Genomic DNA, 56746 nt, shown 5'->3' on the forward strand with positions numbered 1-56746 from the left:
AAAGCGCTTTGCCGTCAAGCGTCGGCACGAACTGGATGCAGGCGTTGACCGCTTTGAAGTCGACGCCGCCCGCCTCGTTGCGCTCGCCGATCACGACCGTGCACGCGCCGCAATCGCCTTCGGCGCAGCCTTCCTTGGTGCCCGTGCAATGCGCGTCTTCGCGCAGATATTGCAGGACGGTGCGGGTGACGGGCGCGTCCTTGATCTCGCGGATCGCGTTGCGGTGGTAGAAGCGAATCGGCTCAGTCATGTCTCGTTACTCTCGAATGTTCTGTGTCCGTGGGGACGTGCAGCAGTGATGGTTCGAAAACTATCACCGTCAATAAATACAACCCATAGCTCGGGTCGCATGCGGGACATATCCGCGAAAAGATATCGAGATGGGTTTGGGGAAGGGTTGGCTTATGGTGGTTGGGGTATTTGACCGTATTTTTGTCTTTTTTGTTGATTATTTGCCAGTTTGGGGAGAACAGTTTTGACGCACCCACCCGAAAAAGTGACCTCTGACGAGGCTAAAACGGACCACTATATGGTTCCGGCACCGGGTTTTTGTTAGACGAATTATTAAGCAAGTCCTGCAAGAGAATCGGTTCCATGGGAAAATCACGCCTTCCCGCCGATTTCAAGTCTCGTTTTCCCCATGTCCACCGACTCAGCGACACCTCGCAGCGAATTTGCGACGACCATGCAGATCATTCCGGTCGTCTTTTTCACGTTTCTTTGCTATCTGACGATCGGAATTCCGCTGGCGGTACTGCCGGGCTACGTCCACGACGACCTGGGTTACAGCGCCGTGCTGGCGGGTGCGGCGATCAGCGTGCAATACCTGGCGACGTTGGCGTCGCGGCCGCTGGCCGGCCGTTCTGCGGATACGTTGGGGCCGAAGCGGACCGTGTCGATCGGTTTGCTGGGTTGTGGCGCAAGCGGGGTTCTGTTGTTGCTGGCTGTGCTGTGCGGACGCTGGCCGGTGCTGAGCCTCGGCCTCCTGGTATGCAGCCGTCTCGTGCTGGGGTTCGGTGAGAGCCTGTGCGGCACGGGGGCGATTCTGTGGGGTATCGGCCGGGTGGGCACGAGCAACAATGCGCGAGTGATTTCTTGGAATGGCATCGCCACTTACGGCGCGCTGGCAGTCGGCGCGCCGCTGGGCGTGGCGATCGAGCATACGGTCGGGTTTGCCGCGTTGGGAATTCTGGTCATTCTGCTGGCGGCGCTTGGTTTTTATCTGGCTCGTCCGATGGCGCCGGTGCCGATCGTGCATGGCGAGCGCATGTCGTATCGCAGCGTGTTCACGCGGGTGCTGCCGCATGGGATCGGGTTGGCGCTTGGCTCGGCCGGGTTTGGGTCGATTGCTACTTTCATCACGCTGTTTTATGCGGCTAAGCATTGGCCCAATGCGGCGTTGTCGTTGACGGTGTTCGGGACGCTGTTCATCGGGGCCCGGTTGTTGTTTGCCAATACGATCAAGACCTACGGTGGATTTCGCGTCGCGATTGCCTCGTTTTCGTTTGAATGCGCCGGGTTGTTGATGTTGTGGTTGGCGCCTGAACCGCACATTGCGCTGGCTGGGGCAGCGCTAACCGGGTTTGGGTTTGCTTTGGTGTTTCCGGCTCTTGGGGTCGAGGCTGTTGGGCTCGTGCCGCCGGCCAGTCGGGGGGCGGCTTTGTCGGCTTATTCCGTGTTTCTGGATCTTTCTCTCGGGATTACCGGGCCGTTGGCTGGGTATATTGCCGGCGAGTTTGGGTATGGGTCGGTGTTTCTTTTTGCGGCTGTTGCCGCTGCCGCAGGTGTGGGGCTTTCTACTTTGCTTTATTTGCGCAATGCCAAGGTGAATAATTTGCCTGCGGCGCTTTGAGTCTGGATGCGTTGTGGTACTGGAGTTTTGGCCTTTCCTTGAGTTCACGGTGGTCTATTAGCATTGCCCCTGTGCCGGGCAATGCTCTCAACTTAAGCCCCATCCCATCAAGCGAGTTTGTGCGCAAGATGGAAATGGGGCTTCGCTTTTTTCTGGGTGGCGGATCACTGCAAGCACCCGATTGAGGTTGTCCAGATAGCGCCGGATACGCAGAAGGCACGCGCCGAGGATGGGCTTGAGCGCGCCGAGCAGGCAAAGAAGAACCTACCTCCCCCCCGACAACCCCCTCTCCAAAGCCGCGACCCCCGCCGGCAAATCAACCTTAACCCCCAGATCCACCATAGTCCTCCCAAGCGCATGCACAGTGCGAAAGAGGTTATGTTCCCGACACTGCTCTCCCATCTGCCCCACGCGAACGATAGGCAATCCAAAAGACCCCGAAATCTCCACCTGATGCATCCGCGAAATATGCGAGCACACATCTGCCGGACTGAACCCTTCGGGCACCTCGATGCCAACAACAGAATTCAACCGGCACGCGTCAGGCGTATACAACCGCAGCCCCATCGCCGCGACCCCATCCTGCAGCGCCAGCGAACACTTCAAATGCCGCGCAAACCGTTTCTCCAGCGTCTCGGCACAAACAAGCCGCAAAGCTTCGTGTAACGCCAAAACACCAGAAACAGGCGCCGTATAGTGATACCCCGCGTTGTGCCAAAAATTCTCCGCAAGCGTCGCATCCAGGCACCAATGCGCATTCGGCGCCGTGCGCCCTTTCACGCGCTCCCACGCCGCATCCGAAAACGCGATCAACGACACACCGGGAATCGACGACAACCCTTTCTGCCCACCCGTAATAACGGCATCGATCCCCCAGGCATCCATCTCCAAAGGCATCGTACTCAAGGTGCAAACCGCATCGACGATCACCAACGCGCCCGCGGCTTTCGCCAACGCGGCAATCTCCTTCAGGTGATAATTCCACACCGTATTCGACGTCTCGCCCTGCACCACCGTCACGATCTCGGGACGCTCGCGTCGAATTGCCTCGGCAATCTCTTCGAGACTCGCCACCGAGCGGTCGGCAACATCGAGCGTGCTCACCCGCGCGCCGACGCGCCGGCCCATCTCCGCCATCCGTTCGCTGAAGAAACCGTTCCTGATGGACAGCACACGCGTGCCTTCCCACGCGAGGTTCGAGATCGCCATCTCCATCGCGGCCGATCCAGGCCCGGCCACGCCCAGCACCCATTTCGAATTCGTCTGGAACACATAGCGCGCCATCGACTTCACCTGCCCAATCACCTTCACCATCGTGCCACCCAGATGATTGATCACGATCGCGTTGGCCTTGGCCACCGCCGCGGGAATCGGCACGGGGCCGGCGCCCATCATCAGGAGCGGCTCTTCGGGAAGAATGGCGTCGAGCGACTCGACAACCGGACAGGGCACTGCGGAAGATGCGGATGTGAATGATGAAGTCGGCATGATGATCGGTACGTGAATGTCAGGACGCAAAGGAGCAAACGGCCCCGCCAGCATTGACGCTGGCGAGGCCGCCTGTTCGATCATTCACCGATCCGCGCGATTGCGCAAGTTTTTTGACTATGCTTGACCGCACAACACGGCGGACAATCCCGTCACTTCACCTTGGTCTTATCGAGCTTCTTGCCCGTGGACGCATTGAAACGCTCGACATAATCTTCGATCAGCTTGCGCAGGGCGCGGCCGATCTGCCGGTAGTCGGACTCGTTCAGATTGGCCAGCGAGACGCGCCCCGACGGATGCTGAGTGCCGAAGCCGCGGCCCGGCAGCAGCACCACCCGCGCTTCGCGCGCGAGACGGAACAACAACTCGGAAGGCTGCGTGTTCTTCAGTAGCCACTCGACGAACTCGCGCCCGAACATCCGCTCGCCGAGGAATTCGATGTCGAGAATGGTGTAGTAGTCGACCTGATTCGGATCGTCGTCCTCGAACGAAATGCCGACCTCTTCATAGAGCGCCTGCTTGCGCTTGCGGATCAACCGCTTCAACGCGTTCTTGTACGCGTCCGGCGTGTCCATCAGCGAGAACAGCGAAAACAGCACCATCTGCACCTGCTGCGGCGTCGACAGGCCCGCCGTGTGATTCAGCGCGACGGTGCGGCTGTCGGCCACCAGGCGGTCGATGAACTTGAGCTTGTCCGGCTCCGTCGTGATCGACTCGTAACGCTCGTGCAACTGCTTCTTCGCGTCCTTCGGCAGTTCGGCGATCAACCTGTCGAGCACGTTGTCGCGATGCGTCGCGATCGTGCCGAGACGCCAGCCGGTCGCGCCGAAGTACTTCGAGTACGAGTACACGAGAATGGTGTTCTTGGGCGCGAGCGCGAACAGCGACACAAAGTTATCGGCAAAGGTGCCGTACACGTCATCGGTCAGCAGGATCAGATCGGGCCGTTCCTTGACGATGTCGGCAATGTACTGAAGACTCTCGTCGTCGATCTTCACCGAAGGCGGATTGCTAGGGTTCACCAGGAAGAACGCCTTCACCTTCGGATCGCGTAGCTTGTCCAGTTCCTTCTTCGAATACTGCCAGCCGTTGGCCACGTCGGCTTCGAGATTCACGACGTTCAACTGGTAGTCGTTCAGGCGCGGAATCTCGATGTACGGCGTGAAGATTGGCATGCCGAGCGCGATCGTGTCGCCGGCCTTGATCAGGTGGTTCTCGCGCATCGTGTTGAAGATGTACGTCATTGCCGCCGTGCCGCCTTCCACCGCGAACACGTCGAATTCGCCGACGAACGGATGGTCGCCGATCATCTCGCGCCGCAGATACTGGCCGACGATCAGCTCGGACAGTTTGAGCATGCGGTCGGGCACCGGGTAGTTCGAAGCGAGAATGCCCTCGCACATTTCATACAGGAAGTCGCCGGCCGAATATCCCAACTGGTCGCGCACGTAAGACACCGCGCCGCGCAGGAAGTCGATGCCCGCCACGCCCTTGTTTTCGCGCAGGAACAGATCGAAGCGTTCTTCGAGGCCGTCGCGTCGCGGAAAGCCGCCCACGCCTTCCGGCATGTAGGCGAACGAGCGCTCCGATTCGCGCATCGCAAAGAGGCCGAGTTGCCAGAAGCCGTGGCGCGGAATCGTCGCGAGAAAATTCGGATTGCCGCGGCCGGCGTTGAGCATCGATGCGTTGGCGGGCCGCTCCACGGCGCCGCCGCCGGCGGCCTTGATCAATTCGTCCTTCAGCTCGAACGGGCTGAGCGCGGCCATACCTGCTTGTGCCATATCCGAGTGTTTCTTGTCGCCCTTCTCTTTTGCCATGATGCGTTCTCCTGAGCCAAGTGAAAGACGCCGGCGTGGCGGATGATCGCCCGATAAGCGCCGGCGTGAGAGATCGATAGACGCCCGCGCTAGACGAGCCCGACCACGAGCGGGCCGAGCAGCGTCAACGCGACGTTCGCGATGGCATACGTGATCGCGAACGGCACGGTCGGCACTGCACTTTCCGCCTTGTCGAGCACGCCGCCGAATGCCGGATTCGCGCTGCGTGAGCCGGTCAGCGCGCCGGCCAGGATGGCCGCGTTGTTGTACTTCAGCACGTAGCGGCCGAACAGCATGGTGAGCAGGAGCGGAAACAACGTGACGAACACGCCGAGCAGGAAGATCGTCATGCCGCTTTGCTTGACGGTGACCACGGCCTGCAAGCCGGAGTTCAGCCCGACCACCGCGACGAAAGCCGCGAGGCCGAAGTCCTTCAGCAACTGCGAGGCCGCCGTCGGCATCACGCCGTACATCGGGTGCTTGCCGCGCATCCAGCCGAACAGCAGCCCAGCCAGCAGACAGCCGCCGCCCGAACCGAGCGTGAGCGGAATGCCGCCCACGTCGATGACGATCAGTCCGATCAGCAAGCCCAGCACGATGCCGACGCCCATATAGATGAAGTCGGTCTTGATGCTGTACGGCAGCTCGTAGCCGGCTGCGTCGACGGCGCGCTTGGTGTCTTTCGGCGAACCGTAGAAGGTGATCACGTCGCCGTGTTCCAGCTTGGTCTCCGGCAAGATCGGCAGCGGCTGGCCGGCGCGCGATATGCCCTGGATGTAAACGCCGTGGCGCATATCACGATCCAGCACTTCCCGCGCGGCGGCGATCGTTGTGTGGTTCATGCCTTTGCGTGTGAACACGGCTTCACGCGTTTGCATAACCACGCCGATGTCTTCGACTGCGGCAACTTCGCCGCCGCTCGCACCGAATGCGACCACAGCCTCGCGGCGGCCAACAACCAGCACCACGTCATCGGGCTTCAACACCAGATCGGGCGTTGGGTCGAGTTGCTGCCCGTCACGCTTGATCCGCTCGATCGTCAGCATGTCCTGATGTTGCGTCTCGACGGCCTTCACCGTTTTCCCGGCGCTGACATCGATCTTGTATGCTCGGCCGACCATCTCGGGCAACGCGGAAAGCTGTCCCGGCGCGATGGACGGCGCACCGGAGGACAGCTCGCGTTCCGCCTGGATTGAGGCGTCGCGCAAACTCTGCCCCATGAACTTGGGCAGAATGTTCACGCACACGATGATCGCGCCCAGCGAGCCGAACACGTAGGTCACCGCGTAGGCAATCGCCACGTCTGATTGCAGCGACTTGACCTGATCGGCAGGCAGGCCGAGACGCGCGATCGCGTCGCCCGCCGTGCCGATAATCGCGGACTGCGTCAGCGCGCCGCCCGCGAGCCCGGCGGCGAGGCCCTTGTTCAGGTGGAACAGCTTCGCGCACACCACCACGGTAATCAGTGCGGTGACCGCCAGGAAGACGGCCATCGCGATCTCACGCAGCGTCTTGCGGTTCAGCGAATTGAAGAAGCCCGGACCGGAGTCGTAGCCGACGGCGTAGATGAAGACGGCGAACATCACCGACTTCACACCGTTGTCGATGGTCACGCCCGCCTGACTGATGACGACCGCGGCCAGCAGCGACCCGCCCACGCCGCCCAACTGAAACTTGCCGAAGTTGATCTGCCCGATGAAGTAGCCGGCTGCGAGCGATAGAAACAGCGCGATCTCGGGTGATTTCTGAAAGATGTGATGTAGCCAGTCCATCGTGCCCTCGCTGGATAGTTTGCGATACTGAGTACTGGGTGCGGCTCGCGCATGCGAGGCGCAATCGTGTCGCGCGCCACATGCCGCCTGCCGCCTGCCGCATCGACCGAACGTGGCATGGCGTGCCACGTCCGGCACATCTGCCGCCTAATGGAATTTCCCGGCGAGGCCGACAACCACCGGCCCCATCAGCGGCAACAGAATGTTCGAGAGTGCATAAGTGATCGTGTAGCCGATCACGGGAGTGGAGTTGCCGGTGACGCCCACCAGTGCGCTGATCGCGGGCGTGCTGCATTGCTGGCCGGCAATCGCGCCGAGCAGCATGGGCGCCTCGAGCTTGAGGAACATGCGGCCGATCCATAGCGACAGCAGACCCGGCACGAGCACCATCAGAATCCCGGCCACCGGCAACGCGAGACCGTATTCACGCACCAGCTTGATGGCGTCCGGTCCCGCCGACAAACCCACTGCCGCGATGAAAGTGGCAAGACCAAAGTCCTTGAGGATCTGCGCGGCCGCCGAAGGCAGCGAACCGACCAGCGGATAACGCGAACGGATCCAGCCGAATAGCAGCCCCGACAGCAAACAACCGCCGCCCGTACCGAGCGCAACCGACACGCCGCCCACCCGTCCGCCGAGATGGCCGATCGCCATGCCGACCAGCACGCCCAGACCCAGATAGACGAAGTCGGTCTTCTGCGTCGCGACGAGCGCGTAGCCCAGCCGCTTCGCGCCGCGCTCCACATCGGTTTTCGTGCCCACCAGCGTCAGCACGTCGCCGCGATTCAGTTCGGTGCTTGGCAGCGCCGGCACCGTGCTCTCGAGCCGCGTGACCGCCGCGATGTAGACGCCGCGTCCGTTTTCCGGCGTCGCCTGTTCGCGCACCTGCGCGATGGTCCGGCCGTGCAGGTCGCGGCGCGTCAGCACCACGTCGAGCTTCTCGGCGATCACGAGGCCGAAGTCGGTGCCACTCACTTCGTCACCAAGCGCGGCAGCGGCCGCCACTATGGCTTCACGTCGCCCCGCCACGAGAATGACGTCACCAGGTGCGAGCGTCAGTTGCGGTTCGGCCGGTACGTCCAGGCCGTTGCGCCGCACGCGCTCGACCGTCAAATTGAAGCTGTACTGCTGTTCGAACGCCCGAATCGTCGCGCCAGCCGCCGTACCGGCGAGAAACGCGCGGCCCACCAGCGCCGGCGCGGCCGCGTGCTGTCCCTCGCCGAATGCGCCGTCGCCGCCGAGCTTGCGCCACACGCGCTCGGCTTCGTCGCGCAGATTGACGCGCAATAGCAGCGGTGCGAACTGGCTCGTAAAGAGCACGATGGTGATCAGGCCGAACAGGTAGCTCACGCTGTACGCGGTCACGATATTGGCCTGCAGGCGGACCGTTTCCGCGTCGCCGAAGCCGAGCTTGGCAATCGCCTCGGACGCCGTGCCGATCACGGCCGACTCCGTCGCCGCGCCGGCCAGCAGACCGGCCGCGGTACCGGCATCGAGCCGCATGACGGCCACCGCGATCATGATCAGCACCAGCACCGACACGATCTCGACCACTGACAGCAACCCGTAGCGCCAGCCGCGGCCGATGTTGGCGAAGAACTGCGGCCCGCCGGTAAAGCCCAGCGCGAAGATGAACAGCGCGAACGCGATGTTCTTCAGATCGGGGGCGATGCGCGCGCCCGTCTGGCCCAACAACAACGCAGCGATCAACGTGCCGCACACGCCGCCGAGCTGAATGGGCCCGACGCGGAACGAACCAATGAAATATCCGATTGCAAGGCTTGCGAACAGCGCGATCTCCGGTTGAGACCTCAGCAATTCACCGATCATGTTGGCTCGCCGATTAACGGGTTTATTGGCAGGAAACCGAAAAATCGTTCGAGAAACTCGAATAAATTTATTCGGTCCCCAGTATTACGCACGCATTACTCAATCGGCATAGCGAATGAGTGAAAACTTAATTTATGGCAAGGGGATGACGCGAGTTGCGCCCGGGATGATTTGCCGCACTGCAGCGGCGGGTATTGAAATAGTCATTCGATAGCTCGACTGTCACTCTTTCCTCGCGAAGTTGCCTAATGCCTTGAAAAGATATCGTCTGCTGATGGCCAATTATTACAGCATGAGTGAACACGCCTTTTCGAACTGCCTTTTTTAATTGATATTGTAATTCCGCAGGGCTGTCAATATTATTTTTAACTCGCGTCCGCCTATCTTCGCAAAAAATGATCTTTAGCAAAGGCGAATGGATTGCAAGCACCTGGTCCGTGAGGCTTACCCTATACTGGACCGTTCGCCTGCCGCGCCATCAGGTCGCTTCGTTAGCGCCGGCACGTATTCTTCGGAGCCCGACATGCGCATGATCCTGTTCAGCAGCCGCCAATACGACAGCGACACGTTCACCGAAGCCAATGCCACGCATCGCTATGAACTGCACTTCCAGGAGTCGCACCTCGACAGCGAGACGGCCATTCTCGCTCAGGGCTACGAAGTGGTATGCCCGTTCGTCAACGACAACGTTCACGCAGCGGTATTGGAGCGGCTTCATGCCGGCGGCACGCGCATGATCGCGTTGCGCTCGGCGGGCTTCAATCATGTCGATCTGGCCACGGCCGAGCGTCTCGGCATCACGGTCGCGCGGGTGCCGGCTTACTCGCCGCACGCGGTCGCCGAACATGCAGTCGGCTTGATTCTGGCGCTGAACCGGCGCCTGCCGCGCGCCGCCGCACGTACTCGTGAAGGCGACTTTTCGCTGCACGGACTGCTCGGCTTCGATCTGCATGGCAAGACCGTGGGTGTGGTCGGCACGGGCATGATCGGCCGCGTATTCGGCCGCATCATGGCGGGCTTCGGCATGCAGGTGCTCGCGTACGATCCCGGCAAGCCCGCCGACGATCTGCTCGCGCTCGGCGCCCGCTACGTACCGCTCGACACTTTGCTCGCCGAATCCGACGTGGTCAGCCTGCATTGTCCGCTGGTGCCGGACACGTACCATTTGATCGACGGCCCCGCGCTCGCCAAGATGAAGCACGGCGCGATGCTGATCAACACGGGCCGTGGCGGCCTCGTCGAAAGCAATGCGCTGATCGGCGCCCTGAAAGATGGCCAGCTCGGCCACCTCGGGCTCGACGTTTACGAGGAAGAAGGCGGCCTGTTCTTCGAGGATCACTCGAACCTGCCCTTGCAGGACGATGTGCTCGCGCGTCTGTTGATGTTTCCGAACGTGATCGTCACCGCGCATCAGGCGTTCTTCACGCGCGAGGCGATGAACGAGATCGCCCAGACCACGCTCGATAACGTCGTGGCGTGGCAGGCCGGCACGCCGCGCAACGTGGTGCGCGCGCCCGCTTAGGTGCCGCCGCCGGTGTTCAGCGGCGTCGCGCGGACCACGGTGCGCGCGTCGTCCGCGGCGCCGCAGAGTTCGCGCAGCAACGTCGCCTCACGCTCGTGCACTTCCACCGGAAACCAGCGCGCGCCCGCATCGGCCAGATAGCGCGCGCGATGCTGGCCGTTGCGAAACGCCACCACGCCTTCGCGCTCCAATCCGAACCAGCCCAGCAGACCCGGCGCGCGACGCGTCGAAATGGTCACGTACGGCATCTGCGGAACCCGCGGGTTCTCTGGATCGAGAAACTCGCGAATGCCGCGCACCTTGCCCGAGTGCCATTCGGCGACCGGCTTCAGCACGTAATCGGTATTGTCGCGATCGGCGCAAGCGAGCAGCTTGCGCACGTCGACGAGGACGACCTGATGCCGCGTGCCGTCCGTGACGAAGACGCGTTTCAGGCGCACGTGGTCGTACCATGGATGCTCTTGCAGAGGCACGGTCCAGACCGTCTCGGCACAAGCCGGCGCGGCGGCTGACGATGAATTGGACAAGGGCAAAGGCAGGCTCGTTAAGCCGGCGAAAAGACGCCAGCGCATTAAAAGAGCGCTTACGCTACGAGCCGATTGTGTAAGAAGCATGACAGACCACGGTATTAATTACTCTGCATGAGCACACTGCTCACAACCCCGCACCCAGCGGGCAGACGCTGATGACTTCTACGGTGACAACGATGATAACCACGCAAAATTTCAATGACCACGTGCGCATCGAAGCTAATCAGGATATCGGCGTGGCGACGATCATCCTTGAGCGCCCTGCGCGTCGAAATGCCGTCGACCGTCCTGTGGCTGACGCGCTCAGCGCCGCGTTCGCCCGCTTCGAAGCGGAGCCGGCCTGGCGCGCGGCGGTGCTGTTCGGCGCGGGCGGCACTTTCTGCGCCGGCGCGGACCTGACCGCCCTCGCCGACGACACCCGTCGCAACGAATTGCATGCCGACGGCAGCGGTCCCGGCCCGATGGGACCGACGCGCATGAGCTTCAGCAAGCCCGTGGTCGCCGCGATTGCCGGTTATGCGGTAGCGGGTGGCCTGGAACTGGCGGCCCTGTGCGATCTGCGAGTCGTCGAAGACGACGCGGTGCTTGGCGTGTTCTGCCGGCGCGTCGGGATTCCGCTGATCGACGGCGGCACGATCCGCTTGCCGCGCTTGATCGGCCTGTCACGTGCGCTCGACCTGATTCTGACCGGCCGCGCGGTGAGCGCGCAGGAAGCGCTCGGCTTCGGTCTCGCCAATCGCGTCGTCCCAAAAGGCACGGTACGCGCCGCGGCGGAACAACTGGCCGCCGAACTGGCCGCCTTTCCACAGGCGGCGCTACTCGCCGACCGCCGTTCGGTGTTGGAAAACAGCATGCTCGACGATGTCGCAGAAGCATTGCGCCGTGAAGGTGCCGGCGGTTATCAAGCGGTTTTCGACGAAGGTGTGGCCGGCGCGGCGCATTTCGCCAGTGGTGCCGGCCGCCACGGCAAAACGCTCGGCCCCGACGGTGGCAGCCGCTAGAAACGCAGCGAGGCTCGCGTTTGACAGCGACTTTCAGCAAAAAACAACATCCGTGTCGACGATCAGCAAGCCCGTTTTGACTTAGGTAGAATCCCCTACTGTTTTACCCCTGTACGGCGCACGCGTTTTCGCCCCGAAAACGCGCGCCGGCCGCGCGACGCTTCCCGTCGCGCCGATTCACGCTCCTTCACCATGCCTTTGCCCCTGCTTGCCCTTGCCGTTGCCGCGTTTGGAATCGGTACCACCGAATTCGTGATCATGGGGCTGCTACCCGATGTCGCGCGCGATCTGTCCGTGTCGATTCCGGCGGCCGGCATGCTGGTCTCGGCGTACGCGCTCGGCGTCACAATCGGCGCGCCGATCGTCGCAATCGCGGTCGCCAACATGCCGCGCAAGAAGGCGCTGATGAGCCTGATCGGCGTGTTCATCGTCGGCAATCTGCTGTGCGCGGTGGCGCCGGGCTACGCGGTGCTGATGGCCGCGCGCATCGTGACCGCGTTCTGCCATGGCGCGTTTTTCGGCATCGGCTCGGTGGTCGCCGCAGGCCTTGTTGCACCGAACCGCCGCGCGCAAGCCATCGCGTTGATGTTCACGGGCCTCACGCTCGCCAACGTGCTGGGTGTGCCGCTCGGCACCGCGCTTGGCCAGGCGGTGGGCTGGCGCGCCACGTTCTGGGCGGTGACGGGCATCGGCGTCGTCGCGGCGGCCGCGCTCGCCGTGTGCCTGCCCGCGAAGATCGAAATGCAGAAGGCCAGCCTCGTCCACGAATTCAGCGTGCTGAAGAACCCGCAAGTGCTGATGGTGCTCGGCATCAGCGTGCTCGCGTCGGCGAGCCTCTTTTCCACCTTCACGTACATCACGCCGATTCTCGAAGACGTGACCGGCTTCACGCCGCACGCGGTCACGCTCGTCTTGCTGCTGTTCGGCCTCGGGCTGACGGTGGGCAGCACGCTCGGCGGCAAGCTCGCCGATTGGCGGCTGATGCCGTCGCTGGTGGCGTTTCTGCTGGCCATCGTCGTGATTCTGACCATCTTCGCCGGCACGATGCATTCGGAGATCCCGGCGATGATCACGATCTTCGTGTGGGGCATTCTGGCCTTCGCGATCGTGCCGCCGCTGCAAATGCTGATCGTCGACCGCGCGAGTCATGCGCCGAATCTGGCTTCGACCTTGAACCAGGGCGCCTTCAACCTCGGCAATGCGACCGGCGCCTGGCTCGGCGGCATGGCGATCGGCGCGGGCGCACCGCTCACGACGCTGCCCTGGGTCGGCGTGGCGACCTCGATCGGCGCGCTGGTGCTGACACTGTGGTCGGTGTCGATCGACCGGCGCGCGCAACGCATGGCGATGGCGGGCTAACCGCCCTTCTGCTCGCTCGCGTCAAACCCCGCACAGGTGCGGATGACTCGCGGCCGTAGTAGCATCTCGGCCGATGAAAGTCATCTTCACTCGCGATTTCCTCGCTTTGATCCTTAGCGTCGCCGTCGTCGGACTCGGCAGCGGCGCAACGCTTCCCCTCACTGCCCTCGCACTCACGCAAGCCGGTTACGGCACCGACGTGGTCGGCCTGCTGACTGCCGCGCAAGCGGGCGGCGGGCTCGTCATCGTGCCGCTCGCGGGATGGATCGCGGCGCGTTTCGGTGGCCGCCAGGTGATCGTGAGCGCCGTGCTGGTAGTGGCGTTCGCCACGGCGCTGATGCAACTCACCTCGAACCTGTGGCTGTGGGCCGTGTTGCGCGTGCTATGCGGCGCGGCGCTGATGCTCCTCTTCACGATCGGCGAAGCGTGGGTCAACCAATTGGCCGACGACGCCACGCGCGGCCGCGTGATCGCGATTTACGCGACCAACTTCACGCTGTTCCAGATGGCCGGTCCTGTGCTGGTGAGTCAAATCGCCGGCTTCACGCAGTGGCGCTTCCTGATTTGCGGGGCGATCTTTCTGCTGGCGCTGCCGATGCTCGCCACGATCCGCAAGACGCCGCAAGCGTCCGAGGAGGAGCACGCGGCGCACGGCAGTTGGCGCCATGTTTTGCCGCAGATGCCAGCGCTCGTGATCGGCACCGGTTTCTTCGCGTTGTTCGACACGATCGCGCTCTCGCTGCTGCCGCTCTTCGCCATGTCGCATGGCATTACGAGCGAGGTGGCCGTGCTGTTCGCGTCGGCGCTGCTGCTCGGCGATACGACGATGCAATTCCCGATCGGCTGGCTGGCTGACCGGCTTGGACGCGAACGCGTACATATCGGTTGCGGTGTGATCGTCGTGGCGCTGCTGCCGTTGCTGCCGTGGGCGATGACTTCGCCGTGGCTCTGTTGGCCGCTGCTGTATGTGCTCGGCGCGGCGGCAGGCGCGATTTACACGCTGTCGCTGGTTGCCTGCGGCGAGCGCTTTCGCGGTGTCGCGCTGGTGTCGGCGAGTTCGCTGGTGGGCGCGTCGTGGAGCGCGGCGAGTTTCGGCGGCCCGCTGGTGGCTGGCGCGCTGATGAAGGGCGTCGGGAATGACGCGATGGTCGGGGTACTGCTTGTTGCGGCGTTGGCGTTTCTGGTGGCGGTCTGGTGGGAGAGACGGCGTGCGCCGGTACGAGTCGTTGGTTGATCGCCGGACATTGGTTTAAGCGTTTCGGCGTTTCGGCGTTTCGGCGTTTCGGCGTTTCGGCGTTTCGGCGCTTCGGCGTTTCGGCGCTTCGGCGCTTGGGCGCGGCGCCACTGCATGATGATGACCCATGAATAGCAAAACGGGGAAGCCACGATAAATGGCGTCCCCGTTTCTCGTCGTGCACGTTGCGTGCGGCTCGTCCGCTATTACAGCGTTACTTCAACGCCGGCAAAATCTGCCCGACGCATGCGCCGAAACCCACACGATAACCCTCACCCTGACACCAGCCGGCCAGCGTCAATTCGTCGCCGTCTTCGATGAAACTGCGTGTGCCGCCTTCCTGCAACTCCAGCGGCTTCTTGCCGTTCCACGTCAACTCCAGCAGGCTGCCGAACGAATCTTCGGTCGGCCCGCTGATCGTGCCCGAGCCCATCAGGTCGCCCACGCGCGTATTGCAGCCCGATACCGTGTGATGCGCGAGCTGCTGCGCCATCGTCCAGTACATATGCCTGAAGTTGGTTCGCGCAATCGTGCTCGCCTGCTTCGCCTGCTGCGGACGCAGCTTCACTTCCAGCGTGATATCGAACGCATGCTCGCCGTCGTGCCGCAGGTATGCGAGCGGTTGGGGCTCCTGCGCCGGCTGCGCGACGCGGAACGGTTCAAGCGCGTCGAGCGTCACGATCCACGGCGAGATCGTCGTCGCGAAGGTCTTCGCGTTGAACGGTCCGAGCGGCACGTATTCCCATTGCTGAATATCGCGTGCGCTCCAGTCGTTCAGCAGCACCATACCGAAGATATGCGCTTCGGCATCCGCGCACGCAACCGGCTTACCCAAGGCATTGCCCGCGCCGATCACGAAGCCCGTTTCCAGTTCGATATCCAGCTTGCGGCACGCGCCGAACACCGGACGCTCCTGATCCGGCAGCTTCAACTGCCCGTTAGGACGACGCACGGGCGTGCCGCTCACCACCACCGACGACGCGCGTCCGTTATAGCCGATCGGCATCTCCGACCAGTTCGGCAGCAGCGCATTCTTCGGATCGCGGAACATGGAGCCGACATTCGTCGCATGCTCCTTCGACGAATAGAAATCGGTGTAGCCGGGAATCTGCACCGGCAGATGCAATTGCGCGTCGGCCTGACGGATCAGCGCGCGGCTGCGCAGTTCGGCGTCCTCACGCAGCGTCGCGTTATCACGCGAGAGCAGCTTGCTTAACTGAATACGCACGCCGCGCCACGCGTCACGGCCGAGCGCGATGAAATCGTTCAACGCGTCGCGCACGAATACACTGTCGCCCGCACCCGACGTGGGCAGCGTCAGCAGACCCGCGCTTTCGAGCGCGGCCAGGTCGACGATGCTGTCGCCGATCGCGACGCCCACACGGCGCGTCGCATTCAGAGCGTCGCTAAAGACGCCGAACGGCAGATTCTGAATCGAAAAATCGTTGCTCGAATCGTTGGCCGACTCGACCCAGCTTTTGCGCGACGGATCGAGCGTCGCCTGAAGATCGCTCGGTGCGTTCATCGTTGCTCCGGATTGAAGTGTTTCTTGAGACCTTGCCAGCACTCGTAGTAATGCGCCTGCAATTGCGCGGTTTCGAGCGCGAAGCGCGTGGGCTTGATCAGCGTGCGCGTTTCGAACATGAAGGCCATCGTGTCGGCGACTTTCTTCGGCGTCGACGTATCGCCGTGCGAGGCTTTCTCAAACGTTTCCGCGTCCGGGCCATGCCCCGACATGCAGTTATGCAGACTCGCGCCGCCCGGCACGAAACCCTCGGCCTTGGCGTCATACACGCCGTGCACGAGGCCCATGAACTCGCTCGCCACGTTGCGATGGAACCAGGGCGGGCGGAACGTATCTTCGGCGGCCAGCCAGCGCGGCGGGAAGATCACGAAGTCGATCGAATCGACGCCCGGCGTGTCGCTTTGCGATTGCAGCACCAGGAAGATCGACGGGTCCGGATGATCGAAGCTGATCGAGCCGATGGTGTTGAAGCGGCGCAGATCGTACTTGTACGGCGCATAGTTGCCGTGCCACGCCACCACGTCGAGCGGCGAATGGCCGATATCCGCGCGCCACAGATTGCCGTTCATCTTGGCGACGAGTTCGAAGTCGCCTTCACGGTCTTCATAGGCCGCGTGCGGCGTGAGGAAGTCGCGCGGATTGGCGAGGCCGTTCGAGCCGATCGGACCGAGGTCCGGCAGACGCAGCAACGCCCCGAAGTTCTCGCAGATGTAGCCGCGCGCCGTGCCGTCCGGCAGGCTCACCGCGAAGCGCACGCCGCGCGGAATCACCGCGATCTCGAACGGCTCGACGTCGAGCTTGCCGAGCTCGGTTGCAATGTGCAGGCGCCCTTCCTGCGGCACGATCAGCAGTTCGCCGTCGGCGGTATAGAAGAAGCGGTCCTGCATCGAGCGGTTCGCCGCGTACAGGTGAATCGCACAGCCGCTCATCGATTCGGCCGCGCCGTTGCCCGCCATCGTCACCCAGCCGTCGATGAAATCGGTCGGCTCGGCCGGCATCGGCAACGCGTCCCAGCGCAACTGGTTGGGCGGCGTCGGCGGCACCTCCGCGAAGTTGGCGACGAGCCGCTCCGAAGGCAGCGGCGTGAACGGCTTGTGCACCGCCGCCGGATGAATCCGGTACAGCCACGAGCGGCGATTGTGGCCGCGTGGCGCGGTGAACGCCGTGCCCGACAGTTGTTCGGCATACAGACCATAAGCCGCGCGCTGCGGCGAATTGCGGCCTTCCGGCAATGCGCCCGGCAAGGCCTCCGTCGCGAATTCGTTCGCGAAGCCCGACTGATAGCCCGGCTCGATTTCGAGCCGCGAACTGGCAGTGTTCGGCGTGCGTGTTTGGGTGTCCATGCAAGGTTCTCCGTTGATACTCGATCTCGTCATCTCATGCGGTCCGCGGCTCGGACGGCTGGCCGCGTTGGCGCGTCGCGGCGGCCAGCGCGATTACCAGCAGCGCGGAGCACAGCACCGGCAGGGCCGCCGCATGAAACAGCGCGGCGTTCGACCAGTTCAGCGCGATCAGTTGACCGCCGATCAGCGGTCCGATCACCGAACCGATCCGGCCAATGCCGAGGCTCCAGCCGATCCCGGTCGAACGCAGCGTGGTCGGATAGAAATGACCGGCCAGTGCGTTGACCGCCGGTTGTCCGCCGACCACGCAGAAGCCGCCCGCGAACACCACGAGCAACAGCCAGGGCAATGCATGCGCCACCGTGCCGATCGTGCCGACCGCCAGCGCCGCGCCCGCGAAACACACGAACTGCACGCGCACAAAACCAAACCGTTCAATGAACCAGCCTAGCAGCAAGGTGCCGACCACGCCGCCTGTTTGCAGCACCGTGCCGACGATCACTGCCGTGCCCGGCGAATAGCCGGCGTCGCGCATCACGGTAGGCAGCCAGTTCGACAGAAAGTAAAGATCGATCAGGTTCATGAAGCTGATCGCCCACAGAATCAAGGTTACCGGGCCGCGGCCGGCCCGGAACAATTCAGCGACCGGCGCGCCGCCGTTGCCCTTCTCACGCACGACGAGCCGCGTGTTCGCGTCGATCGGCAGCGCCGGGTTGAATTTCGCGAGCCAGCGCAACGCGCGCTCGCTGCGGCCCTTGAGAACCAGAAATTGCAGCGATTCCGGCAACGCTGCAAGCATCGCCAGCGCGAGCAGCAGCGGCACCGCGCCGCCCACCCAGAATACCGCGCGCCAGCCATAAGCCGGAATCAGCGCGGCGCTGATGAAGCCGCCGAGCGCCGCCCCCAGCGTGAAGCCGCACGACACCAGCATCATGCGCTTGACGCGATGCGCGGGGGTCGAGAATTCGCCGACCAGCGCCATCGCGTTCGGCATGATGCAGCCGAGGCCGAGACCGGTGATGAAGCGCAGTGCGATCAACGCGGGGATCGTGGTGACGAAGGGCGTGGCCAGCATCGACAGCGCGAAGAAGAAGGTCGAACCGATCAGCACCGGACGGCGGCCGATGCGGTCAGCCAGCACCGACAGCCCGAGCGCGCCGAGCAGCATGCCGAACAGGCTGGCGCTGAACACCGGACCGAGCGCCGCCTTCGAGACATGCCATTCGCCGATCACGCTCGGCGCGACGTAGCCCATCGCCTGCGCGTCGAACCCGTCGATCACGAGGCACAGCCCGCATAGCGCGAGCAGCAGCAACTGGAATGCCGGGTGATGCGTTTCGCCGAGCACGCGCTCGACTTCGATCACATTGGCGGCGGCCGCGGCCGGTTTTGCGCTCATTGGGTCGTCTCCTGATGCTGACTGGATTAATTCGATGGTGGCGGCGCGGCTGAAACGGCCGGACAGCGCCAGTGGGCGGCGCATGCGCCGCGCGCACGGCACAAGTCATCTCGCCATCGCAGTCGCACCGCAATTTACGTATAGTAAAATGAATTATGATTAGTGAAATTAACGTAAACCCTGAAAAACCATCCAAGAATCCCGGACAGCCAGTCGGCACAAGCGTTCGACGGATAACGTTATGAGCAATTTGTTCATGTGACGGCGGTGCAGACTGCTACCATCAGTGGATGCGGCAATCGAGTCGCGTTGCCGCGCGCCGAGCGCCTCACTATCGCCATCCATACGTCTACATGATTCCGCCGACCATCCCCAACCTCATTGCCCGCGCCGCCGATCATCCGTTTCTCGGCGAGCATCTGGTAATGGGTCAAGGCCTGCATCACGACGTCGCGCTGGCGCAATTCGACGGGGTCGAACTCGCCAGCGCCTATGAACCGATCTTCGATATCAGCGTGCATGCGTTGGCGCAGTCACTGTCGTCGGGGGTCGAGGGGGTGGACCGTTTCGGCGATGAACTCGGCTTTCAGGCCGTCACGCACCGGGTCGAGGCGGCGCCATTCGACGTGTTCGATCCGTTCGACCGTATCGCCGACGATCAGGAACTGGTCGCGCTCGACCGCATGTCACGCGCGCTGCACGCCATCAATTTCTTCGGCGCGCAGCGGCATGGGTTGCTCTTTTTGCGCGTGCACGAGCGGCTGCTCAAGAGTGTGAAGTACGACCACGGGCGTCATTTTTCGAGCGTGCTGTTGTCGTTCGGATTGAACCCGTCGCGGGTGGTGATCGAGTTGCCGGCTGCGGCGGTCGCGCACAAGACCTTTCTCGGCTATCTGACCAAGAGCTACCAGCACTATGGATTCAAGGTGGCGGGGAATCTGTCCAACGCCGGGCAGATTCTCTCCGTGTCGGAAACTGCGCGCCTCGACTTCATCAAGATGGATGCGGGGACCGCTTTGCGCGATGCCACGGTTAAACCGCTAGTGGGTTATGCGGGCCGCTTGCGGATTCCGCTGATCTTCAACCGCGTGATGGATGAAACGCAGTTCGAGGCTTTGCAGCAGTACGACGTGCGCTTCGTGCAAGGCCCGTTGTTCAATGCGCATTATCACGATCGGGCGGTTTGAGTAGTTGGATTGACGCGTTGGCACACGCGCCGCCCACTTCAAACCGTATCGCCCAAACGCCGCGCAAGCGCTTTCAGCCGCGGCGCGACGTTGTCACGAAACACATCCTCTCCCATCGACGACGCCGGCCCGCTGCAACTCAGCACCAGCCAGCGCCCTTCGCGCGGCTCGCGAAACGGCACCGCGACCGCATTGACATCGTCATGCCAGGCACGGAACGAATAGCAGCAGCGCTGCGCGGCAAAGGCGGCGATTTCCTGCTCGGCGTCGGCGACCAGTTCGGCGCCGTCCTTCCCCGCCGCCTTCCTCAATTCCGCCAGTAACGCGGCGCGCACGTCGAGTGACTGCACGGCGAGATAGGCGCGGCCCATCGAACTCGTCAGCATCGACAGTTTCGAACCGGACGCCAACCCAAGCGTCAACGCCGTTTCGCTGCGGATCGTCTCCAGATAAATCATGTCGAGCCCATCCCGGCAACCGAGCGAGACCGCCGCCCCCACCTCGCGCGCGAAGGTGCGCATGTGCGGGCGCGCGAGTTCGAGCGTGTCCGTGCCCGAGAGCAGCGCGAAACCGAGCGACAGCACACCGGCGTCGAGTGCGTATTTACCCAGGGTTTCGTCGAGCCGCAGATAGCCGAGCACGGTCAGCGTGTAGGCGAGACGGTTGACGGTCGCCTTCGGCAAACCCGTGCGTTCGACGAAATCGCGGTTGCCGAGCATCGTTTCGCCCGGCTTGAACGCGCGCAGCAAATCCAGCCCGCGTGCAAGAGCGACCACAAATTTGCGCTCGTCGAGCGGTTCGGAGGGAGTAGATGTCGGCGTCATGGGGTGATACACTCGGACGTGGTTTGCAAAACATTGTTTCGCATAGCGGAACTTAAGTCAAGCGCAAACACGTTTCCGTCAAGCAAGGAATCAGGAGATAAGCCATGGCCGAGGCCGCGCAGTTTCACTGGGAAGACCCGTTGCTGCTGGATCAGCAGCTCACCGAAGACGAACGCATGGTACGCGACGCCGCCGCGGCCTACGCGCAGGACAAGCTGCAGCCGCGCGTGCTCGAAGCGTTCCGTCACGAGAAGACGGACATCGAGATCTTTCGCGAGATGGGCGAACTCGGCCTGCTCGGCCCGACGATTCCTGAGCAATACGGCGGCCCCGGTCTGAACTACGTGGCGTACGGTTTGATCGCGCGTGAAGTGGAGCGCGTGGATTCCGGCTACCGGTCGATGATGTCGGTTCAGTCGTCGCTGGTCATGGTGCCGATCTACGAATTCGGCTCGGAAGCGCAGAAGCAGAAATACCTGCCGAAGCTCGTCACCGGCGAATGGATCGGCTGCTTCGGCCTGACCGAACCGAATCACGGCTCCGATCCGGGCAGCATGGTCACGCGGGCCAAGAAGGTCGAGGGCGGCTATTCGCTGTCGGGCTCGAAAATGTGGATCACCAATTCGCCGATCGCCGACGTGTTCGTCGTGTGGGCGAAGCTCGAAGAAGACGGCAAGGACGCGATCCGCGGCTTCATTCTCGAGAAGGGCTGGAAAGGACTGTCGGCGCCGACCATCCATAGCAAAGTGGGCCTGCGCGCGTCGATTACCGGCGAGATCGTGCTCGACGAAGTCTTCGTGCCGGAAGAGAACCGCTTCCCGGAAGTCAGCGGCTTGCGCGGTCCGTTCACGTGCCTGAACTCGGCGCGCTACGGCATCGCCTGGGGCGCGCTCGGCGCGGCCGAAGCATGCTGGCACACGGCGCGTCAGTACGTGCTGGACCGCAAGCAGTTCGGCCGGCCGCTCGCCGCGAACCAGTTGATCCAGAAGAAGCTCGCCGACATGCAAACCGAGATCACGCTCGGCCTGCAAGGCGTGCTGCGCCTCGGCCGCATGAAGGACGAAGGCACCGCGGCCGTCGAAATCACCTCGATCATGAAGCGCAACTCATGCGGCAAGGCGCTGGACATCGCGCGGCTCGCACGCGACATGCTCGGCGGCAATGGCATCTCGGACGAGTTCGGCATCGCGCGGCATCTGGTGAATCTGGAAGTGGTGAACACTTACGAAGGCACGCATGACATTCACGCGCTGATTCTCGGGCGCGCGCAAACGGGCATTCAGGCTTTTTTCTGAAGGTTTTCTGAAGCGCGGATTACAACCATTTGCGATATAGCGATTGCCTCGGAGCCCGCGCGGCTCGATAAAAAAGCCGGTTCAATGTGAACCGGCTTTTTTCGTTCGACGCAGCGCGCCGTGGCTAACGGCCCGCTTCGTGGCGCATCAGCCGCTTACTTGTTCGGCTGCGGCGTCATGCGCAGATACGGACGCAGCGCCTTGTAGCCCTTCGGGAATTTCTGCTTGATGACTTCCTCGTCCTTCAGCGACGGGACGATCACCACATCATCGCCCTGCTTCCAGTTGCCGGGCGTAGCAACCGAGTGGCTGTCGGTGAGTTGCAGCGAATCGATCACGCGCAGCACTTCGTCGAAGTTGCGGCCGGTGCTGGCCGGATAGGTGATGATCAGGCGCACCTTCTTCTTCGGGTCGATCACGAACAGCGAGCGCACCGTGAGCGTCTCGTTCGCGTTCGGGTGGATCATGTCGTACAACTCGGCGACCTTGCGATCGCCGTCCGCGAGAATCGGGAAGCCGACATTGGCGGCTTGAGTCTCGTTAATGTCTTTGATCCACTCTTTGTGCGACTCGGCGCTGTCGACCGACAACGCGATGGTCTTCACGTTGCGCTTGTCGAATTCGTCGGCCAGCTTGGCGGTCAAGCCGAGTTCGGTCGTGCAGACCGGCGTGAAGTCGGCGGGATGCGAAAACAGCACGCCCCAACTATCGCCCAGCCATTCATGGAATTTGATCGGGCCGACACTCGACTGCTGTTCGAAATCCGGCGCGATATCGCCAAGACGTAGACTCATTGTGCAACTCCTATAGGGGTTTGGACATTGCCGCGCGACCATTTACCCGCGGCGCTCCGCAACGATAAAGCATACGGGAGGGACGGTGTATGACGAACGAACATCGCTTCACTACTTTATGCGTTTTTGTAATTTTCACCGATTTAGTGGAAACTTTGCGGGACAGATCAACTCCATCTTAGGCAAACTTGTCTGCACGTCGTGCAGGCGGTGGCGTTGTTTGTGGCTATGCTTCAACCGGGAACGGTTCGTGCGAAGTTGGAACCAACCGAGCCCTGCGCTCGCCAGCGGCCGTTTCTTTGGTTACGATTCACGCGTGGCGTGAGACGAAGGGGAGCTGTCAATGTCGGAAATCAACAAGGAGAGATTGATGTCGGATATCAAAACCGTCCTCGCGGACGCTGAAGATCTGCTGAAACAGGCCGCGAGCGCCACCGGCGAGCGTGCTTCAGAACTTCGTGAAACGGCGCTCACGCGCCTGAAGCAAGCCAAGGAAAAGGCGGCCGACGTTCAGGTCGTGGTGGTCGAAAAAGGCAAGAAGGCAGCCCGCGCCACCGACGACTACGTGCACGAGCATCCGTGGGCATCCATCGGCATCGCCGCAGGCGCCGGTGTGCTGCTTGGGCTGTTGATCAACCGCAAGTAACACTGCCGATGCCGCCGGGGCGTGTCTCGTCCGGCGCACCAGTAAATCGAGTTGACCGGCGCACGCCTGGCCGGTCCGCTTCTTCTGGCGCGCGCGCGCGCCGGTTAGGCCTTCACGCGCAACGCCCACAGCCATGACGATCGAAACACAATCGCAGCGCGGAGAACATAGTCCGTTACGCCGCATAATCGGTTCCGTGTTTGCCATTCTGCAAACGCGGCTGGAACTGGTCGGCATCGAACTCGCCGAGGAAAAGGACCGTTTGCTCGGCGTGCTGTTCCTCGGCCTTGCCGCCATGATGCTCGCCACCATGGCCCTGATCGCGCTGACCGCGCTGATCGCTATCGCCTTCTGGGACACTTACCGCTGGCAGGCGCTCGCCAGCATCACCGCGGTCTATGCGATTGCGGGATTAGCTTGTGCGCTAAAAGCGCGCAGCGGTTTGCGCAATGCTCCAATGGTGTTCGAAGCGACCCTCGCCGAGTTTGAAAAAGACCGCGACGTGTTCCGCAAACCGTGACCTTGAAGGCGCAACGGCGTGCCCTTCGCGCCTTGCGTCTTGCTTGAGAAGCTCGCGCGAAATGCAGCGCCGTTCCACCGCCCCACCATTCACTGCCGCCGACACGCCATGAGCCAGATCCATCCCGACACCGCATTCCGTAACAAGCGCCACCAGGCCAAAGATCTGAGCGCACCGCATTTGCGAGCACTGCGCAAGGAGCTGCTGCTGGTGCGTGCGGATGTCGAGCGTATGGAACTCGCTCAAGCGACCATCGAGTTGCGACAGGCGGTCACGCACTTCAGCTGGCTCAAATTTATCCTGCCGGGCTTCGGTGGCATGCGTGTCGGCAAGGGCTCGAAGGCGAGCTTTATCAACGCGGGGAGCATCGGCGCCCTTCTCAAACAGTATCCGCTCATCAGCTCGATCGTCTCGATCCTCCTCGCCAAGCCATTGCGTACGACAGTCGTAGCCGGCGCCAAACCCGTTTTGAAGTGGGGCAGTCTTGCGCTTGCCGGGTGGGAAGGCTATCGGATCTGGCAGCAGATAAAGCGAGATTCGGCGGCCTCGTCTGGCAACAAGGCTGAATCCACGGACAGCGGTTACTGAGGGCAGACGCTGCGGGCCGTGTCGCCTCGGCTCGACTCGCTAGCTTGTATTCCAGCAGTCGCCGATAAGGGACGTCGAACCGCTTGCCCCGTTTTTGTTGCCGCGTAATCCTGTCGCATCGAGCGTGAAAATGCCGCATGTGTCGTCGCGCATCGGGCCGGATTCGTTCGGCGTTGCCTCGATCGCATAGCCACCGTTTGCATCGTCCGCGGGCAGCACATGCAGGCGATAGACAGGCGTGCCGAATTGCGGCGCCTGATCGAGGCCGGGGGGCAATGTCGGCGCGCTGTCGCTTGCCGCTCCTTCGACGAATTGGGCCGCGCGATAGAGCGCGGACGCCGCGTCGATTCGATGAGTTCGCGCAATATGGCTGCGATACGAAGGCACGGCAAAGACGGCCAGCGTAGCGGCGATCGCTAGCGTAATCATCAACTCGAGCAGCGTGAACGCGGATGCATGCGGCTTCATGTCGCCTCCGTCAAAAAGGTCTGGCGGCAACGCGTCGCCAATGACGTTCGATTTTCTGTCCGTCGATCACCAGTTCCATTTGCAGCCATACCTGCGACTCGCTGACGCGGCCGAAGCCGCGCGAAGTCAATAAATACGCCCGAGCATCGGCACGAGTGGCTAGACGCCAGGCCTCGATCAGACATTGCGGCGCGCGCAGCGAGCCGGGCCATTGCGCCACCGGCGTAACGGCGCCTGCTTCGAATGCGGCTGCGAGTTTCCAATGTGTCGGCTCACCGGCTGCGACCGGCGTCGGCGCTCCGGACTGCGCGCTTGCAGCCGCGATGACACTGCGTGCGCATAAGTTCAGCGCCGAATCCGCGGCGTGAAAGGCCTGCAAATAGTCGCGGACGTTGGTCGTGCCGCGCGCTGCTGCGAGCGAGGTTTCGAACCATGCTGCGGAAGTGACCAACATCATTGTTGAAATCAGCAGGACGATCGGCAGGACCAAGCCGCGTTGGCGAGCGCGTGACACATTGCGACCCGTTCGGCTTGGGCCTGACAAGATTGCCGGGTCATCGTGGCATCTAACGCACTTCCCGTCCGCGCAGCTCGGCTGCATTTCCCTTCGTCGTTTTGTCACAGCGAATCCTCCACGTGGTTGCGTATCGCCACACGCCGCGAGAACGCCTGACGCGGCCGCGAGTCGGCGGCGAGAGCGCTCACGCCGTCGCAATCGACATAGCGCGCACGCTGTTGTCCCTGTGGCGCGCCGCGCACGAGAACACAGAGATCGACGGCGACGATCTTCGCCCATTGATCAGCCATCACGGCCGACGCGTCGATTGCGGCCAACCCGCCGGCCAACCAGTACTTGATCCGCAAGCGTTCGACGCCTTCGACCAGCGGTTGAGCGGACCCCGTCTTGCCGTTGCCCTCGCAGTAAAGCTCCGGCTCGCCGGTCGAACCGCTTGCTCTCGCGAAGTACCGGTTGACGACCAGCACGCCCTGGTCGCCGAGTGCCGCGTTGCTGCCAGTCACGGCCTGGCCGAGGCAGTCGGTCGTTTGTCCGCTGGTCGATGGCCATGTGGAGATGTTGTCGCCCACGTAGCGGACCGCGACACCGTCCGAGTGGCTGGGCAAAGTCTCGCAAGCGAGGCTATCGTCCGCGCCGGTCGGGCGGCCGCCCGAGCATCCGAACATCGGCGCGGGACTGTTGTATCGTGCGACGTCCGCGGGCACGAAGCCTGCCATTTGCAGTTGCTGGCCAATCAGCGTCAGCGCTGTCAGACCGGCCTCGCGAATCCGCATCGCATCGCTCGCGTGCTCGAACGCGCTCCGCTGCGTCGTATAGAGCGAGACTGCACCCGCAGTCACCAGTAGCCCCAGCGCCATAGCGATTACGAATTCGATCAGGGTGTGGCCGTAAGCAGGATTCGAACGCCGCATCATTTTGCAAACGCCAGCGCCACGCATGAAGAGCCAACCGGAAGATCCGCTCCGCCGCAGGACGCGGGCTTGTCGATGACATCGTCGGAATGCGGCATGTCGCGTAGTGATGTCCATGTCACGCGAGCAGCCGACACACCACCGTTGTCTCCCACCGAGGCTTCGCCATGCGGCAAGAGTACCGTGGCCCGTGCGCCCCATTGCCTGATTGCGGAGTCGCCAGCGGAGGGTGCGCTCATCGCTTCCGCGACGGAATCCGCGATCCAGGCAGCATGTTCGCGCATGGACATCGCGCGGGCTTCGCGTGCGGTCCACAACTGACCGGCGATCAAACCTAGTGCGGTGACCGCCATCAACGCGACCGCCAGCATGACCTCGATCAATGAACTGCCGCGACACTTCGACTCGCTGCGGCGCGAGTGCCGGCTCTGCGAATATCGGCTCATGACGCCGCTCCGCATGCACCCTCGACAATGCGCGCGCGGCCGCCCGCCGCGATACGAATGCAACGTCGCCACTTGTCCCCTTGCGTCGCCCTGGACGGCGCACGCGGCGCGATATCAAAACTGCGAAAGGTGCCGATCAATTGCCCCGCCGGCGGCGTAAACGTGAGATTCGTCTGCGTGCCGACGATGCTCACGGCCGCAAGCAGCGGTTGCGCACGCAATAGCGATAGCGTGCCGCCTCGTTCGGCCAGGACGGCCCAGCCGCACGACCAGTCAGCGACGCCATTGCCGCACGGCTGACCCGCGGCAAGACAATGCCGCGCGGCGTCGATCCGGCACACGGTGACGCGTGCGCCTCGGCGTAACGCCTCACTGCGCGCATAAGCGAGCGTCGACGCAAGCGCCTTTGCGCGGGCGTCGACCTGGTCGCGTACGTACCACGCTACGAACGACGGCGTGGCCATCACAGCGATGACAGCCAGCAGCGCGACCACGGCCAGCGTTTCGACAAGCGTAAAGCCGCGGCATCGCGGCGGACGGACTGCATTTCGATTCATCTGCATCCCTGATCGATTCGAAGAATGCAGTCAATCTAGCGATTTGCAAATCGCCCAACAATCGGCCGAATGGCCAGGTAGCACTCAGACGCTATCCCGCGCAAGAATGCACGCGACGAACCATAACGGCAGCGGGGGATACAGATGCGCGAAACAACGCGGGAGAAAACGGCGACTCAAACGCGACGCGAGATGCGACTACGTTCAGCGTTTGCGGGGGGGCTTGGGAGGAGAAGAGGCGCGGCGAAATTCTTCGATCACGTCTTCGAATTCGGAGACGTCTTCGAAACGCCGGTAGACGGAAGCGAAACGAACGTAGGCAATGGTATCGAGCGCACGCAACTCGTTCATCACGAGTTCGCCGAGGCGCTCGCTGCGCACTTCGCGCTCGCCGCTGCCGAGCAACAGATACTCGATGCGGGCGACCGCCGCGTCGATCGCGTCCGCTGCCACCGGGCGCTTGCGCAGCGCCAGTTGCATGCTCGCGACGATCTTGCGACGGTCGAATTCGGTGCGGCTGCCATCCTTCTTGACGACCGACGGCAACGCCAGCTCGACCCGCTCATATGTCGTAAAACGTTTGTCGCAGGCCGGGCAGCGGCGGCGCCGGCGAATCGTCGCGCCGTCTTCGGATACGCGCGAGTCGACCACTTGCGTATCGGCGTGACGGCAGAAGGGGCAATGCATGGCGGCTTAGCGGTAAACCGGGAAGCGCTGGGTCAGCTCAGCGACTTGCCCGCGCACACGTTCGATCGTGGCCGCGTCTTCCGGGTTGTCCAGCACATCGGCGATCAGGTTACCCACCTGCTCCGCTTCCTTCACGCCAAAGCCGCGCGTGGTCATGGCCGGCGAGCCGAGACGCACGCCACTCGTCACAAACGGCTTTTCCGGATCATTCGGGATCGCGTTCTTGTTGACGGTGATGTAAGCGGCGCCCAGCGCGGCTTCAGCAACCTTGCCGGTGATCTTCTTCGCACGCAGGTCAACGAGCATCACGTGGCTTTCGGTGCGGCCCGACACGATGCGCAAACCACGCTTGACCAGCGTCTCAGCCAGCACGCGCGCGTTTTCGACGACTTGCTGCTGATAGGCCTTGAACTCCGGCGACAGCGCTTCCTTGAACGCGACAGCCTTGCCGGCGATCACGTGCATCAACGGACCGCCTTGAATGCCCGGAAAGATTGCCGAATTGATCTGCTTTTCGAACTCGGCCTTCATCAGGATCACGCCGCCGCGCGGGCCGCGCAGGCTCTTGTGCGTGGTGGTGGTAACGAAATCGGCGTGCGGCACTGGATTCGGATAGACACCCGCGGCGATCAGGCCGGCGTAATGCGCCATGTCGACCATGAAGTACGCGCCGACCGACTTGGCGATCTTCGACAGGCGTTCGAAATCGATACGCAGCGCGAACGCGGAGGCGCCCGCCACGATCAGCTTCGGCTTGTGTTCCTGAGCGAGCTTCTCCGCGGCGTCGTAGTCGATGTCTTCGGCTTCGTTCAGGCCGTAGCTGACCACGTTGAACCACTTGCCCGACATGTTGACCGGCGAACCGTGCGTGAGGTGGCCACCATGCGCGAGGCTCATGCCCATGATCGTGTCGCCCGGCTTGAGCATGGCGAAGAACACGCCCTGGTTGGCTTGCGAGCCGGAGTTCGGCTGCACGTTGGCGGCTTCGGCGCCGAACAGTTGCTTCACACGGTCGATCGCCAGCTGCTCGGCGACGTCGACGTACTCGCAGCCGCCGTAGTAGCGCTTGCCCGGATACCCTTCAGCGTACTTGTTCGTGAGTTGCGAGCCTTGTGCAGCCATGACAGCCGGGCTCGTGTAGTTTTCCGACGCGATCAGCTCGATATGCTCTTCCTGACGGCGGTTTTCCTGCTCGATGACCTTCCAGAGTTCAGGATCGACGTTGGCGATGGTGCTTTGGGCTCTGTCAAACATACGGATTCCGTTGAATGTGTTCAGGTTAACCGGATCGTGCGCCGAATCTTGCGTAGAGGGTACGCAGCGCTGCTGGCGGCTGGGCCAGCCCTGACGTGGCGGATGGAGAGTCGCCGCACACGCGAGGCAGGACAGCCACCGTCAGCGCAGATCAATGCGCGCGGATCACGGCTGCCCAGGCGAACGGCAAAACGGCACCCTGCGCTTCACGGTGGGTTGTTCCACCTTGAACCCGGTTGCTTGAACCGGTTCTATCGCCAGTCACGCAGGGATGAGCGCGTTAGTTTATTGGAAGAGGATCGAATAGGCAACCAGCTTCCGGCCGCTGCCGCAGGCGCTCGCCGGGCGGCCCGCAGCGCCCTCTTGCGCGGCGCGCAAACATCTGAGGAAAGTCTTGCAAAAACCCGCGGCGCGTCCCTGCCACGGCCACTCGTACGGCTGGTTCATCCTTGCCGCAGCGCCGCAATGGAAGTAGGCTTGGGGCCTTTCTCTCTTATCAGCCTGGGAACCACTGCAATGATCGTGTTCGTCACCGGAGCGTCCGCGGGATTCGGCGCCGCCATCGCTCGCGCCTTCGTCAAAGGCGGCCATCGCGTCGTCGCCACCGCACGCCGCAAGGACCGCCTGCAAGAACTCGCCGACGAACTCGGCGACGCACTTCTGCCGTACGAACTCGACGTCCGCGACCGCGCCGCCGTCGAAGCCGTACCGGCCTCGCTGCCGGCCGATTTCGCCGCAGTCGACGTGCTGGTCAACAATGCCGGCCTCGCACTCGGCATCGAACCGGCGCAAAAAGCGAGTCTCGACGAATGGAACACCATGATCGAGACCAACTGCACCGGACTCGTTCAAGTCACCCACGCGCTCCTGCCCGGCATGGTGGAGCGCAATCGCGGCCACATTTTCAATCTCGGCTCGGCGGCCGGCAGCTGGCCCTACGCGGGCGGCAACGTGTACGGCGCCACCAAAGCGTTCGTGCATCAGTTCAGCCTGAATCTGCGCGCCGATGTCGCCGGCACCGCGCTGCGGGTGACGAACGTCGAACCGGGCCTGTGCGGTGGTACCGAGTTCTCGAACGTGCGCTTTCGCGGCGACGATGAAAAGGCCGGCAAAATGTACGAAAACGTGCAGCCGCTGACGCCCGAAGACATCGCCGGCTCGATCTACTGGATCGCCACGCGCCCGGCGCACGTCAACATCAATACGATCGAACTGATGCCGGTGGCTCAATCGTTCTCCGCTTTGTCCGTTCATCGCGGCTGAAAAACGCGGCTGAGGGCCGCCGGACGGGGCACACATCTTGAAACAGACCTAGGGGTGTGCGTTCCGGTAAAATGCGCCGCATGAATATGTCGACCAGCCAGCCCGGCGCGGAAATCGGCTACACGTGGCCGATTCGCGTGTACTACGAAGATACCGACGCCGGCGGCATCGTGTTTTACGCGAACTACCTGAAGTTTTTCGAACGGGCGCGCACCGAATGGCTGCGCGCGTGCGGCGTCGACCAGAATCGGCTCGCGGACGAAACGGGCGCGATTTTCATCGTCCGCAGCACCGCGGTCGATTATCGGGCGCCGGCCCGGCTCGACGACGTGGTCAACGTGGTCAGCCGGATCGAGCGGCTCGGCAGAGCGTCGGTCGATTTCGCGCAGGAAGCGTGGCGGGACGGCACGCTGCTTGCTACCGGGTCCATCCGGGTCGGCTGCGTGGACCGGATTACGCTGCGGCCGGCCGCGATTCCTCCGCCGGTTCTCGCCGCCTTGCGGCGCGGGCCGGGCGTGAGCGAGCCCGGCGTGTCAACGGACAATGACTGAACCCCGTTGTTACGGGGCCAGTGAACTCGTAACGATCAAGCAACACAAAGCATGGTTCGGCTTGCAATATCGCCGATGCTTCCGTTTTGCTCACGGCAAGCTTCGAGCGGCCTTGCAGCCGGACGCCCCCTTCCGGGACGTTAAAACGAACCTTTATGAACACTACACAAGATCTGTCGATCGTTTCACTCGTACTCAACGCGAGCCTGCTGGCGCAGGCTGTCATGGCTCTGCTGCTGTTGCTGTCGCTGCTGTCTTGGACTTTCATCTTCCGCAAGTGGTTTGCGATCCGCCGGGCGCGCGCGCAAACTGAGCGTTTCGAACGCGATTTCTGGTCGGGCGGCGACCTGCAGGCGCTTTATCAAAGTGCGGCGAACAACCGTCACACCATCGGCGCGCTGGAACGGATTTTCGAGTCCGGCATGCGCGAATTCCTGAAAGGCAAGGAAAAGCGCCTGAACGATTCGGGCGCGATTCTCGACGGCGCACGGCGGGCCATGCGTGCCGCGTTCCAGCGTGAAATGGACGTGCTGGAAGCCAACCTCGCGTTTCTCGCGTCGGTCGGCTCGGTCAGCCCGTATATCGGTCTGTTCGGCACGGTGTGGGGGATCATGAATGCGTTCCGCGGCCTCGCCAATGTGCAGCAGGCCACGCTGGCCAACGTCGCGCCGGGCATCGCCGAAGCGCTGACCGCCACCGCGATCGGCCTGTTCGCCGCGATTCCGGCCGTGGTTGCCTACAACCGCTACGCGCACGATATCGACCGTCTGGCAATCCGCTTCGAGACTTTCATCGAAGAGTTCTCGAATATCCTGCAGCGTCAGGCACAGTAAGGAGTCCACGATGGCAGGCTCTCGCTCCTCCAGCATGCGCGGCAGCCGCTCGCGCCGCGCGATGGCCGACATCAACGTCGTGCCGTATATCGACGTGATGCTCGTGCTGCTCGTGATCTTCATGGTGACCGCGCCGCTCGTGGCCCCGTCGATCGTCAATCTGCCGACCGTCGGCGGCGCGGCGCCGCAGCAGCAAACGCCGCCCGTGATCGTGAACATTCGCGCGGACGGCAACATGAGCGTCAAGTACAAGGACGATTCGGGTGCGCAGCAGCAGGAGAACATGACGAAAGCCGATCTGAACGGCTTTATCGCCGACCGTGCACAGTCGCATCCTGACCAACCCGTCGTGATCGCCGCCGACAAGACCGTCAAGTACGAAGTCGTGATGAACGTGATGTCCGAACTGAAAGCTCGCGGCGTCAAGCGCGTTGGATTGCTCGTCAAATCGCAATGATCCGCAAGAATTCCGAATACCCGCTCCAGCCACCGCGTGAACGCGGCACCGGGCGAGCCTTTGTGTTTGCGCTGGTGATGCACGCGCTGCTCGGGTTCTTCCTGTATCACGGCATTCAGTGGCAAAACAGTACGCCCGAAGGCGCGGAAGCGGAACTGTGGACCGAAGTGCCGGATACGGCGATCCCGCGTCCCGTTCCGCCGCCGCCCGTGCCGGTGGCCCCTCCTCCGCCGGTGCGAGACGAACAGGCCGACATCGCGCTGCAGGAAAAGAAGCGCCAGCAACAGGAGGCGGCTCGCCAGGCCCAGTTGGCTGAACAGCAGCGTCAGCAGAAGCTGCAGGCGCAACAGGAAGCCGAAGCGAAGCGTCAGCAGCAACTGGCGGCCGACCAGGCAGCGCAGCTCGCCGCGCAGAAGGCTGCGGCAGCCAAGCAGAAGCAGCAGCAACAGCAGCAGGCCGACAAGCTGAAGCAGCAGCAATTGGCCGACCAGCAAAAGCAGCAGCAGTTGAAGGAACAGCAGCAGGAACAGCAGAAGCAAGCCGAGGCTGAAGCGCAGAAGAAGGCCGATGCGCAGAAAGCGGCGAAGGCCAAGGCGCAAGCCGACGCCGCGGCGCAGGCGAAGAAAGTGGATGCGGAACGTCGCGCACGTCTTGCGCAGATGCAGGGCCTCGCGACCGGCGGCACCGGCTCGACGACCAGCGATGGTCTCGGCAAGAGCGGCACGGGCAGCGGCTCGGGTGGCACGGCGACATCGCCGGGGTACTCGGACAAGGTGCGTCGTGCGGTACGCCCGAATATCTCGTGGGGCGGCGAAACGAGCGGTCTGGAGACGGTGGTCTCCGTGCGCTGTTCACCAACGGGCACCTTGCTGGGCGCAACGATTTCGCGCAGCAGCGGCAACGCTGCGTGGGACGACGCCGCACTGCGGGCCGTCCAACGTACCGATCCGATGCCACAGGACATCAATGGCAAGACACCGACCAACTTCCTGATTACGTTGCGCCCGGCCGGTTGAGTCCAGTAGTTTGACAGTCAGTTGACAGCAGACGCCGCGCCCCGCCCACCGGGGCGTGCTCGGGAACGAATCAGTTCTTTTCGGGTCTGTCTGCTGTCTTGAAGCGTTAGTAAAACCGTTTTTGGGGAATCCATACAGCATGAGTTTGATGACCAAGCTAGGCCTGCGGACACTTGTAGCGTCGTGCCTGATCGCCGTCGGCGGCGCCGCCCACGCACAACTCAACGTCCTCGTGACAGGCGTCGGGTCCACCCAGTTTCCGATCGCAACGGCGAATTTCGCCAATGAAGCGAACTCGCCGCAACAGGTCAGCACGATCGTGCGCCAGGACCTGCAACGCAGCGGCAAATTCACGAACATCGACGCGGGCTCCACGCCGATTTCCGAAACCGATTCCGTCGACCTCGGCAGCTGGAAGGCCAAGGGGGCCAACGCATTCGTGTCGGGCAGCGTGAACCGCCTGCCGAACGGCCAGTACGAAGTGCGCTTCAAGCTGTACGACACCGTCAAGGGCGAAAGCCTCGGCGGCCTCGTGCTGGTGAGCCCGGAAAGCGGCTTGCGCATGAGCGCGCACAAGGTCGCGGACTACATCTACGCGAAGCTGGTGGGCGGCCGCGGCGTGTTCGCCACGCGCCTGTCGTACGTCATCAAGACGGGCGGCCGTTATCAATTGCAGATCTCCGATTCGGACGGCCAGGACGCGCACATCGCGCTGTCGAGCCCCGAGCCGATCATCTCGCCGGCATGGTCGCCTGACGGCACCAAGGTCGCTTACGTTTCGTTCGAAAAGAAGAAGCCGATCGTCTACATCCACGATCTGCCTACGGGCCGTCGCGTGGTCGTTTCGGACCAGAAGGGCAATAACAGTGCGCCGGCGTGGTCGCCGGATGGACGCACGCTGGCCGTCGCGCTTTCGCGCACCGGCAACACGCAGATTTTCGCCGTCAATGCGGACGGCAGCGGCCTGCGCCGTCTCACGCAAGGTAGCTCGATCGACACCGAACCGTGCTTCTCGCCTGACGGCCAGTCGATCTATTTCACCAGCGACCGTGGCGGCCAGCCGCAGATTTACAAGATGTCAGCGCAGGGCGAAAGCGCCGGCGCCGCTCAGCGCGTCACGTTCACGGGCAGCTACAACACCAGTCCGCGCGTGAGCCCGGACGGCAAACAGCTCGCTTACATCTCGCGCGTCGGCGGCGGGTTCAAGCTTTATATTCAGGACCTGCAGGGCAACACCGCCACAGGCCTGACGGACACGACACATGACGAATCGCCGAGCTTCGCGGCGAACGGTCAGTACATTCTTTACGCCACACAGGTGAACGGCCGTGGCGTGTTGGCCGCAGTATCGACCGACGGTCGCACTCGGCAGGTCCTGTCCGTTCAGGGTGGCAGCGTACGCGAGCCGTCCTGGGGCCCGTTTATGCAATAACGTTGATGCAATAACACAAGGAGAGTACTCAAATGATGTCAAAACTTCGCTTCGCTTTCGCCGTATTGATGCTTGGTGCGCTGGCCGCATGTCACTCGGGCGTCAAGCTCGACGAAAACGCAAACAAGGGTGGCGCAGTCTCGACGCAGCCGAACCCGACCGATGTCGCACAGGTCAACGTCGACCCGCTGAACGATCCGAACAGCCCGCTCGCCAAGCGCAGCATTTACTTCGACTTCGACAGCTACTCGGTCAAGGACGACTATCAGTCGCTGCTGCAGCAACACGCGCAGTACCTGAAGAGCCATCCGCAACGCCACGTCCTGATCCAGGGCAACACCGACGAACGCGGCACCAGCGAGTACAACCTGGCACTCGGCCAGAAGCGTGCTGAAGCTGTGCGCCGTTCGCTGTCGCTGATGGGCGTGACGGACTCGCAAATGGAAGCCGTGAGCCTCGGCAAGGAAAAGCCGCAAGCTACCGGTCATGACGAATCGTCGTGGGCACAGAACCGCCGCGCCGACCTCGTGTACCAACAGTAAGTAACGGGTGATGAGCCGAATGACGCATCGTTTCTCCTGGCTGCGGTTTGCCGCAGCGGCCTGCGTCGCAGGCACAGCCTTCGCGGCTGTGCCCGCGCATGCGGGCATCTTCGACGACGATCAGGCCCGTCAGGCCATTCTCGATCTGCGTTCGAAGACCGATAGCCTGTCGAGTCAGTTGTCGGCCGCGCAGCGCACGATCCTCGATCAGTCCAACCGTCTCGACCAGCTGAACCAGCAGGTCGCTACGCTGCGTGGGCAGAACGAGGACATGGCCAACCAGCTCGCCACGGTGCAAAAGCAGCAAAAGGACTACTACACCGATCTGGACACGCGTCTGAAGAAATTCGAGCCGCAGCAGCAGACGGTGGACGGCGTCCAGGGCGAGGTGCAGCCGGGTGAGACCGATTCGTTCAACGCGGCTTCGCAGCAGTTCCGCAACGGCGACTTCAAGAATGCGGCGGCGTCGTTCCGCACCTTCATCTCCAAGTTCCCGAACAGCCCTTACCAGCCGACCGCGCAGTACTGGCTCGGCAACGCGCTGTATGCACTGCGCGACTACAAGGGTTCGACGGCGACCTGGCAGGGTGTGGTGCAGAAATATCCGCAGCATCCGCGGGCGCCGGAAGCGCTGCTGGCAATTGCGAACAATCAGCTCGAGCAAGGTCAGAAGGCTGCGGCCAAGAAGACGCTGGAGCAGATCGTCGCGCAATACGGTGGCTCGGACGTCGCGCAGTCGGCCCAGAGCAAGCTGTCGCAGATCAAGTAGTTCATACTGGTTGAGTAGCTGGCAGTAACGCGCAGTGTCCGACGTCATAGCCACGCGCGCCTCTCGCTGGAAAGCCCGGGTAGTGATGCCCGGGCTTTTCACTATCTGAAGTGCTGATAGCTCGGATGGCCGCGATGGGTTGACAGCGCGCCGCGGCTATCGCTATAATTTCGCTTCTCTTTTGGGTCGTTAGCTCAGCTGGTAGAGCAGCGGACTTTTAATCCGTTGGTCACAGGTTCGAATCCCGTACGGCCTACCAAAAGATTCAAGGGCTTGCACGCGTTTGCGTGCGAGCCCTTTTCTTTTTTGCGGTTCGGCTTACGTGATGCGTCCGCGCGTGACGCCGCTGCCGTCACCGGCAAATGTGGTGGCTTTTCACGCCGGCTCCTTCTGCACTTCCCCTTCTCGCGCGCATCAACACTCAAACTCGCGCAAGAACGCCCGCGAAATTTATATCACAGCCGCATATAATTGCCGATCAGCGGCTACTCGCTTGCCTGCGGAAATCTTCGCGTACGCCGACATCTTTTTTGATGACCGCAGACTTTTCCCACAACACTCGCCACCATTTCACACAACGCGATCAGCATTTTCCAGCGTCCAATCTGACCGGCACAAACAGGAAACAACGGACACCGAACAGAACATTTATTGAGACATAAAGACGTGCAATGATCGCCGCCGATTCAGCGAAACCCGCTGCGACTCTGCGTGAGCAGACGCTTTGGCAACGCCGCAGCCCCCTGCGCTTTCATTCCACCGATATGACCAATTTTCTGTTCGACCTGTTCTCGAACCTGGCTTTGCTTGCCTTGGTGCTGGCCGCATCTCATCTGTGCAACCGCCTCATCCCCGGCGCTTCGCTCAACGGTTCGCACATATTCGCCGCATTGGCATCGGTTGCACTCCTGCTCGATGCCGCGCTGACCTTTCTGGTGTTCGCCGACTCGCAGAACCGCTACGGCCAGTTCAGCACATCAACTGCGTTCTTCGAGCGCGGCTGCGCGTACCTGCTTGCGATCATCGCCGCTTTCACGTGGCGTCGTGTCGCGCGGGGCGCGAAAGTCGGGGCCGGCAAAGCGCTCGTCGTCCACACGTCTCCGTATTCGAAATCGAACCTGCCGATGTAAGGCACGGCAAGCGCCATCGCGTCGAACGCGTCCGCCGAATCGCCTGCTTTTCCCGCCAGACAAGCCATATGAGCAACGGGAACGCTCCTTGCGAATGCCCGCGCCGTCGCCTATAACTTCCGAAGACCGAGTGTTACCCCGAGTTACCGCTTGCGCCCGTCGCCGGGCATTTGCCGCTGTATTGCACCACCGCTGTTCAATCAGTCGAAGGCAACTCACCCAACGAGGAACATCTTGGATCTCGAAACCGTACGCGTCTTCATCATGACCCGAGGCATCGACCTCGGCACCAAGGTCGTCGGGGCGATCGTTCTGTGGATCGTCGGCCGTTGGCTCATCGGCCTGATCACCGGCTTACTGCGCAAGGTGCTGGCGCGTAACGGCCGGGTCGATCCCACGCTAGCGCATTATCTCGGCTCGATTCTCGGCGCGCTGCTGAACCTGCTGCTGATACTCGCGATCCTGCAGGTGTTCGGTGTGCAGACGACGTCGTTCGCCGCACTGCTCGCCGGCTTCGGCCTCGCCATCGGCACCGCTTGGGGCGGCCTGCTTGGCCACTTCGCGGCGGGTGTATTCATGCAAGTGCTGCGACCGTTCAAGGTCGGCGATTTCGTCACCGCGGGCGGTGTCACCGGCACGGTTTCGGAGTTGGGGCTGTTCGGCACGACCATCGTGACGCCGGACAACGTAACGACCATCGTCGGCAACAACAAGATCTTTTCCGACACGATCTCGAACTACAGCATCCTGCCGGTGCGGCGTGTCGAGCTGACGGCGAAAATCGCCAACGGCGTCGATCCAACGGATGCGATGAACCGGTTGAAGGCCGCCGTCATGCAGATTCCGAATGTGGTCGAGAGTCCCGCGCCGGACATCGAAGTGCTGAGCTTCACGCCGGAAGGCCCCCTGCTTTGCGTGCGGCCTTACGCGCACAATGAGCACTACTGGCAGGTCTACTTCGACACCAATCGCGCCATCATCCAGACGTTCAAGGAAGCCGGCTACCCGACGCCGGAAACGCCGCTGGCGCCGCGTGCGGTGACCTGAGCATCGTCGTGCGACGCGGATTGCTCGCGTCGTCGATTGTTAAATCCACGAGATTCAGAAGTACCAAACGAAAACGGCGTCGCGAGATTCGCGACGCCGTTTTTTCATCTGGCTAGCTGTGCGATAAAAACGTCAGTGGCTACCCGGATTTGACGCGTTCTTACGCATCATCTTCCATACCGCGCCAAGCACGACGGGCACGATGGCCGCGCCGATACCCACCAGCACGATCACATTCAGATACTGACGGATAAACGGAATGTTGCCGAAGAAGTAGCCGAGCAGCGTCAGCAGCAACACCCAGAAAAACGCGCCGGCAAAGTTGAACAACTGAAACCGGCTCACCGTCATTTCCGATGCACCCGCAACGAACGGGGCGAAGGTCCGCACCACCGGAATAAAACGCGCGAGCACAATGGTTTTGCCGCCATGCTTCTCATAGAAGTTGTGCGTCTTCTGCAGCGCGCTGCGATCGAGAAAGCGTTCGAGAAAAGGAATGTGCGAATTGAACACCCGCGGCCCGATGGCTCGCCCGATCATATAGTTCACGGTATTGCCGCCGATGGCGGCCACGAGCAGCAACACGATCAGCAAACCAATATTCATCTCGCCGGTCGCGCAAAAAGCACCGCCGATGAACAGCAGCGAATCGCCTGGCAAAAACGGCAGAATGACGAGCCCGGTTTCGCAGAACACGATCAGAAACAGCACCGCGTAGACCCAGGCGCCGTACACGTGAATAAAGTCTCCGAGGAACTTGTCGATGTGCAAGACAAGGTTGACGAAATGTAGCAACGTGTCCAAAGAGAATCCTTTATTAAGCGAATGTGACGGTGGCGGAAACGGCCGTGTCAACAGGCCTGTTAGCGATGGCGGCAAGCGCTCACTCGCCGCCGGAAATTGACCGCGTCATGATACAGAAAGTGCCCCGCTACAATTAAAAAACTCCCGCGTTGGGGTGCGCTTGCCCGCGCTACAGGCTTGTCGCGCCGAATCGCTATAATTTCGCCATGTCCGAATTCTCCGAAACGCCTGCCGGCCTCGACGCCGCGGCCGCGATTTCCGCCGCCGCGCCCGCCCCACGCCCGTTACGCGCGATCCAGCCCCTTCCCGATCAGTTGATCAGCCAGATCGCCGCCGGCGAAGTGGTCGAGCGGCCTGCCTCGGTCGTCAAGGAACTGCTGGAAAATGCACTCGATGCGGGCGCGCAGTCGCTGCGCATCCTGCTCGACGAAGGCGGCGTCAAGCGCATCTCGATCACCGACGACGGCTGCGGCATCCCCGAGAACGAACTCGTGCTGGCGCTGATGCGCCACGCCACCAGCAAAATCCGCTCGCTTGCCGAACTGGAAGCGGTTGCTACGCTGGGTTTCCGCGGCGAGGCGCTGGCCTCGATCGCCTCGGTCGCGCAGATGACCATCACGAGCCGCACGGCCGACGCGGCGCACGCGGTGCGCGTCGACGCGGAAACCGGCGTGCTGAGCCCCGCAGCCGGCACTCAGGGCACCACGATCGAAGTCCGCGAGTTGTACTTCAATACGCCGGCGCGCCGCAAGTTTCTGAAGAGCGAGCAGACCGAACTCGGCCATTGTCTCGAACAGATTCGCCGCGCGGCGCTGGCGCGGCCGGATGTCGCGATTTCGGTGCTGCATAACGGCAAGGCGGTCGAGCACTGGAACGCCAGCGAGCCGCCGGTGCGGGTTGCGAAGATTCTCGGCGAGACGTTCGCGACGGCCCACCTGCCGCTCGACGAATCCGCCGGACCGCTTGCCGTCTACGGTTGCGCGGGCCTGCCGACCGCGAGCCGCGGACGTGCCGATCAGCAGTATTTTTTCGTCAACGGCCGCTTTGTGCGCGACAAGCTGCTCACGCACGCCGTGCGCGCCGCTTATGAAGATGTCTTGCATGGCGAGCGCTATCCGTCCTACGTGCTGTTCCTCGATCTGCCGCCTGAAGCGGTCGATGTGAACGTGCATCCATCGAAGATCGAAGTGCGGTTCCGCGATTCGCGCTCGATCCACCAGTTCGTCTTTCACGCCGTGCAGCGCGCCCTGGCGCGGCATGCGGGCGCATCGCCGGAAACGACGGCGGGCGGGCATGCGGCGCATCTGGAGCCGTCCGTCGGTGGACCGGCTTCGTTTGGCGCAACGCCGCTGGGTGGCGCGGGCGTCGGCGGTGCCAGCTTTGGTGCGGGCAGCGGTGCAAGCGGCACCGGCGGCGGCTTTGGTGGTGCATCAGGCGGCAGCTTCGGAGCGTCGTCGCAGCCCGGCAATACCTGGATGCGCCAGGCGCGCATGACGCAAGGTACGCTGCCGGTCGCGCAACCGCTCGCGTTTTACGACGCGCTCTTCGGCCGCAAAGACACCAACGCCGGCACAGCGGAAGGCGCCACGCTCTTCGAGGCGCGCGATTCGGCCGCCGAATCGCCATCGCCGTACAACACGTCCACGCCCTACCCGGCTCCCGCTTTTCATGCCGTCGACGAACAGCCGCTCGGCTTCGCACTCGGCCAGATCCACGGCATCTATGTGCTGGCGCAGAACGCGCACGGTCTGGTGATCGTCGACATGCACGCGGCACACGAGCGCATTCTGTACGAGCAGTTCAAAAACGCGTTGGCCGATCGCACGATTGCCGTGCAACCGCTGCTGATCCCGCAATCGATGCAGGCCGACCCGGTCGAAATCGGCACGGTGGAAGAAGAGCGCGACACGCTCGACGCGCTCGGCTTCGACCTCGCCGTACTGTCGCCGACTACGCTCGCGATCCGTGCCGTCCCGGCGCTGCTGAAAGACGCCGATCTGCAGGTGCTGGCGCGCGCGGTCCTCTCCGACCTGCACGCGTTCGGCGGCTCGCGCGTGTTGACCGAACGTCAACACGAGTTGCTCGGCACGCTCGCCTGCCATCACGCGGTGCGCGCGAACCGGCGTCTGACGCTCGATGAAATGAACGCGCTGCTGCGTCAGATGGAAGCCACCGAGCGCGCCGATCAATGCAATCACGGGCGTCCCACGTGGTATCAGTTGACGCTGTCCGATCTCGATCGGTTGTTCATGCGTGGTCAGTGACGTGACGCTGTTTCACCGGGCGCCCGCTTGCCCATGACTTCACGCCTAGCCACGGTTGTTCCGTGCCTGCTCGGCCCGACCGCATCCGGCAAAACCGCTGCCGCGCTGGCGCTCGCCGCGCGGCGCCCGGTGGAAATCATCAGTGTCGATTCGGCGCTGGTCTATCGCGAGATGGATATCGGCACGGCCAAACCGACCGCTGAAGAACGCGCGGTGGCGCCGCATCATCTGATCGATATCGTCGATCCGACCGACGCCTATTCCGCCGCGCAATTTCGCGCCGACACCTTGCGGCTGACCGGCGAGATCCATGCGCGCGGGCGTCTGCCGCTGCTGGTCGGCGGCACCATGCTGTACTACAAGGCGCTCACGCAAGGGCTCAACGATTTGCCCGCCGCCGACGCAGACGTGCGCGCCACGCTAGATGCCGACGCCGCACGCGAAGGCTGGCCTGCCCTGCACGCGCGGCTTGCCTCGGTCGATCCCGTGACGGCCGCGCGCCTCGCGCCGAACGATTCGCAACGGATTCAGCGGGCGCTCGAGGTTTTCATGCTGACCGGACAGACCATGTCCGCTTTGCTGGCCGAGCCCGCTCGACAGGACGACGCTGCGGCCGCGTGGCGCTTCGTGCCGATTGCGCTGGAGCCGTCCGAGCGCAGCGTGCTCCATGCGCGCATCGAGAAGCGCTTCGATGCGATGCTGGCCGGCGGTTTCGTCGATGAAGTGGTGAAGTTGCGCGAACGCGGCGATTTATCGCCCGAGATGCCGTCCATGCGCTGCGTGGGCTACCGGCAGGTCTGGGAGTATCTGGATGGCGCCGTCGATTATTCGACCATGCGCGACAAGGGCGTCTTCGCGACGCGGCAGTTATGCAAGCGGCAGCTCACATGGCTGCGCAGCATGACAGAGCGCTTAGTGGTGGATTGCTGCGATCCGCACGCGACGGCGCGGGTGCTTGAAGCGATTGAAGCGTTGCTTTGAAATTGTGAAGCTTTGAACTCGCGCGGCGCCAACTATCGCACACCGCGCGGGTCCCAACAGCCTTTAGACCACGACAGTCTGAGCTTCACCGGCCGCGCTTTCGCGAATCACGCCGATCTTCCAGACTTGCTCACCGGCAGCCGACAGCAGACCGATCGCCGCATCAGCATCCGCAGCGGACACGATCACAGCCATGCCGATACCGCAGTTGAACACGCGGTGCATTTCCGCATCCGCCACACCGCCGTGCTTTTGCAGCCACGAGAACAGCGGCGGCAACGGCCAGCCGCGATGATCCAACTCAGCCGTCAGGCCTTCACGCAGCACGCGCGGAATATTCTCGACGAGGCCACCACCGGTGATGTGCGCCATGCCCTTGACAGCGATCTGCTGCATCAGCGCCAGCAGCGGCTTCACGTAAATGTGCGTGGGCGCCATCAGCGCGTCGGCGAGCGACCGGCCGTCGAAATCCGCGTTCAGATCAGGCTGCGCGCGCTCGATGATTTTGCGCACCAGCGAAAACCCGTTCGAATGGATGCCGCTCGAAGCCAGACCCAGCACGATGTCGCCTGGGGCGATGGTGCTGCCGTCGATAATCTTGCTCTTTTCCACCGCACCGACCGCGAAACCGGCCAGATCGTACTCGCCGTCCGGGTACATGCCCGGCATTTCCGCCGTCTCGCCGCCGATCAGCGCGCAGCCCGACAGTTCGCAGCCATGCGCGATGCCCTTGACAACCGTTGCCGCCGTGCCCACATCCAGCTTGCCGCAGGCGAAATAGTCGAGGAAGAACAGCGGCTCGGCGCCTTGCACGAGAATGTCGTTCACGCTCATCGCGACCAGATCCTGGCCGACGGTGTCGTGTTTGTTCAGCTGAAAAGCGAGACGCAGCTTGGTGCCGACGCCGTCCGTGCCGGACACCAGCACCGGCTCCTTGTACTTCTTCGGCACTTCGAACAGCGCGCCGAACCCGCCGATGCCACCCAGCACGCCGTCGCGCATCGTCTTTTTGGCAAAGGGCTTGATCGCGTCGACAAGGGCGTCGCCCGCGTCGATGTCCACGCCGGCGTCGCGATACGACAGACCTTGGGCCGAATCAGTTGAATTCGGGGCGGATTTCGGTTGATTCATGGGGAAGAGCTCGAAGGTCGGTAAAATGCGATTTTACCCGATGCCGGCCGACTGGCTGGAATTTGCATCATCCTTAATGATCCGGTCGCGACGACACCTGGGAAACAACCTTGCAAGAGAACTCCTCGATTCTGACGCCGGTTCAGCGGCGCGCCTTCATCTGGCTGGCTATCGCGCTGGGCGTCGGCATTCTGCTGTGGCTGCTGAGTCCGGTCCTCACGCCGTTTCTGCTCGGCGCGATTCTCGCGTACATTCTGCAACCGGGCGTCACGTGGATGGTGCGCCGGCGCGTGCCGCGCGGTCTCGCCGCCTTGCTGATGATGCTGCTCTTCACGCTGCTGATGACGCTGCTGGTGCTGCTGGTGCTCGCCGTCATCCAGAAAGAAGGGCCGCAGTTGCGGCAGCAGGTCCCCGTGCTATTCACGCACGTGAACGCCTGGCTGCAACCCAAGCTCGCCATGCTGGGACTCGCCGATTCACTCGATTTCGCCAGCATCCGCGATCTCGTGATGGGGCAACTGGAAGGCAGCGCGCAGACCGTGGCGCTGTATGCGTGGACCTCCATCCGCACGAGCGGCAATGTGATGATGACGCTGGTCGGCAACGTGGTGATGGTGCCGCTCGTGCTGTTCTACCTGCTGTACGACTGGAACCGCATGCTCGCCCGCGTGCAGATCGTGGTGCCGCGCCGCTGGCTCGACAAGACGCTGCAACTCGCGCACGACATGGACCAGATGCTGTCGCAATACCTGCGCGGCCAGTTGCTCGTGATGGGAGTGCTCGCCGCGTACTATGCGATTGCGCTGAGCCTCGCGCGCTTCGAGATCGCGTTGCCGGTCGGTATTTTCACGGGGCTCGCGGTGTTCATCCCGTACATTGGTTTTGCCACCGGCCTCGCGCTGGCGCTGCTCGCGGCGCTGCTGCAATTCGGCGACTGGTACGGCTTCGGCGCGGTGGCGGTGATTTACGGTGTCGGCCAGATCCTCGAAAGCTTTTTTCTCACGCCGCGCCTTGTCGGTGAACGGATCGGCCTGCACCCGCTCGCGGTGATTTTCGCGTTGCTCGCGTTCGGGCAGTTGTTCGGCTTTTTCGGCGTATTGCTGGCGTTGCCGGTCAGCGCGATTCTGTCGGTCGCCATGCGCGAGTTGCGGCAAAGCTATCTGACGAGCACGCTTTATAACAACTGATTGCTCTTTGACTATTTCGGCCCGTTCTGCGGGCCATTTGCGGCCCAAGCCTCATTTTCGGCATTCACCTACTGTGCTTCGTCAACTGACGCTCGATCTCGGCACCCCGCCGCCATCGACATTCGACAATTTCTTCGCCGGTGCCAACGCGGAGCTGGTCACGCGCTTGCGCGAGCTCGAGAACGCGCTCGCCGCCGGGCCGGTCGCCGATCGCACGTTCTACATCTGGGGTGAGTCCGGCAGCGGCCGCACGCACCTGTTGCAGGCGCTCGTGCACGAAGCGTCGCCGGGGCACGCGCGTTTCGCCGGCCCGCAGAGCAGTCTCGCCGCCTTCAGCTTCGACCCGCGCGTCGCGCTCTATGCAATCGACGATTGCGACGGCCTGTCGGCCGCGCAGCAGATCGCCGTCTTCAACCTGTTCAACGAAGTGCGCGCGCATCCCACCAGCGCGCTGGTCGCCGCGGGCAACGCGCCGCCCATCGGCATGACGGTGCGCGAGGATCTGCGCACGCGCCTCGGCTGGGGACTCGTGTTCCATCTTGCGCCGCTGCCGGACGAAGGCAAGGCCGCAGTGCTGAAACACGCGGCGCGCGAGCGCGGCATCATGCTCGCCGACGACGTGCCGGCCTACCTGCTCACGCATTTTCGCCGCGACATGCCGAGTCTGATGGCGCTGCTCGACGCGCTCGACCGCTTCTCGCTCGAACAGAAACGCGCGGTCACGCTGCCGCTGTTGCGTACCATGCTGGCTTCGCCGGACGCCGAAGAACGGCGCGCTGTGCCGACCTCAGCGGCCTCATCCGCGTCATCCGCCGCTTCAAGTAAAATAGGCCCCCATGGCTAACCTCGCACTCTTCGACCTCGACCACACGCTCATCCCCACCGACAGCGACCACGAATGGGGCCGCTTCATGGTGAAACACGGCATGGTCGACGCCGAAAATTTCGCCCGTGAAAACGACCGCTTTTTCGCCGACTACAAAGCCGGCAGGCTCGACATTCACGCCTATCTGATCGCCATGCTCACGCCGCTGTCGAAGTACACGCGCGCGCAGCTGGCCGACTTCCACGCGCAGTACATGCACGAAGTCATCAAGCCGGCGATTTTCCCCGTCGCGCTGGAGCTGGTGAAGCAGCACCGCGAAGCGGGCGACCTGTGTTGCGTGGTCACCGCCACCAACGAATTCATCACCCGCCCGATCGCTCAGGCATTCGGCGTCGACACGCTGATCGCCTGCGAAGCGGAAACCGTCGACGGCGAGCCGCATTCGCCGTACACCGGCCGCCCCACCGGCACGCCGAGCTATAAGGAAGGCAAGATCGTGCGCACCGAAGCATGGCTCGCCTCGCTCGGCAAGACGTGGAGCGACTTCGAGCGCAGCTATTTCTATAGCGATTCGCACAACGACATTCCGCTGCTCGAAAAAGTCACGGACCCGATCGCGACCAATCCGGACGACACATTGCGCGCCCATGCGCAGGCCAAAGGCTGGCGCATCCTCGAACTCTTTCAACCCTCGTGATCAAAAAACTTATCCGCAAGCTATTCGGCCAGGACTCGGCGCCCGCTGACGACAGCCTGCCCGCCGAAGCCGAAGCAGACGAAACCGGCAACGCACCGGCGCGCGCATCGTCAAGTGCCAGCAAGGCGCGCCGCAAACCCGCCCGCGCACCCGTCAAGACCGTGCGTGACCCAGACGTGCCGGTCATCATTCCGCACGACGTGCACGGCATCGACCAGGCGCTGATCTCGAGGAACGCGATTCGCGTCACCGAAGGTCTGCAACAGGCGGGGCACCGCGCGTTCATCGTTGGCGGCGCGGTGCGCGATCTGCTGCTCGGCATCAAGCCGAAAGACTTCGACGTCGCCACCGACGCCACGCCCGAGCAGGTGCAGAAGCTGTTCCGCCGCGCGCGCATCATCGGCCGCCGGTTTCAGATCGTGCATGTGCAGTTCGGCCAGGAAATCATCGAGACCTCGACGTTTCGCGCACTGGTCGATCCGCCCGCGGCAGACGCGCCTCCGGCCCGTCGCCTGAAACGCGACGAGCTCGACCGCCGCACGCACGCGGTGGACGCAAGCGGCCGCGTGTTGCGCGACAACGTATGGGGCGAGCAGCACGAAGACGCCACGCGCCGCGACTTCACGATCAACGCGATGTACTACGATCCGGCCACGCAAACCGTGCTGGACTATCACAACGGCATGGCCGACATGCGCGCGCGTCTGTTGCGCATGATCGGCGACCCGGCCACGCGTTATCGCGAAGATCCGGTGCGCATGCTGCGCGTGGTGCGTTTCGCGGCGAAGCTCGACTTCGAGATCGAGGACAGCACGCGTGAGCCGATCGCCAACATGGCCGATCTGATCAACAACGTGCCCGCCGCGCGTCTCTTCGACGAGATGCTCAAGCTGATGCTGTCGGGGCATGCGCTCGCGTGTTTGAAACGGCTGCGCCAGGAAGGCCTGCATCATGGCCTGCTGCCCTTGCTCGACGTGGTGCTCGAGCAACCTATCGGCGAGAAGTTCATCACGTTGGCCCTGAACAACACGGATGCCCGCGTGCGCGCCGGCAAGCCGGTGTCGCCGGGCTTCCTGTTCGCCACTTTGTTGTGGCACGACGTGCAGCAGCGCTGGCAAAAATTTGAAGCGAACGGCGAATATCCGGTACCCGCACTGCATCGCGCGATGGACGACGTCCTCGACATGCAAACGGAGAAACTCGCGATCCACAAGCGCTTCTCGTCGGATATGCGCGAGATCTGGGGCCTGCAGTTGCGCCTCGAAAAACGCTCCGGAAGAAGTGCGCTGAAGCTGCTGGAACACCAAAGATTTAGAGCGGGGTATGATTTCCTCCTGTTGCGCTGCGAATCGGGCGAACTCGATGAGTCGGTCGGTGCGTGGTGGACGGAGTTCATTGAAGGAGACATCGCCGCACGTGAGGCATTGCTCACGCAAGGCGGGAAGGACCGCAGCCCCAGAAAACGACGGCGGCGCAGCAGTGGCGCCAGAAACCGCAAGCCGGGGGACGGATTGGAGGGCGGTACGCCAGCCGAACGCACAGCCGACGACGCGAGCCATGACGGCCCGCACGAAGACTGACCTAGCGTTCGCGGTTGCCGTCGAACGAAAGTTGCAGGAAGTTATGCCATGACGGTTGCTTATCTCGGCCTCGGCGCGAATCTCGGGGACGCGCGCCAGACCCTGAAAGACGCGGTGGTGTGCCTCGCACAACAGCACACCATCACCGTGCTCGCCAAGTCGAGCCTGTATCGCACTGCCCCGATCGACGCGGGCGGTGACGATTATTTCAACTGCGTCGTGAAGATCGATACGACGCTCCCCGTGCGGCATCTGCTTGCGCTGTGCCACAAGATCGAGCATCAGTTCGGCCGCGAGCGGCCGTTTCGCAATGCCCCGCGCACGCTCGATCTGGACATTCTGCTGTTCGGCGATCAATCGATCGACGAAGCCGATCTGATCGTGCCGCATCCACGTTTGATCGAACGCGCTTTCGCGCTGGTGCCGCTCATCGAGATCGACCCCACGCTGGTCATCCCGCAACATGGCCGCGCCGAAGCGCTGCTCAGCGGCGTGAGCGATCAGCGCATCGAGAAGGTGAAGGGGCCTTGCCAGTGTCCTATGCTCAATGCATTGGCCGCCGAGAGCACGCCACCCAAAGGCCGCTGCGAATGAATTCAACGCCGCTCACCGTCACGGCGCCGCAACTGCGGCCTCCGTTCGGCTATCTCGCGATCGAAGGGCCGATCGGCGTCGGCAAGACGTCGCTCGCACGCCGCCTCGCGCAGCGCTGGTCGATGCACGAACTGTTCGAACGGCCGCAGGACAATCCTTTCCTCGAACGCTTTTATCGCGACACCGCGCGTTACGCGTTGCCCACGCAACTGCACTTTGCCTTGCAGCGCGCGCAGCAGGCGCAGGACGTGAGCGCGGCGCACCTGTCGGGCACGCCGCTGATCGCCGATTTCATGACGCAGAAGAACGACATCTTCGCGCGTCTGACGCTACAGGAAGACGAGTGGCAGTTGTATCGCGCGCTTGCCGCGCGGATCGACGTCAACGCGCCGGCGCCCGACTTCGTGGTCTATCTGCAGGCGAGTCCCGAGGTGCTGTTCGCGCGCATCCAGAAACGCGCGGTGCCAATGGAGCTACAGATTTCCGACGCGTATCTGCACGCGCTGTGCGACGCGTACAACGAGTTTTTCTATCACTACGACCGCACGCCCGTGCTGACGGTCAACGCCGAACACCTCAATCCGCTCGACTCAGACGCGGACCTTGCGCTGCTCGCCGAACGCATCGAAACCATGCGCGGCCGCAAGGAGTTCTTTGTCAAAGGCACGTCGCTGTAAGCGGCGCCGCCACCTCTCTTTTCTCAACGGATTGACCCATGACCTATTTGCAGGAAGCGAGCCGGAACGCCATCACCGTGCCTAAACTGCAGGCAATGCGCGATGCCGGCGAAAAAATCGCCATGCTCACCTGCTACGACGCGAGCTTTGCCGCGCTGCTGGATCGCGCGGGCGTCGACGTGCTGTTGATCGGCGACTCGCTCGGCAACGTGCTGCAAGGCCAGACGACCACCCTGCCCGTGGCGCTCGCCGACATCGCGTATCACACGGCTAGCGTGGCGCGTGCGCGGCCCGCGGCGCTAATCGTGGCCGACTTGCCGTTCGGCACCTACGGCACGCCGGAAGACGCCTTCAGAAGCTCGGTGGAGTTGATGCGCGCCGGCGCGCAGATGGTGAAGCTCGAAGGCGGCGAATGGCTCGCGGACACGGTGCGCTTCCTGGTGGAACGTTCGATTCCCGTATGCGCGCACGTCGGTCTGACGCCGCAATCCGTGCATGCGTTCGGCGGCTTCAAGGTACAAGGCAAAACCGAGGCGGGCGCGACGCAGTTGATGCGCGACTCGCTCGCCGTGCAGCAGGCCGGCGCGCAGTTGATCGTGATGGAAGCGATTCCGACGCTGCTCGCAAGCGACGTGACGAAACAGTTGCGCATTCCGACGATCGGCATCGGCGCGGGCGTGGATTGTTCGGGTCAGGTGCTGGTGCTGCACGACATGCTGGGCATTTTCCCCGGCAAACGGCCGCGCTTCGTGAAGGATTTCATGCAAGGGCAGCCGAGTATTCTGGCGGCCGTGGAAGCGTACGTGTCTGCGGTGAAGGACGGTTCGTTTCCTGGGCCGGAGCACACGTTCTGAGTTTCAAGCGATAGAGAATGCGGCGGAACGGGCGTCTTCGCGCCCGTTTTGAGACCGATCCGATATCGTATGCAAAGCTGGTTGTCTGTCTTCGTCTTCCTGTTAATGCGGCTTGGCCGCGAGCCGGGGAGAGACCACCTTGAGCCCATTTTGCCTGATCGATGTAGCGGGAATCCGCGACCACGCCACCGTACCTCATGACGTGCGGGAATCCGCCTGGCATGCGCGCCTGACCGGCTGGATGGCTCGGCTACGGCATATTCTTCACGGCTGAAGCGCGCAGACAGGCGAGCCGGCGCCGCGTTTCCTGCTGCTGCCGTTAGCGGCTTACTCTCTCGCCTCTCTCAGGCCACAATCCGCGCCGGTACTGCACCTCGCAGCGCATTGCACACCATTAGCGCTTCGGCGTTTTGCAAATCCGTCCGGGTCAGCACACGTTCGGTCACCTGCAAATCCGACACGTCCTCGAGTAGAACGCCACGCATCACGCCGGGTAGCAGGCCCGACACAAGCGGCGGTGTCCACCAGCGCCCACCCAACTTCACCAACACATTCGAACGGCCGCCTTCGGTCAACTCGCCTTGCGCGTTGAAGAACAACGTATCGAATGCGCCCTTCGCTTCGGCTTCGCGCCAGCCGCGATCGTATTCGGCGCGGCGCGTCGTTTTGTGGCGTAGCAGCGTGTCGGCGGCGTCGGTTGCCGGGAAAGCGTGATCGGGTCCAAGCAGCACGCCGACTGTCGATTCGGCTAGCGGCGTCAATACCGCGGCAGTGATCTGTATCGTGCCGTTTTTGCTCAACGCAAGCCGCATGCGATGCGGCGTGTGCGCAGGCAGCGACGCACACTTCGCCGCGATCTCTGCGCTAATGGCGTTTGCGTCGTCGAGTTTGAAGCCGAGCGTCGCGGCGCTCGACGAGAGCCGTGCGAGATGGCGTGATAGATGCCGCACACCCTCTTCGCGTGTCGCATACATCGTCTCGAATAGCTCGAAACCCGGCTCGGCGCCGGTCAGAAAGCTGGCCTTCAATTGGCACTCCGCATATTCGTCGGCGGCGACGCTGTCGAGCACGATGCCCGCGCCGACGCCCATCTTGCCTTCCAGTTGGCCAGTTTGTGTCGACCGGCTCAACGTCAGCGTGCGGATCGCGACGGATAAGCAGAAGTCGCCACAGGCGGTCTGGTTTGCTTCGAGAGTGGTTGCGTCTGTAGTATCAGCAGCCGATGAAGACGCATCCAGCCAACCAATCGCGCCGGTATAGAGCCCGCGTGGCGTGCTCTCGAGTTCATCGATCAACTGCATCGTGCGATGCTTCGGCGCGCCGGTGATCGAGCCGCAAGGAAACAACGCGCGCAATATTCCGGCGAACGACGTGCCGGGTCGCAACGTCGCATGCACCGTCGAGGTCATCTGCCACACCGACGCATACGGCTCGACCGAAAACAACGCCGGCACTTTGACCGAGCCTGTTTGCGCGACCCGCGACAGATCATTGCGCAACAGGTCGACGATCATCACGTTTTCGGCGCGGTTTTTCGGATCGTTGCCGAGGAATTCGGCAGCGCGCCGGTCCGCCGCCGGGTCGTCCGAGCGCGGCGCCGTGCCTTTCATCGGCCGCGCACGCAACATCGCGCCCTGCTTCTCGATGAAGAGCTCCGGTGAGCAGGACAGCACCCACTGTCCGCCCGGCAACGCGATCAGCGCGCCATACGGCACCGGCTGACGCGCCCTCAACCGCCGATACAGCGCGGTCGGCGAGCCGAATACGTCGAAACCGAGCCGATACGTGTAGTTGACCTGATACGAATCCCCCGCGCGCAGGGCCGAGTGAATGGCATCGATCGACGCATTGAATTGCGCCGTGTCGACGCTCGCGCGCACGTTAGCCGTACCCGCCACTGATGGCTCGGCCGCGCCTTCGTCGCGCGCCATGAGCCATGTGTCGACCTCTTCGCGAGCAAGCTTCTCGCAACGTTCGAACAATAAAAAACGCAGCGTGGCATCGCCACGCTGCGTTTTCAGAGACCGGTGTACTTCTCCGTCGAGAAGATTCCGGCCGAACTCATAGTCGGCGAGCACAACAGCATGCAAGCCTCGCTGCGTCTCAGCGACCACGGTCCCGCACACGGCTTCGAGCTGCGCGGCATCCGCACACACCCGTTCATGCACAAAACCCGTGTACAGACGACTCGAACGGCGCGCCGCCGTCGCGTCGCAATCGTCGAGCAACGCGAACACCGCGTCGCGCTCATCTGCCGTCATACCTACCGCCAACTTCAAACTGCCATTAATCGAAGAAACTCTTCACCCGATCGAACCAGCTCTTGCTTTGCGGACTATGCCGCGAGCCACCCTCGACCAATGCCTTCTCGAACTGCTTGAGCAGATCGCGTTGCGGCTCGGTGAGCTTGACCGGCGTTTCGACTTGCACGTGCACGTACAGATCGCCGGCAATGCTCGAACGCAGCCCCTTGATGCCCTTGCCACGCAGACGGAACGTCTTGCCCGACTGCGTGCCTTCCGGCACGGTGAAGCTGGCGCGGCCCGCGAGGGTCGGCACTTCGATTTCGCCGCCGAGCGCCGCGGTGGTGAAGGGAATCGGCATCTGGCAATGCAGATCGTCGCCGTCGCGCTCGAACACCGAGTGCTGCTTGATGTGAATCTCGACGTACAGATCGCCCGACGGGCCGCCGTTGATACCCGGCTCGCCATTGCCGGCGGAACGGATACGCATGCCGTCGTCGATACCTGCCGGGATCTTCACTTCCAGCGTCTTGGTTTCCTTCACCTTGCCCGCGCCGTGGCAGTGGCCGCACGGTTCAGGAATGTAGGTGCCGGTGCCGTGGCACTTCGGGCAGGTTTGCTGAATGCTGAAAAAGCCTTGCGACATGCGCACCGAACCCGAACCGCTACAGGTCGGGCAGGTTTCCGGCTTGGTGCCGGGCTTGGCGCCCGAACCGTGACAGACTTCGCACGAGACCCAGCTCGGCACGCGAATCTGCGTGTCATAGCCGTGTGCGGCCTGTTCCAGCGTGATTTCCATGCTGTAGCGCAGATCGGCGCCGCGATACACCTGCGGGCCGGCGCGGCCGCCGCCGCGTGCGGCACCACCGGCCGCCTGGCCGAAGATGTCGCCGAAGATATCGCCGAATGCGTCGGCAAACCCGCCGAAGCCTTGCGCCCCGGCACCGCCCATGTTCGGATCGACGCCCGCGTGGCCGTACTGATCGTACGCGGCACGCTTTTGCGAGTCCGACAGCATTTCATAGGCTTCCTTCACCTCTTTGAAATGCTCTTCCGCATCCTTGTTGCCCGGATTGCGGTCGGGGTGGTGCTTCATCGCCAGCTTGCGATAAGCCTTCTTGATTTCGTCGTCGCTCGCGTTCTTTGCGACGCCCAGAACCTCGTAGTAATCCCGTTTCGCCATATCGGTTCAACGCCACTCGCGCAATGCGCACGGTGGCTCCTCTTGAATGCTGGAGTCTCACGACTCGTCCGGCCGTCGTTTCATGCCGCCTGAATGCGGCTCAAAACAACGCCCTCCATAAAACAAATGTGCCCGGAGAGCCTAAAAGGCTCGCCAGGCGTGATAACCGCTCTTGCACGTTTCTGCTGTCCTGCTGTTCGACAAAGCTGGCGCAGTCTCCGGTGCAGCCGGGCCGCACACAAGGCTGTGTGCGGCTTTACGGTCGAAAGGCGACCTGGCTTTAGTCTTTCTTGACTTCCTTGAACTCGGCGTCGACCACGTCGTCCTGCTGGTGGCTCGCGCCACCGGCCGTTGCACCCGGGCTTGCCGCGCCCGCTGCCGCTGCTTCGGCACCCTGCGCAGCCTGCATGTCGGCGTACATCTTCTCGCCCATCTTCTGCGAGGCGGTGGCCACCACTTCGATCTTGGCTTCGATCGCGGCCTTGTCGCTCGAACCGCTCTTCAGCGTTTCTTCGAGGTCCTTCAGCGCGGCTTCGATCTTTTCCTTCTCAGAAGCTTCCAGCTTGTCGCCGTATTCGGTGAGCGCCTTCTTCGTGCTGTGGACCAGCGCGTCGCCCTGGTTGCGCGCATCGGCCAGTTCACGCAGCTTGTGATCTTCTTCCGCGTTCGCTTCGGCGTCCTTCACCATCTTCTCGATTTCGGCTTCGGACAGACCCGAGTTTGCCTTGATCGTGATGCGGTTTTCCTTGCCGGTCGCCTTGTCTTTCGCGCCGACGTGCAGAATGCCGTTCGCGTCGATGTCGAAGCTCACCTCGATCTGCGGCGTGCCGCGCGGTGCCGGCGGAATGCCTTCCAGGTTGAACTCGCCCAGCAGCTTGTTGCCCGCTGCCATTTCGCGTTCGCCCTGGAACACCTTGATCGTCACGGCGCCCTGATTGTCGTCGGCCGTCGAATAGACCTGGGCGTGCTTGGTCGGGATCGTGGTGTTCTTGTTGATCATCTTCGTCATCACGCCGCCGAGCGTTTCGATGCCGAGCGACAGCGGGGTCACGTCGAGCAGCAGAACGTCCTTGCGGTCGCCCGACAGAACCTGGCCTTGAATCGCGGCGCCCACGGCGACGGCTTCGTCCGGGTTCACGTCACGGCGCGGATCCTTGCCGAAGAATTCCTTGACCTTTTCCTGCACCTTCGGCATGCGGGTCATACCGCCGACGAGAATCACGTCGTCGATTTCGCCGACCTTCACGCCTGCGTCCTTGATCGCCACGCGGCACGGTTCGATGGTGCGTTCGATCAGCTCTTCAACCAGCGCTTCCAGCTTCGCACGCGTAATTTTCAGGTTCAAGTGCTTCGGACCCGACGCGTCGGCCGTGATGTACGGCAGGTTGATTTCGGTTTGCTGGCTCGACGACAGTTCGATCTTCGCCTTTTCAGCCGATTCCTTCAGGCGTTGCAGCGCGAGCACATCTTTCGACAGATCCACGCCCTGTTCTTTCTTGAACTCGGCAATGATGTAATCGATGATGCGCTGGTCGAAGTCTTCACCGCCCAGGAACGTATCGCCGTTCGTGGAGAGCACTTCGAACTGCATTTCACCGTCGACGTCCGCGATTTCGATGATCGACACGTCGAACGTACCGCCGCCCAGGTCATACACCGCGATCTTGCGGTCGCCCTTTTCGGCCTTGTCCAGACCGAACGCCAGAGCGGCTGCCGTCGGCTCGTTGATGATCCGCTTCACTTCCAGACCGGCGATGCGGCCTGCATCTTTGGTTGCCTGGCGCTGGCTGTCGTTGAAGTACGCGGGAACCGTGATCACGGCTTCCGTGACCGGCTCGCCGAGATAGTCTTCAGCGGTCTTCTTCATCTTGCGCAGCACTTCCGCGGAGATTTGCGGCGGAGCGAGCTTCTGATCGCGCACTTCGACCCATGCGTCGCCGTTATCGGCTTTCATGATCTTGTACGGCATCAGGCCGATGTCTTTCTGCACTTCTTTTTCTTCGAAGCGGCGGCCGATCAGGCGCTTGACTGCGTACAGCGTGTTCTTCGGGTTGGTGACCGACTGACGCTTCGCAGGCGCGCCGACGAGGATCTCGCCGTCTTCCATGTAAGCGATGATCGACGGCGTGGTGCGCGCACCTTCCGAGTTCTCGATCACCTTGACCGAATTGCCTTCCATGATCGCCACGCACGAGTTGGTCGTGCCGAGGTCGATGCCGATGATTTTGCCCATTTTTACTAATCTCCTAACTTTGATCGCTGCGGGAAGCGCCTTGTTTGCCCAGCTGGCGGTAAGGCGATCCGCTCTCAATTCCTACCTGCACTCAACATAAGTGCGTCCGCATCGTTTTCAAGACCTCTTTTGCGATGCGGTCTTTAATTTTTTTCAATCGGGCGAACTTTTGCCCAAATTTGTTCCATTAACCGAGCCGCCTGCCTGCCGACGTGGAAGTGAAACCACGTGGCCACGCCGTGCAGCATGAAGCGCCGGCCCAGTTCGCGATGCTCGCCAACGTTGCTGTGAAACCATTCGAGACCGAGCGCGTGAATCGCGCCCGGCTCACGGGCACGGCTTTCCTGAAGATCTCACAGTTGAAGCGGTCGAGATTCTGGCAAACACCACGCCAATTCATCGTCTGCTCCGAATGACTCGGCGCCGAGCTCGCGCATCGCGAAGACGCGAAGCACCGAGGCGCCGACGAGAACACTGGCCGCGGCGCTGCCTGCCGGCCGAAACGGCTTACCGAGCCTTCCGGCGCTTACTTCGGTGCCGCGACGGTCACGAGTGCCGGCCGCAGCACGCGATCGGCGATCACGAAGCCCTTTTGCAGCACGGCCACCACGGTGTTCGGCTCCTGCTCGGCCGGCACCATGGAAATGGCCTGATGGCGGTGCGGGTCGAACTTCTCGCCAATCGGATTCAGGGCGACGACGCGGCCCTTCTCCAACGCGCCGGTGAGCTGGCGCAGCGTGAGTTCGACGCCTTCGCGCACCTTCTGCAGATCGTCGGATGAGTGGGCGACGGCTGCCTCGAGGCTGTCGATTACCGGCAGCAGATGCTCGGCGAAGCTCTCGATTGCAAACTTGTGTGCCTTGGCGACGTCTTCCTGAGCGCGGCGGCGGACGTTTTCGGTCTCAGCCTTGGCCCGCAGGAAGCTTTCCTGCAACTCGGCGATCTTCGCTTCAGCTTCGGCCAAGGCCGCTTGCTCGGCGTTGACCGGCGAGTCGGTCGCGGCGTTGGCAGCCGCTTCCTGCTGAGGTGCCGCGGCCTCGGCGGCCTGGCGCGCGGTTTCGTCGGCGGGCGTGGGATTCTGGCTCG

The 56746-nt window shown here is 62.7% G+C and carries 53 protein-coding genes, 1 tRNA gene and 1 riboswitch (2 of these 55 cut by a window edge); of the genes, 30 read left to right on the plus strand and 24 right to left on the minus strand.

Going from position 1 to position 56746, the window contains the following annotated elements; translation table 11 throughout:
* A protein-coding gene (gene xdhA, locus P0D80_RS10065) for a xanthine dehydrogenase small subunit (protein ID WP_408283334.1) crosses the window boundary here: on the minus strand, nt 1–250 show its 5' portion. Its footprint begins 1274 nt before the window's first position; only the first 250 of its 1524 coding nucleotides appear in the window; its start codon is at nt 248–250; the stop codon falls past the left edge of the window.
* A gap of 390 nt (nt 251–640) precedes the next feature.
* Between xdhA and P0D80_RS10070 the strand changes: the two genes are divergently transcribed.
* Nucleotides 641–1852 (plus strand): MFS transporter, encoded by a 1212-nt coding sequence (locus tag P0D80_RS10070; protein ID WP_132375953.1) that lies wholly within the window; start codon nt 641–643, stop codon nt 1850–1852.
* A 264-nt stretch (nt 1853–2116) separates the two neighbouring features.
* On the opposite strand, the gene P0D80_RS10075 is transcribed toward P0D80_RS10070, so the two are convergent.
* From P0D80_RS10075 to aspT (P0D80_RS10090), 4 genes are all read right to left on the minus strand, one after another.
* Nucleotides 2117–3340 carry a pyridoxal-phosphate-dependent aminotransferase family protein gene (locus tag P0D80_RS10075; protein ID WP_132376977.1) on the minus strand — a complete coding sequence of 408 codons (1224 nt, stop codon included), beginning with the start codon at nt 3338–3340 and terminating at the stop codon, nt 2117–2119.
* Nucleotides 3341–3492: 152 nt separating this feature from the next.
* The gene (locus tag P0D80_RS10080; protein WP_408283338.1) at nt 3493–5157 is read right to left on the minus strand and encodes a bifunctional aspartate transaminase/aspartate 4-decarboxylase; all 1665 of its coding nucleotides are present in this window, start codon (nt 5155–5157) and stop codon (nt 3493–3495) included.
* A gap of 89 nt (nt 5158–5246) precedes the next feature.
* On the minus strand, nt 5247–6929 hold the full coding sequence (gene aspT / locus P0D80_RS10085) for an aspartate-alanine antiporter (protein WP_132375955.1): 1683 nt from the start codon (nt 6927–6929) through the stop codon (nt 5247–5249).
* Between the two features lie 147 nt (nt 6930–7076).
* Nucleotides 7077–8759 (minus strand): aspartate-alanine antiporter, encoded by a 1683-nt coding sequence (gene aspT / locus P0D80_RS10090; RefSeq protein WP_408283342.1) that lies wholly within the window; start codon nt 8757–8759, stop codon nt 7077–7079.
* A 523-nt stretch (nt 8760–9282) separates the two neighbouring features.
* Between aspT (P0D80_RS10090) and P0D80_RS10095 the strand changes: the two genes are divergently transcribed.
* The gene (locus P0D80_RS10095; RefSeq protein WP_408178835.1) at nt 9283–10281 is read left to right on the plus strand and encodes a 2-hydroxyacid dehydrogenase; all 999 of its coding nucleotides are present in this window, start codon (nt 9283–9285) and stop codon (nt 10279–10281) included.
* Here the strand turns inward: P0D80_RS10095 and P0D80_RS10100 are convergent.
* Nucleotides 10278–10895: a plasmid fertility inhibition factor family protein gene (locus tag P0D80_RS10100; protein WP_408178836.1), complete on the minus strand. Its 618-nt coding sequence runs from the start codon at nt 10893–10895 to the stop codon at nt 10278–10280. The genes P0D80_RS10095 and P0D80_RS10100 overlap by 4 nt on opposite strands.
* Before the next feature lie 92 nt (nt 10896–10987).
* Between P0D80_RS10100 and P0D80_RS10105 the strand changes: the two genes are divergently transcribed.
* The 3 genes from P0D80_RS10105 to P0D80_RS10115 all read left to right on the plus strand — a co-directional run bounded on the left by P0D80_RS10105 (nt 10988) and on the right by P0D80_RS10115 (nt 14405).
* Nucleotides 10988–11812 carry a crotonase/enoyl-CoA hydratase family protein gene (locus P0D80_RS10105; protein WP_408178838.1) on the plus strand — a complete coding sequence of 275 codons (825 nt, stop codon included), beginning with the start codon at nt 10988–10990 and terminating at the stop codon, nt 11810–11812.
* A 192-nt stretch (nt 11813–12004) separates the two neighbouring features.
* On the plus strand, nt 12005–13171 hold the full coding sequence (locus P0D80_RS10110) for an MFS transporter (RefSeq protein WP_408178839.1): 1167 nt from the start codon (nt 12005–12007) through the stop codon (nt 13169–13171).
* Nucleotides 13172–13244: 73 nt separating this feature from the next.
* The gene (locus P0D80_RS10115) at nt 13245–14405 is read left to right on the plus strand and encodes an MFS transporter (protein ID WP_408283348.1); all 1161 of its coding nucleotides are present in this window, start codon (nt 13245–13247) and stop codon (nt 14403–14405) included.
* A 214-nt stretch (nt 14406–14619) separates the two neighbouring features.
* Here the strand turns inward: P0D80_RS10115 and fahA are convergent, their stop codons facing one another.
* Genes fahA through P0D80_RS10130 form a run of 3 tightly spaced genes read right to left on the minus strand, consistent with a single transcriptional unit; the run spans nt 14620 to nt 18672 of the window.
* The gene (fahA, locus tag P0D80_RS10120) at nt 14620–15930 is read right to left on the minus strand and encodes a fumarylacetoacetase (RefSeq protein ID WP_408283351.1); all 1311 of its coding nucleotides are present in this window, start codon (nt 15928–15930) and stop codon (nt 14620–14622) included.
* A complete protein-coding gene (hmgA, locus tag P0D80_RS10125; RefSeq protein WP_408283354.1) occupies nt 15927–17273 on the minus strand; it encodes a homogentisate 1,2-dioxygenase in 1347 nt (448 codons plus the stop codon). Before hmgA ends, fahA begins: the two co-directional genes overlap by 4 nt.
* A 34-nt stretch (nt 17274–17307) precedes the next feature.
* Nucleotides 17308–18672 (minus strand): MFS transporter, encoded by a 1365-nt coding sequence (locus P0D80_RS10130; RefSeq protein WP_408283356.1) that lies wholly within the window; start codon nt 18670–18672, stop codon nt 17308–17310.
* 353 nt (nt 18673–19025) lie between these two features.
* Here P0D80_RS10130 and P0D80_RS10135 point away from each other — a divergent pair, with 353 nt between their 5' ends.
* Nucleotides 19026–19859 (plus strand): EAL domain-containing protein, encoded by an 834-nt coding sequence (locus P0D80_RS10135; RefSeq protein WP_132375965.1) that lies wholly within the window; start codon nt 19026–19028, stop codon nt 19857–19859.
* Nucleotides 19860–19897: 38 nt separating this feature from the next.
* On the opposite strand, the gene P0D80_RS10140 is transcribed toward P0D80_RS10135, so the two are convergent.
* Nucleotides 19898–20683: an IclR family transcriptional regulator gene (locus tag P0D80_RS10140; protein WP_408283359.1), complete on the minus strand. Its 786-nt coding sequence runs from the start codon at nt 20681–20683 to the stop codon at nt 19898–19900.
* 104 nt (nt 20684–20787) lie between these two features.
* On the opposite strand from P0D80_RS10140, the gene P0D80_RS10145 reads away from it, so the two are divergent.
* Complete coding sequence (locus P0D80_RS10145) at nt 20788–21978, plus strand: acyl-CoA dehydrogenase (RefSeq protein ID WP_132375967.1); 1191 nt, start codon at nt 20788–20790, stop codon at nt 21976–21978.
* Between the two features lie 155 nt (nt 21979–22133).
* On the opposite strand, the gene P0D80_RS10150 is transcribed toward P0D80_RS10145, so the two are convergent.
* Entirely contained in the window at nt 22134–22772 is a 639-nt protein-coding gene (locus P0D80_RS10150; RefSeq protein WP_116119029.1) for a peroxiredoxin, read from the minus strand.
* A 343-nt stretch (nt 22773–23115) separates the two neighbouring features.
* Between P0D80_RS10150 and P0D80_RS10155 the strand changes: the two genes are divergently transcribed.
* From P0D80_RS10155 to P0D80_RS10165, 3 genes are all read left to right on the plus strand, one after another.
* Nucleotides 23116–23418: an ElaB/YgaM/YqjD family protein gene (locus P0D80_RS10155; RefSeq protein ID WP_007179108.1), complete on the plus strand. Its 303-nt coding sequence runs from the start codon at nt 23116–23118 to the stop codon at nt 23416–23418.
* 133 nt (nt 23419–23551) lie between these two features.
* Nucleotides 23552–23938, plus strand: coding sequence for a phage holin family protein (locus P0D80_RS10160; RefSeq protein WP_408283363.1), 387 nt, complete (start codon nt 23552–23554; stop codon nt 23936–23938).
* Between the two features lie 108 nt (nt 23939–24046).
* On the plus strand, nt 24047–24526 hold the full coding sequence (locus P0D80_RS10165) for a DUF3318 domain-containing protein (protein ID WP_408178887.1): 480 nt from the start codon (nt 24047–24049) through the stop codon (nt 24524–24526).
* A 39-nt stretch (nt 24527–24565) separates the two neighbouring features.
* Here the strand turns inward: P0D80_RS10165 and P0D80_RS10170 are convergent, their stop codons facing one another.
* The 7 genes from P0D80_RS10170 to glyA all read right to left on the minus strand — a co-directional run bounded on the left by P0D80_RS10170 (nt 24566) and on the right by glyA (nt 29366).
* On the minus strand, nt 24566–24994 hold the full coding sequence (locus P0D80_RS10170) for a type IV pilin protein (protein ID WP_408178845.1): 429 nt from the start codon (nt 24992–24994) through the stop codon (nt 24566–24568).
* A gap of 10 nt (nt 24995–25004) precedes the next feature.
* Nucleotides 25005–25616, minus strand: a complete 612-nt coding sequence (locus P0D80_RS10175) for a pilus assembly PilX family protein (protein WP_408178846.1) — start codon at nt 25614–25616, stop codon at nt 25005–25007.
* Nucleotides 25613–26425 carry a PilW family protein gene (locus P0D80_RS10180; RefSeq protein WP_408178847.1) on the minus strand — a complete coding sequence of 271 codons (813 nt, stop codon included), beginning with the start codon at nt 26423–26425 and terminating at the stop codon, nt 25613–25615. The genes P0D80_RS10175 and P0D80_RS10180 overlap by 4 nt, the downstream gene beginning before the upstream one ends.
* The gene (locus tag P0D80_RS10185; protein WP_408178848.1) at nt 26422–26868 is read right to left on the minus strand and encodes a type IV pilus modification PilV family protein; all 447 of its coding nucleotides are present in this window, start codon (nt 26866–26868) and stop codon (nt 26422–26424) included. Before P0D80_RS10185 ends, P0D80_RS10180 begins: the two co-directional genes overlap by 4 nt.
* Nucleotides 26865–27425 (minus strand): GspH/FimT family pseudopilin, encoded by a 561-nt coding sequence (locus P0D80_RS10190; protein WP_408178849.1) that lies wholly within the window; start codon nt 27423–27425, stop codon nt 26865–26867. The genes P0D80_RS10185 and P0D80_RS10190 overlap by 4 nt, the downstream gene beginning before the upstream one ends.
* Before the next feature lie 204 nt (nt 27426–27629).
* Nucleotides 27630–28112, minus strand: coding sequence for a transcriptional regulator NrdR (gene nrdR / locus P0D80_RS10195; protein WP_132375973.1), 483 nt, complete (start codon nt 28110–28112; stop codon nt 27630–27632).
* A gap of 6 nt (nt 28113–28118) precedes the next feature.
* Entirely contained in the window at nt 28119–29366 is a 1248-nt protein-coding gene (glyA, locus tag P0D80_RS10200; RefSeq protein WP_408283368.1) for a serine hydroxymethyltransferase, read from the minus strand.
* Between the two features lie 166 nt (nt 29367–29532).
* Nucleotides 29533–29641: riboswitch (ZMP/ZTP riboswitch) on the minus strand.
* A gap of 241 nt (nt 29642–29882) precedes the next feature.
* Here glyA and ydfG point away from each other — a divergent pair.
* From ydfG to P0D80_RS10255, 11 genes are all read left to right on the plus strand, one after another.
* Nucleotides 29883–30629, plus strand: coding sequence for a bifunctional NADP-dependent 3-hydroxy acid dehydrogenase/3-hydroxypropionate dehydrogenase YdfG (ydfG, locus tag P0D80_RS10205; protein WP_408283371.1), 747 nt, complete (start codon nt 29883–29885; stop codon nt 30627–30629).
* A 71-nt stretch (nt 30630–30700) separates the two neighbouring features.
* A complete protein-coding gene (gene ybgC / locus P0D80_RS10210; RefSeq protein ID WP_408178851.1) occupies nt 30701–31180 on the plus strand; it encodes a tol-pal system-associated acyl-CoA thioesterase in 480 nt (159 codons plus the stop codon).
* A 155-nt stretch (nt 31181–31335) separates the two neighbouring features.
* On the plus strand, nt 31336–32013 hold the full coding sequence (gene tolQ / locus P0D80_RS10215) for a protein TolQ (RefSeq protein WP_012431821.1): 678 nt from the start codon (nt 31336–31338) through the stop codon (nt 32011–32013).
* Between the two features lie 10 nt (nt 32014–32023).
* On the plus strand, nt 32024–32470 hold the full coding sequence (tolR, locus tag P0D80_RS10220; RefSeq protein WP_012431820.1) for a protein TolR: 447 nt from the start codon (nt 32024–32026) through the stop codon (nt 32468–32470).
* Complete coding sequence (gene tolA, locus P0D80_RS10225; RefSeq protein ID WP_408178852.1) at nt 32467–33486, plus strand: cell envelope integrity protein TolA; 1020 nt, start codon at nt 32467–32469, stop codon at nt 33484–33486. The genes tolR and tolA overlap by 4 nt, the downstream gene beginning before the upstream one ends.
* A gap of 139 nt (nt 33487–33625) precedes the next feature.
* Nucleotides 33626–34918 (plus strand): Tol-Pal system beta propeller repeat protein TolB, encoded by a 1293-nt coding sequence (gene tolB / locus P0D80_RS10230; RefSeq protein ID WP_408283376.1) that lies wholly within the window; start codon nt 33626–33628, stop codon nt 34916–34918.
* A 32-nt stretch (nt 34919–34950) separates the two neighbouring features.
* The gene (gene pal, locus P0D80_RS10235) at nt 34951–35460 is read left to right on the plus strand and encodes a peptidoglycan-associated lipoprotein Pal (RefSeq protein ID WP_120297782.1); all 510 of its coding nucleotides are present in this window, start codon (nt 34951–34953) and stop codon (nt 35458–35460) included.
* Nucleotides 35461–35479: 19 nt separating this feature from the next.
* Nucleotides 35480–36229, plus strand: a complete 750-nt coding sequence (gene ybgF, locus P0D80_RS10240; protein WP_132375979.1) for a tol-pal system protein YbgF — start codon at nt 35480–35482, stop codon at nt 36227–36229.
* A gap of 183 nt (nt 36230–36412) precedes the next feature.
* A tRNA-Lys gene (locus P0D80_RS10245) sits at nt 36413–36488 on the plus strand.
* A 412-nt stretch (nt 36489–36900) separates the two neighbouring features.
* A complete protein-coding gene (locus P0D80_RS10250; protein ID WP_408283381.1) occupies nt 36901–37359 on the plus strand; it encodes a hypothetical protein in 459 nt (152 codons plus the stop codon).
* Nucleotides 37360–37593: 234 nt separating this feature from the next.
* A complete protein-coding gene (locus tag P0D80_RS10255; protein WP_408283384.1) occupies nt 37594–38406 on the plus strand; it encodes a mechanosensitive ion channel family protein in 813 nt (270 codons plus the stop codon).
* Nucleotides 38407–38538: 132 nt separating this feature from the next.
* On the opposite strand, the gene P0D80_RS10260 is transcribed toward P0D80_RS10255, so the two are convergent.
* Nucleotides 38539–39210, minus strand: coding sequence for a DedA family protein (locus tag P0D80_RS10260; RefSeq protein ID WP_132375981.1), 672 nt, complete (start codon nt 39208–39210; stop codon nt 38539–38541).
* Nucleotides 39211–39416: 206 nt separating this feature from the next.
* Between P0D80_RS10260 and mutL the strand changes: the two genes are divergently transcribed.
* Together mutL and miaA are read left to right on the plus strand one after the other, a co-directional pair.
* A complete protein-coding gene (gene mutL / locus P0D80_RS10265; protein WP_408283387.1) occupies nt 39417–41474 on the plus strand; it encodes a DNA mismatch repair endonuclease MutL in 2058 nt (685 codons plus the stop codon).
* Nucleotides 41475–41507: 33 nt separating this feature from the next.
* The gene (miaA, locus tag P0D80_RS10270) at nt 41508–42455 is read left to right on the plus strand and encodes a tRNA (adenosine(37)-N6)-dimethylallyltransferase MiaA (protein WP_408283390.1); all 948 of its coding nucleotides are present in this window, start codon (nt 41508–41510) and stop codon (nt 42453–42455) included.
* Between the two features lie 63 nt (nt 42456–42518).
* On the opposite strand, the gene purM is transcribed toward miaA, so the two are convergent.
* Nucleotides 42519–43586 carry a phosphoribosylformylglycinamidine cyclo-ligase gene (purM, locus tag P0D80_RS10275; protein ID WP_408253817.1) on the minus strand — a complete coding sequence of 356 codons (1068 nt, stop codon included), beginning with the start codon at nt 43584–43586 and terminating at the stop codon, nt 42519–42521.
* Nucleotides 43587–43696: 110 nt separating this feature from the next.
* Here purM and P0D80_RS10280 point away from each other — a divergent pair, with 110 nt between their 5' ends.
* The 7 genes from P0D80_RS10280 (at nt 43697) to panB (ending at nt 50001) form a co-directional block, all read left to right on the plus strand.
* Nucleotides 43697–44773, plus strand: a complete 1077-nt coding sequence (locus P0D80_RS10280; protein ID WP_408178858.1) for an AI-2E family transporter — start codon at nt 43697–43699, stop codon at nt 44771–44773.
* Nucleotides 44774–44846: 73 nt separating this feature from the next.
* Entirely contained in the window at nt 44847–45617 is a 771-nt protein-coding gene (gene hda / locus P0D80_RS10285; protein ID WP_132375986.1) for a DnaA regulatory inactivator Hda, read from the plus strand.
* Nucleotides 45610–46296 (plus strand): histidinol-phosphatase, encoded by a 687-nt coding sequence (locus P0D80_RS10290; RefSeq protein ID WP_132375987.1) that lies wholly within the window; start codon nt 45610–45612, stop codon nt 46294–46296. The genes hda and P0D80_RS10290 overlap by 8 nt, the downstream gene beginning before the upstream one ends.
* Nucleotides 46293–47876 (plus strand): polynucleotide adenylyltransferase PcnB, encoded by a 1584-nt coding sequence (pcnB, locus tag P0D80_RS10295; RefSeq protein WP_132375988.1) that lies wholly within the window; start codon nt 46293–46295, stop codon nt 47874–47876. The genes P0D80_RS10290 and pcnB overlap by 4 nt, the downstream gene beginning before the upstream one ends.
* Nucleotides 47877–47924: 48 nt before the next feature.
* Nucleotides 47925–48470 carry a 2-amino-4-hydroxy-6-hydroxymethyldihydropteridine diphosphokinase gene (gene folK, locus P0D80_RS10300; protein ID WP_132375989.1) on the plus strand — a complete coding sequence of 182 codons (546 nt, stop codon included), beginning with the start codon at nt 47925–47927 and terminating at the stop codon, nt 48468–48470.
* On the plus strand, nt 48467–49147 hold the full coding sequence (locus tag P0D80_RS10305) for a deoxynucleoside kinase (RefSeq protein WP_408283396.1): 681 nt from the start codon (nt 48467–48469) through the stop codon (nt 49145–49147). Before folK ends, P0D80_RS10305 begins: the two co-directional genes overlap by 4 nt.
* 38 nt (nt 49148–49185) lie before the next feature.
* The gene (panB, locus tag P0D80_RS10310) at nt 49186–50001 is read left to right on the plus strand and encodes a 3-methyl-2-oxobutanoate hydroxymethyltransferase (protein WP_132375991.1); all 816 of its coding nucleotides are present in this window, start codon (nt 49186–49188) and stop codon (nt 49999–50001) included.
* A 344-nt stretch (nt 50002–50345) separates the two neighbouring features.
* Here panB and pabB read toward each other — a convergent pair whose 3' ends face one another.
* The 4 genes from pabB to grpE all read right to left on the minus strand — a co-directional run.
* Nucleotides 50346–52262 carry an aminodeoxychorismate synthase component I gene (gene pabB, locus P0D80_RS10315; protein WP_408283399.1) on the minus strand — a complete coding sequence of 639 codons (1917 nt, stop codon included), beginning with the start codon at nt 52260–52262 and terminating at the stop codon, nt 50346–50348.
* A gap of 25 nt (nt 52263–52287) precedes the next feature.
* Nucleotides 52288–53427: a molecular chaperone DnaJ gene (gene dnaJ / locus P0D80_RS10320; RefSeq protein WP_132375993.1), complete on the minus strand. Its 1140-nt coding sequence runs from the start codon at nt 53425–53427 to the stop codon at nt 52288–52290.
* Nucleotides 53428–53707: 280 nt separating this feature from the next.
* Entirely contained in the window at nt 53708–55660 is a 1953-nt protein-coding gene (gene dnaK / locus P0D80_RS10325) for a molecular chaperone DnaK (RefSeq protein ID WP_132375994.1), read from the minus strand.
* A 526-nt stretch (nt 55661–56186) separates the two neighbouring features.
* Nucleotides 56187–56746, minus strand: partial view of a nucleotide exchange factor GrpE gene (gene grpE, locus P0D80_RS10330; RefSeq protein WP_132375995.1) — the 3' portion only. It continues 25 nt past the right edge of the window; only the last 560 of its 585 coding nucleotides appear in the window; its start codon lies off the right edge, out of view; its stop codon occupies nt 56187–56189.

The organism is Paraburkholderia sp. RL17-373-BIF-A (assembly GCF_046030175.1).
GTDB lineage: Bacteria > Pseudomonadota > Gammaproteobacteria > Burkholderiales > Burkholderiaceae > Paraburkholderia.

What these genes read in the sequence shown, in the direction of transcription:
- P0D80_RS10070 (WP_132375953.1), top strand. Translation starts at nt 641, where the DNA reads ATGTCCACCGACTCAGCGACACCTCGCAGCGAATTTGCGACGACCATG.
- P0D80_RS10075 (WP_132376977.1), bottom strand. Translation starts at nt 3,340, where the DNA reads ATGCCGACTTCATCATTCACATCCGCATCTTCCGCAGTGCCCTGTCCG.
- P0D80_RS10080 (WP_408283338.1), bottom strand. Translation starts at nt 5,157, where the DNA reads ATGGCAAAAGAGAAGGGCGACAAGAAACACTCGGATATGGCACAAGCA.
- aspT (WP_132375955.1), bottom strand. Translation starts at nt 6,929, where the DNA reads ATGGACTGGCTACATCACATCTTTCAGAAATCACCCGAGATCGCGCTG.
- aspT (WP_408283342.1), bottom strand. Translation starts at nt 8,759, where the DNA reads ATGATCGGTGAATTGCTGAGGTCTCAACCGGAGATCGCGCTGTTCGCA.
- P0D80_RS10095 (WP_408178835.1), top strand. Translation starts at nt 9,283, where the DNA reads ATGCGCATGATCCTGTTCAGCAGCCGCCAATACGACAGCGACACGTTC.
- P0D80_RS10100 (WP_408178836.1), bottom strand. Translation starts at nt 10,895, where the DNA reads ATGCTTCTTACACAATCGGCTCGTAGCGTAAGCGCTCTTTTAATGCGC.
- P0D80_RS10105 (WP_408178838.1), top strand. Translation starts at nt 10,988, where the DNA reads ATGATAACCACGCAAAATTTCAATGACCACGTGCGCATCGAAGCTAAT.
- P0D80_RS10110 (WP_408178839.1), top strand. Translation starts at nt 12,005, where the DNA reads ATGCCTTTGCCCCTGCTTGCCCTTGCCGTTGCCGCGTTTGGAATCGGT.
- P0D80_RS10115 (WP_408283348.1), top strand. Translation starts at nt 13,245, where the DNA reads ATGAAAGTCATCTTCACTCGCGATTTCCTCGCTTTGATCCTTAGCGTC.
- fahA (WP_408283351.1), bottom strand. Translation starts at nt 15,930, where the DNA reads ATGAACGCACCGAGCGATCTTCAGGCGACGCTCGATCCGTCGCGCAAA.
- hmgA (WP_408283354.1), bottom strand. Translation starts at nt 17,273, where the DNA reads ATGGACACCCAAACACGCACGCCGAACACTGCCAGTTCGCGGCTCGAA.
- P0D80_RS10130 (WP_408283356.1), bottom strand. Translation starts at nt 18,672, where the DNA reads ATGAGCGCAAAACCGGCCGCGGCCGCCGCCAATGTGATCGAAGTCGAG.
- P0D80_RS10135 (WP_132375965.1), top strand. Translation starts at nt 19,026, where the DNA reads ATGATTCCGCCGACCATCCCCAACCTCATTGCCCGCGCCGCCGATCAT.
- P0D80_RS10140 (WP_408283359.1), bottom strand. Translation starts at nt 20,683, where the DNA reads ATGACGCCGACATCTACTCCCTCCGAACCGCTCGACGAGCGCAAATTT.
- P0D80_RS10145 (WP_132375967.1), top strand. Translation starts at nt 20,788, where the DNA reads ATGGCCGAGGCCGCGCAGTTTCACTGGGAAGACCCGTTGCTGCTGGAT.
- P0D80_RS10150 (WP_116119029.1), bottom strand. Translation starts at nt 22,772, where the DNA reads ATGAGTCTACGTCTTGGCGATATCGCGCCGGATTTCGAACAGCAGTCG.
- P0D80_RS10155 (WP_007179108.1), top strand. Translation starts at nt 23,116, where the DNA reads ATGTCGGAAATCAACAAGGAGAGATTGATGTCGGATATCAAAACCGTC.
- P0D80_RS10160 (WP_408283363.1), top strand. Translation starts at nt 23,552, where the DNA reads ATGACGATCGAAACACAATCGCAGCGCGGAGAACATAGTCCGTTACGC.
- P0D80_RS10165 (WP_408178887.1), top strand. Translation starts at nt 24,047, where the DNA reads ATGAGCCAGATCCATCCCGACACCGCATTCCGTAACAAGCGCCACCAG.
- P0D80_RS10170 (WP_408178845.1), bottom strand. Translation starts at nt 24,994, where the DNA reads ATGAAGCCGCATGCATCCGCGTTCACGCTGCTCGAGTTGATGATTACG.
- P0D80_RS10180 (WP_408178847.1), bottom strand. Translation starts at nt 26,425, where the DNA reads ATGATGCGGCGTTCGAATCCTGCTTACGGCCACACCCTGATCGAATTC.
- P0D80_RS10185 (WP_408178848.1), bottom strand. Translation starts at nt 26,868, where the DNA reads ATGAGCCGATATTCGCAGAGCCGGCACTCGCGCCGCAGCGAGTCGAAG.
- P0D80_RS10190 (WP_408178849.1), bottom strand. Translation starts at nt 27,425, where the DNA reads ATGAATCGAAATGCAGTCCGTCCGCCGCGATGCCGCGGCTTTACGCTT.
- nrdR (WP_132375973.1), bottom strand. Translation starts at nt 28,112, where the DNA reads ATGCATTGCCCCTTCTGCCGTCACGCCGATACGCAAGTGGTCGACTCG.
- glyA (WP_408283368.1), bottom strand. Translation starts at nt 29,366, where the DNA reads ATGTTTGACAGAGCCCAAAGCACCATCGCCAACGTCGATCCTGAACTC.
- ydfG (WP_408283371.1), top strand. Translation starts at nt 29,883, where the DNA reads ATGATCGTGTTCGTCACCGGAGCGTCCGCGGGATTCGGCGCCGCCATC.
- ybgC (WP_408178851.1), top strand. Translation starts at nt 30,701, where the DNA reads ATGCGCCGCATGAATATGTCGACCAGCCAGCCCGGCGCGGAAATCGGC.
- tolQ (WP_012431821.1), top strand. Translation starts at nt 31,336, where the DNA reads ATGAACACTACACAAGATCTGTCGATCGTTTCACTCGTACTCAACGCG.
- tolR (WP_012431820.1), top strand. Translation starts at nt 32,024, where the DNA reads ATGGCAGGCTCTCGCTCCTCCAGCATGCGCGGCAGCCGCTCGCGCCGC.
- tolA (WP_408178852.1), top strand. Translation starts at nt 32,467, where the DNA reads ATGATCCGCAAGAATTCCGAATACCCGCTCCAGCCACCGCGTGAACGC.
- tolB (WP_408283376.1), top strand. Translation starts at nt 33,626, where the DNA reads ATGAGTTTGATGACCAAGCTAGGCCTGCGGACACTTGTAGCGTCGTGC.
- pal (WP_120297782.1), top strand. Translation starts at nt 34,951, where the DNA reads ATGATGTCAAAACTTCGCTTCGCTTTCGCCGTATTGATGCTTGGTGCG.
- ybgF (WP_132375979.1), top strand. Translation starts at nt 35,480, where the DNA reads ATGACGCATCGTTTCTCCTGGCTGCGGTTTGCCGCAGCGGCCTGCGTC.
- P0D80_RS10250 (WP_408283381.1), top strand. Translation starts at nt 36,901, where the DNA reads ATGATCGCCGCCGATTCAGCGAAACCCGCTGCGACTCTGCGTGAGCAG.
- mutL (WP_408283387.1), top strand. Translation starts at nt 39,417, where the DNA reads ATGTCCGAATTCTCCGAAACGCCTGCCGGCCTCGACGCCGCGGCCGCG.
- miaA (WP_408283390.1), top strand. Translation starts at nt 41,508, where the DNA reads ATGACTTCACGCCTAGCCACGGTTGTTCCGTGCCTGCTCGGCCCGACC.
- purM (WP_408253817.1), bottom strand. Translation starts at nt 43,586, where the DNA reads ATGAATCAACCGAAATCCGCCCCGAATTCAACTGATTCGGCCCAAGGT.
- P0D80_RS10290 (WP_132375987.1), top strand. Translation starts at nt 45,610, where the DNA reads ATGGCTAACCTCGCACTCTTCGACCTCGACCACACGCTCATCCCCACC.
- folK (WP_132375989.1), top strand. Translation starts at nt 47,925, where the DNA reads ATGACGGTTGCTTATCTCGGCCTCGGCGCGAATCTCGGGGACGCGCGC.
- P0D80_RS10305 (WP_408283396.1), top strand. Translation starts at nt 48,467, where the DNA reads ATGAATTCAACGCCGCTCACCGTCACGGCGCCGCAACTGCGGCCTCCG.
- panB (WP_132375991.1), top strand. Translation starts at nt 49,186, where the DNA reads ATGACCTATTTGCAGGAAGCGAGCCGGAACGCCATCACCGTGCCTAAA.
- pabB (WP_408283399.1), bottom strand. Translation starts at nt 52,262, where the DNA reads ATGACGGCAGATGAGCGCGACGCGGTGTTCGCGTTGCTCGACGATTGC.
- dnaJ (WP_132375993.1), bottom strand. Translation starts at nt 53,427, where the DNA reads ATGGCGAAACGGGATTACTACGAGGTTCTGGGCGTCGCAAAGAACGCG.
- dnaK (WP_132375994.1), bottom strand. Translation starts at nt 55,660, where the DNA reads ATGGGCAAAATCATCGGCATCGACCTCGGCACGACCAACTCGTGCGTG.